Here is a 42,995-nt window from a genome sequence, read left to right as displayed (position 1 = left end):
GGCGCCGCGGGGGGGTTCTGTGGAGGGTGTGCCGGTCCGGCGGCGGGGGCCCGGAACGCCGGCGCGCGCTAGGTGTGGCCGCGCACCTGCGGCGAAGTCGCTCTAGCCGGCACTCACGCTGCGACCGGCGGACTTGAGGTCGTTGCAAGCCTCGACGACGCGGGCGGTCATGCCGGCCTCTGCCTTCTTGAGGTAGCTGCGCGGGTCGTAGGCCTTCTTGTTGCCGACCTCGCCGTCGACCTTCAGAACGCCGTCGTAGTTGGAGAAGAAGTGTCCGGCGATGGGACGGCTGAACGCGTACTGGGTGTCGGTGTCGACGTTCATCTTCACCACGCCGTACTCGAGAGCCTCTTCGATCTCGCTCTTCGCCGATCCCGATCCGCCGTGGAAGACGAAGTCGAACGGCTTGGAGCCCGATGCCAGGCCCAGCTTCTCCGACGCGACCTTCTGGCCGTCCGCCAGCACCGACGGCTTGAGCTTGACGTTGCCCGGCTTGTAGACGCCGTGCACGTTGCCGAACGTCGCCGCCAGCAGGTAGCGCGAGCCCGCGTCGCCTGCGCCGAGGGCCTCGACGGTCTTGAGGAAGTCCTCGTTGGAGGTGTAGAGCTTGTCGTTGATCTCCGCCTCGACGCCGTCTTCCTCGCCGCCGACGACACCGATCTCGACCTCGAGAATGATGTTCGCTGCCGCCGCGCGGGCGAGCAGGTCCTTGGCGATCTCGAGGTTCTCGTCGATCGGGATGGCCGAGCCGTCCCACATGTGCGACTGGAACAGCGGGTTCTTGCCTGCGTCGACGCGCTCCTGTGAGATCGCGATGAGCGGCCGAACGTAGGTGTCCAGCTTGTCCTTGGGGCAGTGGTCGGTATGCAGAGCGATGGTGACGTCGTACTTGGCGGCGATCACGTGCGCGAACTCGGCGAGCGCCACAGCGCCGACGACCATGTCCTTGATGCCCAGTCCCGAGCCGAACTCGGCTCCACCGGTCGAGAACTGGATGATGCCGTCGCTACCCGCGTCGGCGAAGCCCTTGATGGCGGCGTTGATGGACTCGGAACCCACACAGTTGATTGCCGGAAAGGCGAACTTGTGTTCCTTCGCCCGGCCCAGCATCTCGGCGTAGACCTCGGGAGTTGCGATAGGCACGGCGTCATTCCTCCATTGAAAAGTTCGGTTGTGTCCTGTGCAGTATGGCAACCTCCGAGCCCGGTGTCGTGCGTACCCGCATCGCTGACGTCATTACGCGGGAGATCGAACAGGGCAGCGTGTTCACAGCCGGGCGACACCAACTACGGAGGGACTTCCCGGTTCAGGCCGGTAGTGTGGGCGCGGTGAGTCTTCTAGCTGCCTCGGAATCGGTGACGACCAATCTGGCGTTGTTACCTGGATTTCTCGACCCCGTGAACCTGCTCAACTCCTTCGGTCACTGGGTGCTGATCGGGCTGCTGCTGGTCGTGTTCATCGAGTCCGGGCTACTATTTCCGCTGCTCCCAGGCGATTCGCTCCTCTTCACGGCCGGCTTGATCGCAGCGTCGAAGTCCACCGAGATCGAGCCGTTCGCGTCCATCTGGACTCTCGTGATCCTGATTCCGATTGCGGCAATCCTCGGTGATCAGGTCGGCTATCTGATCGGCACGAAGGGCGGCGCAGCCCTCTTCAAGAGCAACGATTCGCGCTTCTTCAAGAAGAAGTACATCGACGAATCGCACATATTCTTCGAGAAGCACGGTCCGATCACCATCATCCTGGCGCGCTTCGTGCCGATCGTGCGTACGTTCGCACCGGTCGTCGCCGGTGCGTCGCACATGAAGTACTCACTGTTTCTCACCTACAACGTCGTCGGCGGCGTGCTCTGGGGCGCGGGTGTAACCACCCTCGGTTACCTGCTCGGGCAGATCGCGTTCATCCGCGACCACGTCGACATCATCTTCCTGCTCATCGTCGCCGTCTCCGTACTGCCCATCGTCATCGAGGTCGGCAAGCGCATGATCAAGGCCCGCAAGACTCCGCTCGGGGAGGCCACCGACATGATCGAGGCAGACGCCCCGGACACCAAGTCCTGATCGAGATCTTCCGAAAGTGATCGAGTCCATGTCGTCGATTACCACTGCGCTGCCGACCGTCTCCGTTCAGGCCGTCGGCAGTTTCGGTCCGCTGGAGACAGCAGGCCCCCTCGTCGTGTGGATCATCGTCATGACTTTCGTCTTCATCGAATGCGCGGTGATCATCGGATTGTTCCTGCCGGGAGATTCGATGCTGATCACGGCAGGAATCGTGATGGCGACCCACGCGTCGGGCACCGGTCACATCTGGGCGCTGTCGCTCGGTGCAATGGTCGCCGCCATCGCCGGCAACCAGGTGGGGTACTCGATCGGTCACCGCACGGGCTCGACGCTGGTGGCCCGCAAGAACGGCAAATACCTCAACACCAAGAACCTGCACAAGGTCAATCTCCTGCTGGAAAAGCACGGATTCTGGGCGGTGCTGGTCGCGCGATGGATCCCCTGGGTGCGCACCCTGTGCCCACTCGTCGCCGGTGCCGCGAAGATGGATCACCGCAAGTACACGATCGCCAGCACACTCGGTGCCATCATCTGGGCTCCGGTGCTGTTGCTGATCGGGTTCTACTTCGGCTCGTTCATCGACGGCATCCCGTGGCTGATGCCCGCCGTCCTCATCGGCATGGTCGTGCTGCTGGTCGTCGGAACCGGACTCGGCATCTGGCAGTACCGCAAGGAAATGGCACGCCCCGAAGAGACCATCGAGGTCGAAGAGGTCGTGGAGTAGCGGCTCTAGAAACCTGGCAGGAGTGGAGCCTGCGGAACGACTCAGAAACCTGGCAGGAGTGGAGCCTGCGGAACGACTCAGAAACCTGCAGCTGCGACGCGGTATGCGGCTTCCATGAGCATCCATCCGCCCAGTTGGACCGAGAGGTCTCGCTCGGGTACGTCGGACGGTCGGACCGTTCCTTCGGTGAAGCTGGCGATGTGCAGACCTTGCCCCGGGAATCGGGCTTCGCGGGTCCAGTCGGCTCCGAACAGCGGGTTGTCTTCCACTTCGAGGCGGTTCTCCCACGCTGCTTCGGCCGAGTTCAGCACGATCGCAGCTGCGAGTTCGCGAGCTCGGTCGTCGGCGTCGGAGTCCCCGGGCAGCTTCACCGCGACCATCGCCAGGTACCGCGCGAGGATCGGGTTGAACAGGCCACCGTCTCCCCCACCGCCGCCGGTGATGACGAGGTTGCGGGTCAGGTGGTTGTCGACTGCGTCGACCAGAGCGTGGACTCGGTGCGCGTGCCTGGGTTCGCCGAGCCGAACTGCGAGTTCGGTCTCGAGGCCCAACGTGACGCCCTGGCAGTAGCTGTACACGGCGCGTTCCATATCACCGGGTTTGCCGGCATCGACGAGTGCGCGAGTGGAATGCATTCCGTCGAGAATCAGCCCCGTGCGCTCGTCCCTGAGGGTGTGGTCCATCCAGTCGGCCATCTCCTGGGCACGCCACAGCCGACCGGTGCGCGCCAACAAGATCGCGGCCGGACCGTTGGCGGGTGCGTTGTAGAAGTCGGACTTCTTGCGCCACGGAATGCCGCCGCCCTCGGCCGGAGCCCAGGCGTCGAACAATTCCATCTCGATCTGCTGGATGCCACCGCGATTGCCGACGAAGTGCTTCCGCTGCGCCCGTTCGAGCGCCAACCCGAGCCACGCCATGTCGTCGTAGTAGTTGTTGGTCCACCCGCTGACGTTGCGGGTTCGGTGCGCTCGGGTGATCTTGTTCAGTCGCCGACGGCGCTTGGGGGTGAGATCGCGATCTGCGGCGTCGACCGCGCAGTCGAGCAGGTGGGCCTGCCACCAGTAGTGCCAGCGCAGGAACATCCGTTCCTTCCGGACCGGTGGCCAGGCGACGACTCCCAACGTCGTGCCCGGTAGCCCCCAGAGCCGACGCATGTGCCGCGCGACGACGGCCCCCTCCGCGGCGTCCGCACGCTGCGACCACAACTCCTGCATACCCGCAATCCTGCCACTACCGTTGCAGATTCGTTACATCCCGCCCCGGAAACCGCCCCCGAAACCGTTCCGGAACCCGTGGTGGTGTCACCACGCAGTATCGATGTCGGCATGCCGCCGAATCCACGAGTGCATGGCAATTCCCGCGGCAACCCCGGCGTTGATACTGCGGGTGGAACCGAACTGGGCGATCGATACGGTCATCGACGCCGATGCGCGGGCACTGTCGGTGACGCCCGGTCCCTCTTGTCCGAAGAGCAGCAGGCAGTCGCGCGGCAACTCCGCCGTCTCGATCGGCACCGACCCCGGGGTGTTGTCGACGGCCACGACGACGAGGCCCTGCTCCGCGGCGAACGCCATCAGCGCTTCCACCGTGTCGTGGTGGTGGATGTGCTGGTAGCGGTCGGTGACCATGGCACCGCGGCGGTTCCACCGACGTCGCCCGACGATGTGCACCGCCTGGGCGGCGAAGGCGTTCGCGGTGCGCACCACCGTCCCGATGTTGGCGTCGTTGGTGAAGTTCTCGATGGCGACGTGCAGCGAATGCCGTCGGGTGTCGATATCGGCGACGATGGCCTCGCGCCGCCAGTAGCGGTAGGCGTCGACGACGTTGCGGCGGTCACCGCCTGCGAGCAGTTCCGGGTCCAACCGCGGGTCGTCGGGTGGTGGTTCGACGTGGGTGTCGGACCACGGTCCGACACCGTTGGGGTTCTCGCCCCACTCGGTGGGACCGGCATCGTCCGACGGAGGAGTGCTGTCGCTGCTCAATAGATTTCGTTGCTGTCCGGTGCGATGCGGAATCCGTGTCCGGTCGCGTCGTCGACGCACGAGATGCCGTTCTCGGCGGACGTGCAGGTGAATCCGTTCTCGGCGATGGTCGCCCCGACCGCGAGCGGCGGATCGATCGTTTCCCCACCCGAGGTGTAGACCACGCCGCCGGAGCACATGAAGGCCGCCGGCCCTTGATTGGTAACTCGAATACCGTTGCCCCAGTTGATCATGCAATCCTCCGGCCGCGGCGGCACCGGAGTGGTGGTGCCCTGACACCCGGCCTCGGTGCGGTTCGACAGCGGCACGATTCCGCACTGGAACAGACCGTCCGGGGAACTGAAGTAGAACGCGCCGCCGATGGCGGCGTACGTCGTCTGCGGTTCTGCGGTGGGCGGCGGCTCGACCGGAGGCGGGGGCGGCGGGAGCGCTTCTTCCGTCGTCGTCACCGGCGCAGGAGTGGTGGTTGCCGTGGTCGTCGTCGGCGCGAGAGTGGTGGTCGACGGCTGCGGCGGCGGCTGGGCAGCGGACTCACTGCTGCAACCGGCGAGTACCAGCGCCGCGGCCCCGATTCCCACCGACCAGGCTCGAAACCGACCCATTCGCCTTGCCCTGCTCGAACGCAACCTGCTCGAACCCCACGTACTCAGCATGAAGAAACCCCGACCCACCTTTCGACACCGATTGCTCGAAAGACCGACGATACCGGCGTCAGGGCCGGCATCGTTCGGCGACGAGTTCTAGGTGTGGCTCAGGCGCCGGTTGACCTCGCGAGTAAGCCACGCGGGCGAGAAGCGCGAGCCGAGCGAGAGCGCCTTGGACGGCAAGCCGACCGGAAAATGCACCTTGTGCAGCCGACGCTTCACCGGCCGGGTCGCGTCGAAGATCGCGTCGGACACGTCTTTGACGGTGAGCCGGACACCCAACGAACTCGTGGTGCCCGTCGACACGCCCTGGGTCATCGCAGTCTGGACGAACAGCGGCCACATGGCCTTGACCGAGATGTCGTACTTGCTCCACTCGAGGTCCAACGCCTCGGTGATGCCGCGTACCGCGAACTTGGTTGCGCCGTACGTCACCAACTCGGGCTGACCGTAGATGGCCGACGCCGAACACAGGTTGACGACCTGCGCGCCTGCCGTGTCCTTGAGGTACGGGAAAGCCGCGAGGGTGCCGTAGACGACCCCGTTGACGTTGATGTCGATCTGACGGCGGTGCACCGAAAGCGGCATGTCCTCGAAAGCGCCCGCGGCGAGGATTCCGGCGTTGTTGATCAGAATGTCGAGTCGACCGTCGCCCTCGGAAACGAACTCCTTCAACCGGGTTTCCCACTGGTCGGAGTTGGTTACATCCAAGATGCCGGTGACCACACGGCCGCTGAGCGAGGCAGCTTCCTTGCCGAGCGATGCCAAGCCGGTCTCGTCGATGTCGTAGGCACCGACGAGGTAGCCACTGGCGGCGAACTTGAGGGCCGTCGCGCGGCCGATACCGGCAGCTGCGCCTGAGATGAAGACAGTTGGTCGAGTCACATCGATCACCGTACATGTAACCCTACTTACCGGTAACCCCCTATCGTCGAATATCCAACGGCCGCTTTCGGCGGCGTAGGAGCACCGAAGTGAACAACGCGAGAATCGTGCGATCCGTCGTAGTCGTGACGATCGGCTACGCCCTTGTGCTGGCGATCTGGATCGGTTGGTTGAGGGACCGCACCCCACCGGGAACGCTTCCGTATCAGTTGGCAGCCCTGGTCGCCGGATTCGGCGCAGCTCTCGGACTGGCCATGCTGATCGCCGGACGCCCCACACGTGAGCAGAAGGAACTGATCGAACACGGCATGGAGGGGTGGGCGACGGTCGATGCCATCCGCCGGATCGACGACGACACCGCCGAGTTGGACCTCGAATTCACCGTGCCGGGCTCGGGCAGCTACTTCGGCAAGATCGTCTACGACATCCCACGTTCGGACAGCTCACGATTCGAGCCGGGCACCGTCATCGCCGTTCGCGTCGACCCTGCCCACCGCGAGCGGGTACTGCTTCTACCCCGAAGCCAGGGCCTCGACGAGTAGGACCTGCGCCGCCACATAGGTCGAGAGGATGACCGCTTCCGCGGCGCGCCGCCGACGGTCCTCGGTCAGAAAGAGCCGTCTGAACACGATCAGCGCGTCGGAGACGGTGAACAGAACACCGCCGATGATCAGCCTGCGATCGCCGCCGCGCGAGACCGAACGCGCAGACAGGGTCGACGTGGTCGCGAGCACCGCACCGTAGCCGGTCAGGGTCGACGCCACCGCGGGCTGCCGCCCGGCCAGGAGCGTCGATGCGACTGCCCATCCGGCGTATCGCGGAACGGCGTCGAGCAGCGTCGGACGCGCACCCCGACGGAGCAGCAGATACGTATAACTGCCCTGCATCACCGCGAACGCACGCGCGCCCCATTCCAGAGCGGAATCGTCGTCGGGGTCGATCAACAGAACATCGCCGACCGTGGCCGCCGCAAGACCCGCCAGGAGCACCCGATCTCGCGCTGGATCGAGCCCGCTCGCCAGTGCCGGGACGATCAGAGGCTTGGCCATGCGCTGCACGGGCATCGACCCCGCCGCCGCACCGACCACGGTCACCGCACCCGCCACCAGCGCGGCTGCACGAGCCCGCCGAATCCGACCGACAACCATCGCAGACCTCCACCGACAATCTCGTCACAGCGCAAGTCACATGTGACGCTGACCCCTATCGCTTGATACTCGCAGGTCGCGTCGCCATCGTGGAGAGGTCGGTCGGATCATATCGAGGTAGTGGGGACCATCATGCGCCGCAAACTCACCGGGCAGGACAGTTCGGGACGATCCGCCTTCGCCGGCAATCCCAACCCTTTGCTCCGCGACTGCGACGTTCGTCAGGCGCGCATCAAGCACTGGGTGACCGCACTGCTGATACTCATGGTTCCGGTGTCGCTGTGGATCGGTGCCACTGCCCACTCCGATCAACAACAGCGACTCGAAGACCAGAAGAATTCGATTCACCAGGTCACCGCGACCACGACGGCAGTCGCACAATCCGTGCCCGCCGTATCCACCGAGCTCGGCGCATCCGGCGCAGCCGCAACTGCCGTCGACTCACGCTGGGTCTACCGAGGCGTCGAGCACACCGGACGCGTCAGCGTCGACACCGGATCGCCTGCCGGGACCACCACGCAGATCTGGGTCGACAACAGCGGCGATCTGAGCATGCGCCCCCTGACCTCGTCTGATGTCGTCGCCGCATCCATTTTCAACACCATCGGCAGCTGGGTGCTCGTGGCATCCGTTCTCATCGGTGCCTATCAATTGATGCGCTTCCGCTACGACGGTCGACGGGACGCCGAGTGGGACCGCGAGATCGCCGATCTGCTGCGGCAACACTGATCCGAGCTCGTCCATCCCCCGGGCGAGATCGTATTTTGCGATAGATAGTTAGTGTATGTAACAATAAATCGGTGAGTCACTCCGACGAAGACATCCGAGATCTCCTCTCGCAGCTGGTCACCAGCTCGTCGCGCTTCGTCCGATTGGCCGCACGGTTCGGCAGCGACGAATGGCCGAGGGCGTGGATGCGGGCCCTGTCGTTGCTCGAGGAGTACCAGCCCCTGCGCATCAGCACCTTCGCAGAGCTGGACCGCTGTTCCCAACCCTCGGCAACGGCGCTGCTCGCCAAGTTGAGCAACGCCGATCTCGTCACCAGGCGACCCGACCCCGACGATTCGCGTGCCGTTCTCATCGAGATGACCGAGTCCGGCCACCGATGGCTCGCCGAAGGTCGACGCCACCTCGTCGACGGACTTCTCCCGTACCTGTCCGACCGCGACCCAGAACAGATCCAGAAACTGACCGACGGCTTGAGCGAGCTTCGCAGCATTCTCGAGCCCGTCGATCACGAAACGAGAGGAACTCTTTCGTGACCACCAGCACCTCGACCGACAGCCTGCTGAAGCAACCTCGCGCAGTATGGGCAGTCGCATTCGCCAGCGTCATCGCCTTCATGGGCATCGGTCTCGTGGACCCCATCCTGAAGCCCATCGGTGAACAGCTCGACGCCTCGCCATCCCAGGTGTCACTGCTGTTCACCAGCTACATGCTCGTCACCGGCATCGCGATGCTGATCACCGGAGTGGTGTCGAGTCGCTTCGGCCCCAAGCGCACGCTGCTGGTGGGACTGGCGATCATCGTCGTCTTCGCAGCCCTGGCAGGTACGTCCGGATCGGTCGGCGAGATCATCGGATTCCGCGCGGGCTGGGGGCTGGGCAACGCCCTGTTCATCGCGACGGCGCTGTCGACCATCGTCGGTGCCGCATCGGGAGGTGTCGCTCGCGCGATCATCCTCTACGAGGCCGCACTCGGTATCGGTATAGCGACCGGCCCTCTCGTCGGTGGAGTTCTCGGCGGGTTCAGCTGGCGCGGACCGTTCTTCGGGGTGGCCGCACTGATGGCCGTCGCGTTCATCCTGCTCATCGTCATGCTTCCGGACACCCCGAAGCCCGCCCGCACCACGTCGATACTCGATCCGTTCCGCGCGCTTCGTCACCGCGGCCTGCTCACTGTCGGCATCACCGCGCTGCTCTACAACTACGGATTCTTCACCCTCCTCGCCTACACCCCCTTCCCGTTGGACATGGGCACCTACTCCATCGGCTTCATCTTCTTCGGCTGGGGCCTGTGCCTGGCCGTGGCGTCGGTGTTCGTCGCGCCGAAGCTGCAGCGGGCCTTCGGAACGCTGAACATGATGATGCTCGCGCTGCTGCTGTTCGCCGTCGACCTGGCCGTCATGGCGATGTTCACCGAGAACAAGACCGTCCTCATCGTGGGAACCGTCGTGGCCGGGTTGTTCCTCGGCGTCAACAACACGCTGATCACCGAGACCGTGATGATCTCGGCACCGGTCGAGCGCTCGACGGCATCGGCGGCCTACAGTTTCGTTCGCTTCACCGGCGGGGCCGCGGCTCCCTACCTGGCCGGCAAACTGGGCGAGTCGAACACGCACGTCCCGTTCTGGGTGGGTGCCGCCTGTACTGCTCTCGCCATCGTCGTGTTGGCAACCGGCCGGAAGGTGCTCGCTCACGTCGACGATCACGAACCCGCACCTCACAGCATCGACGAGGCCCGCGCGGTGACGGTCGGCGACTGAAATACGTTCACCCGACGGGGTTTTCGCGGCGGTCGAGATGTACGCATCTCGACCGCCGTTTCACGTCTCGAATCTCTCTCGTCACATACGTCCCATCAGTAACACTTTCATAACCAATTCTCAGGTAAAGCTCTGAAGGGTTCCCGAGACCGGCCGGTTGGTTTACGGTCACGTCAACACGGTTGTTCGTGTGACTCACCAACTACACCCGTTCCGCGTGGGAGGGCGGGTGCGTGCAGCACGATGCTGCCACTGACCGAAGGGCCACAATCTCCATGTCGCAGAAGTCGATCGCCAGGTCCAAGAAGGCGCGCCTCGCCGCTGCCGGGGCCGCCATGGCACTGTCCCTCTCCATCGCCGCACCGGGAATCGCCAGTGCGCAGGATCAGACACCCGAAAGCTCCTCCGTCGAACAGCCCGCCACCGAAGAAGGCACCGAGTCCGGCGCTCCCACCGCGGAAGAGGGCGCAACCGTCGAGGGATCGGCCACCGTCGACGGGCAGATCGAAGCGCCTGCTCCGGCCGTCACCCCTGAAGACGCCGCAGCGGCCGCCGCAGCGGCAGTGCCGGCCCCCGAGGTCCCGTCGGCCATCCGCCCACTGCCGCAGGTGACCGGTGGCGTCGTCTTCAACGACGACGGCACCGCGACGGTCAACCTGGACATCATCCCGCAGCTGTCCGACGCCGAGAAGCAGGCGATCGCCGACGCCGAGGCCGAGAGCAAGGCAGCGGTGGAAGCCACCACTGCCGCCCAGGTGCGGCTCGAGACCGCCAAGGCCGCCGAGGCCACCGCGAGCACGGACGCCACCAAGGCAGAGGTCGCCGCCGCCGAGGCCGACGTCAAGGCCAAGACGGCCGCCGCGGAGGCCAAGGCCGCCGTGGTCGCCAGCACTGCCGCCAGTGCTGCGGTAACCGCAGTCAAGAACGACGCTGCCGAGCTGAAGACCACCGCCGACGAGGCCAACGCTGCAGCGGACCAGGCCGCAGCCGACGCGACCGCAGCCGAAGAGCTCGCCGTCCAGCTCGAGGCAGCAGCGGTATCGGGCGATCCCGAGGCCACCGCAGAAGCCGAGGCAGCTCGCGCCGATGCGAACGCCAAGGCCGAACTGGCAGCAAGCGCCAAGGTCGAGGCAGATGCGTCGACCAAGGCCGTCGAGGATTCCGTCGCGGCACTGCAGGAGTCGTTCAAGAGCCTCAACCTCGCCAAGATCGCTGCGGCCACCAGGGCCGCAGCCGCGACCGCAGCGAAGTCGCTGGCACTGCACGTCGAAGCGCAGACGGCCGCTGCCGTGGCCGCGATGGCCGAGCAGAACGCTCTGAACCTCGAAGCTGCAGCCGAGGCCGCAGCAGGTGAGGAAACCGAATCCGAGAAGGCCGCAGCCGACGCCCGGACAGCTGCCGATGCTGCCAAGGCCGACGCCGAAGCCAAGGCCGACGCGGCCACCGCAGCTCAGGCTGCACTCGACGCCGCCCCGTCCGATGCAGACATCGCAGACCTCGAGCAGGCTGCAGCCGACGCCGCACAGGCAGTGACGGATGCCAACGCAGCCGTTGTGGCCGCCGACGCGGATCTGCAGCTCAAGACCGAGGCAGCCGCAGCAGCCAAGACCAAGGCCACCGACGCCGCGACGGCGCTGACGGCCGCACAGGCAGACGTGACCGCAGCCAAGGCCAACTCCGACGAGAAGGCCAAGGCCGAAGCCGATCTGAAGGCCGCAGCCGCCGAATTGGCTGCCAGCGGACCGAAGTTCGAGTGGACGATCAATCTCGGAAACACCGTCCGCGAGGACGTTCCGGTCACCGAGGTCGACGAGAACACCGTCGTCGTCGACAAGACCGGAGTCTCCCTGGTCGGCGTCAAGAACGAGGACGGATCGTTCACGGTCGCGGACTACTTCACCACCGACGAGAACGGTGTCGTCAGTGTTGCCGGCGATCTGCCGCCGGTCGATCTCGCTCTCGGCGACTCCTCCGACGAGGCGTCGGGCGCATCGGACAGCTCGTCGAACACCCCGGTGATTCTCGCCGGAGTCGGCGTGGTCGTCGTCGCGGCTGCAGGCGGAGCGTTCTACCTGCGTCGCCGCAGCTCCACCGATGCCACCTCGTAGTACCCGCTGGTTGTGGACGGCGACCCTGACCTTCGTTCTCCTCGTATCAGGTTGTGCGAGTGACGAAGTCGGGGTCGCCGCGCCGGATCGCTCGCCGGTGCAGTCACAGATCACTGTGACGGCACCGACGAGCGACGTCGCTCCCGCTCAGCCGGAACACATCGAACTCCGGTCGTCGGACGGCACGACCTATCTGAGCAGCCCCATCCATCCCGATCCGCTCTACCGCGGCGGCGACAGTGGCCAGGTACTCAACCCCGTCGACGAGCTACCTGCCTGGTGGGCCGAGAGCGGCATGCCGGGAACCTCCACCGAACAGACGGTAGTGGTTGCCGGACACAACTATTCGAAGCGTGATGCGCCGTTCAAGGCGCTGCGCGTGGTGATGCCCGGCGACACCGTCGCGCTGCGCACCGCGAGCGGCATTCTGGAATATGCGGTCGAATCGGTCGGACCCCTACCGAAGGGGTCACTGTTGGCCGACAACGAACTCCGACGCTCGGTGCCCGGACGATTGATCCTGGCGAACTGCGACGTCCAGGGCGGCGAACCCACCGACGACAACTTCGTCGTCGTCGCGCAACTGGTTCGCTGACAAGCCCTTTCGGGACCGGGATTACAGGCCGAGGTCCGCCAAGCCGAGCAAGGATCGATACTCGAGTCCCTCGGCGGCGATGACCTCGTCCGCCCCGGTCGCGCGGTCGACCACCGTGGCCACTCCGACGACCGTCGCGCCCGCGTCCCGCAGAGCCTTGACGGCAGTGAGCGGAGAATTTCCGGTCGTCGTCGTATCCTCAACCACCAGAACACGTTTGCCGACGATGTCCGGTCCTTCGATCTGACGCTGCATGCCGTGCGCCTTCGCTGCCTTGCGCACCACGAATGCATCGATCGGCCGTCCCTGGGCGTGCATGATCGACATCGCCACCGGATCTGCGCCCATCGTCAAGCCGCCGACCGAGACGAAATCCCAATCGGCAACCAGATCACGCATCAGCGAACCGATCAACGCACCTGCCCGGTGATGCAGGGTCGCGCGACGCAGATCCACGTAGTAGTCGGCTTCCTTGCCCGACGACAACGTGACCTTCCCATGCACGACGGCAAGCTCTTTCACCAAATCGGCCAGTTCCTGCCGGTCCGAATTCGCGGCACTCTCGGCCATGTTCGGATTCCTCTCGTCGCACCACGGATCTTCGATAGGTCGGTACGAACTTACCCACCGACTCGCGCGACCGCTCCCGGCGGCTCCGATGCTCGATCTCGGGTCGTTGCTGCCACTAGGCAGCGATCTCGGCCGACTGCTGCTCGTCGAGCAGTTCCTTGGTCTCCACGAACGGTTCCGGTGCGGTCATCGAGCGAGACCTGGCGACGAGCGAGGACGGGAACGTGCCGATCGCCTGCGACAACCGGTACGCGTTGTCGTTGTACACGCGAACCGCGCCTGCGATACGACGCTCGGTGACGTTCAGTTCTCCGGCCGGACCCTGGAAAGCCCAATTGCCCAACGCATTCTGACGCGCATCGGCGTCGGCGAGCACAGCATGGAACGCGGCGGACAACGCATTCTCGGCAGCGGCCTGCGCCTGCAGACCCAGGCTGCGATCGCGCACTGCCTTGGACCACGACCGTGCACCGCCGAGCTGACACAACAGATCACCGGACAGCCCGGTGGCCTCCGCGGCCGCGAGGAACGGGCCCAACTGCTCGTGACGCCGATCCAGTTCGACCTCGACCAGTCGCAGACTCTGCTCCGTCTGCTCGCTGTACCGACCGAGTCGACGCAGCGCGATCAGCACGTAACCGACCACGACAACCGCGACCAGGACCACCACTGCCACGACAACACCCGAAGAAACCGTCACGAGGTACGAATTTAGCCGCGTAAGCGCACCTGCGCCTGTAAACACGCCCGAACTTTCGTCAGGGCTGGTTGCGTCGGCGCTCCGAGTCGAAAGGGATCGGACGCGACGCAGGCGGACGCGGCACCGGACGCGACGGATTCGCCGAACGCGCAGCCTGCGGACCGGCCGCATCGGGCCGCGGCGGACGCGGCCTACGTCCGGGTTCCTGCGGACGTGGCTCGGAAGTACGAGGATCTCGGGTGCGGGGCTCCGGGGTACGAGGCTCCTGGGTACGGGGCTCGGCTACCCGAGGCGGCCGGATCCGAGGCTCGGGAATCTTGGGCGCGGGCGTTCTCGGCTCGGCAACACGTGATTCCGGGCTTCGCACCGCCTGGATACGGGGTTCCGCCACCCGAGGCTGTGGGTCGTGCGTCACGTCCGCTTGCTGATTATGTGGCTCATGGACCAGTGGCCTACCCGGATCGCTTCGATCGCGGCCGGGATCGCCGGGGCGAGCGCCGTAGACGGCACTTCCGCGAACCGGGGGCAGCACGTGCAACATGCCCGACAGTCGTGCGACCGCGTCGATCGCGGCATCCCAATCGCGACCCGAACTGTTCAGCGGCAGGGACCCCAGCGTCCAGTCCTTCTCGCTCCACAGCAACTGCAGATTCGCCGGAATGGACTCGGTGAACGCGGCCATCCGCTGGTCACAGACACGGCGAGCGATATCGACGTCGGTGGCGAACACCACGCGCGGCCCGATGGAACCGAGCAGCTCCATGTCCTCGTCGCGCGGCGGCGGCGTCGAGCGGGGCCGGAGGTCGATGTCGACATCGGAACCGACCGAACGCTGCACGGCCACGATGGTGCCCGTCTCCTCGACGTCGAAGAGAACGAACTCCTCACCGCGCCGAACACCGGTCACCACTCCGAGAGCCACGTCGAACTCGGGCTTGGACAGAGCAGCGCGAGAAAACCGAGTGACCAGTTCTCGATCGTGCGGTCGATACTCGTACCCCTGCGCCTTGGCCCACATCTGCCGGACACGTCCGGACCGATCTCGCTTGGACCTGTCGATGTAGAGCAGCGCCACTGCACCCATCAGTGCAATTGCCGCAAGGCCGAACCACATTGCCGTCATCGCGAACCACCTTAATCGACATCCACACCTTCACCGCCCACCACCGCCGGGTCCTGTGAACGGTCCCTACGACTGCTCGGGTTGCCTACGGGGTCATTCCGCAGGCTCCACTCCTAGCCACCGAGACTGGGCGTTTCGATGATGACGTTCGCGCGAATCGTTCCGTCCTCGACGGCCTCGCCCTGGACCACGACGAAAGCACCGACCGCCAGCGACGCCAGATCGCTACCGGACAACGAGATTATCTGGGTCTGGGGTGTGGTCTGCACCGTCACCGGAGCGCCGTCGAGTCCGTCGAGCGTCAGAGTCGAACCGTCGTTGGCGCTGATCGTTCCCACCGACGACCCCAGCTGACCGAGAATCTCGGGAATTCCTCCCGGGATCAGCTCGGGCGTGGTGGCGGTGCCCGATTCGGTGGGCTGCGGCGTGGTCGTGGGTGCACTCGAGGTGGGCGGTCGGATCGACGTCGACGGCGCAGAAGCGGTGGTCGACTCGTCTGATCCCCCGCTCAGGAAGGAAATCCCGAACACCACGACGATGGCGAGTACGACGAGTCCGATCAGCGCCAGAACCCACGGTCGTGGCCCCTTGCTGCCGGAATCGGCGGCGTTCGGATCATCGCCGGGAGGCGGAGCGCCGTACTCCGGCGGCTGCCCGAACTGCTGGGTGTGGCCGAATTGCTGAGTGTTGCCGTACTGCTGTGGCTGCCCGTACTGCGCAGTCCCATACCCCTGGCCGTACTGCTGGGTCTGGCCGTAGGCCTGATTCGCCGCCGCCTGCTGCTCGGGGTCGTACGGCGGAAATGCCTGCGTGGGCTGATAACCCGGCGGATAGGCCTGGGGATCGGGGTTCTGCTGGGCCGGATTCTGCTGAGTCGGATACTGATAGGCCGGATCCTGATAGCCCGGGTTCTGGTACGCCGGGTTCTGGTACGCCGGGTTCTGGTACGCCTGGGTCGGATATGCCTCGGTGGGGTGAGCGCCATCGGGATACTGCTGGGCTCCGGGGTACGGCCGACCGTAGTCCTGGGTCGGCTCGGATGGCTCCGCCTGGGGTGCTGCGTCCTGATCGCGCTCCCGAGGTGACCGTGGGTGGTCCGGATTCGTCATTCCACGAGCGTACCTATCCGGCACTTCCCGGTTGAAGGCACAAAACAGGCCCACCCGAGCAGTGCTCGGGTGGGCCTGTTGCGGAGAAGGGCCGCCGCTAGCCCAGGATCAGGCGTTCGCCGTCCGGGCTCGAGTTGACCGACACCACGTCGCCGTCGTGGACGTCGCCGGCGAGCAGGAGCTTCGCCAGTTGATCGCCGATCGCCTGCTGGATCAGCCTGCGGAGCGGACGCGCGCCGTACAGCGGGTCGTAGCCGCGGGCCGCGAGCCACAACTTGGCCGGCGAGGACACCTCCAACGTCAGGCGACGAGCCGCCAGACGCTTGGCGAGGAAGCCGAGCTGAATGTCGACGATCGACTCGAGCTGGTCCTCGGACAAGGCGTCGAACACCACGACGTCGTCGAGGCGGTTGACGAACTCGGGCTTGAACGAGCGCCGCACCGCGTCCATCACCTGCTCCTTGGTGCCGCCGGCACCGAGGTTGGAGGTGAGGATCAGGATCGTGTTGCGGAAGTCGACGGTCCGGCCCTGGCCGTCGGTGAGTCGGCCTTCGTCCAACACTGCGAGCAGGATGTCGAACACGTCGGGGTGCGCCTTCTCGACCTCGTCGAAGAGCACCACCGTGTACGGACGCCTGCGCACGGCTTCGGTCAGCTGGCCGCCGGCCTCGTAGCCGACGTAGCCGGGAGGCGCGCCGACCAACCGAGCGACGGCGTGCTTCTCGCTGTACTCGCTCATGTCGATGCGGACCATCGCGCGTTCGTCGTCGAACAGGAACTCCGCCAACGCTTTCGCCAACTCGGTCTTGCCGACGCCGGTGGGTCCGAGGAACAGGAACGATCCCGTCGGACGATTGGGATCGGCCACTCCGGCGCGGGAGCGTCGGACGGCGTCGGACACCGCTTGTACTGCGTCCTTCTGTCCGACGACTCGCTTGCCGAGCTCGTCTTCCATCCGGAGTAGCTTCGCGGTCTCGCCTTCGAGCATCCGGCCGGCCGGAATCCCGGTCCAGGCTGCAACGACGTCGGCGACGTCGTCCGGGCCCACTTCCTCCTTGAGCATCACGTCACCTTGGGCGGGAGAGTCCTCGGTCTTGGCTGCAAGCTCCTTCTCGAGGGTCGGGATGCGTCCGTAGCGCAGCTCGGCGGCCTTGCCCAGATCGCCGTCGCGCTCGGCGCGATCGGATTCGCCGCGCAGGTTCTCGAGCTCCTCCTTCAGTGCCCGTACCGAGTCGATGGCGTTCTTCTCGTTCTGCCAGCGGGTGCTGAGCCCGGCCAACTTCTCCTGCAGGTCGGCGAGTTCCTGGCGGAGCTTGTCGAGTCGAGCCTTCGACGCGTCGTCGGTCTCCTTCGCCAGGGCCATCTCCTCGATTTCGAGGCGACGGACGGCGCGTTCGACCTCGTCGATCTCGACGGGGCGTGAATCGATCTCCATGCGCAGACGGGACGCGGCCTCGTCGACGAGGTCGATCGCCTTGTCCGGCAGGAACCTGGCCGTGATGTACCGGTCGCTCAGGGTTGCGGCGGCGACCAGGGCGGAGTCCGTGATCCGGACGCCGTGGTGCACCTCGTAGCGTTCCTTGAGTCCGCGCAAAATGCCGACGGTGTCCTCGACCGACGGCTCACCGACGTAGACCTGCTGGAAGCGTCGTTCGAGAGCGGCGTCCTTCTCGATGTACTTGCGGTACTCCTCGAGGGTCGTCGCACCGACGAGACGTAGTTCGCCGCGGGCGAGCATCGGCTTGATCATGTTGCCCGCATCCATCGCCGATTCACCGCTCGCGCCGGCTCCGACGATGGTGTGCAACTCGTCGATGAACGTGATGACCTGGCCCGCGGAGTTCTTGATGTCGTCGAGCACGGCCTTGAGCCGTTCCTCGAACTCACCGCGGAACTTCGCGCCGGCGACCATCGAACCGAGATCGAGAGAGACGACGGTCTTGCCGCGCAGGCTTTCGGGTACGTCGCCTGCGATGACGCGCTGGGCCAGTCCTTCGACGATGGCCGTCTTGCCGACGCCGGGTTCGCCGATGAGCACCGGGTTGTTCTTGGTGCGTCGGGAGAGAACCTGCACGACTCGCCGGATCTCGGTGTCGCGCCCGATGACCGGATCGAGCTTGCCCTCCCTGGCGAGCGCGGTCAGGTCGGTGCTGTACTTCTCCAGCGCCTGGTAGGTGTTCTCCGGATCTGCGCTGGTGACCCGAGCGCTGCCCCGAACGGCCTGGAAGGCGTCGCGCAGCTCGTTGGGTCCGGCTCCGTGGCCGGTCAGCAGCTTGGCGACGTCGTCGTTTCCGGTCGCCAAGCCGACCATCAGATGCTCGGTGGAGACGTACTCGTCGTCGAGTTCGGTGGCCAGGTGCTGCGCTGCGGTGATCGCGGCGAGGGTTTCACGGCCGAGTTGCGGAGTGGTGGTCGAACCGGTTGCCGAGGGCAGCCGGTCGACGAGGCTCTGCGCTTCTCGACGCACCGTTGCGGGGTCGACGCCGACGGCCTTCAACAAGGGTGTGGCGATGCCGTCGGTCTGATCGAGCAACGCCACCAACAAATGTGCCGGACGGATATCCGGGTTACCGGCCGCGGATGCGGCCTGCAGAGCAGCGGAGAGTGCTGCCTGCGACTTCGTGGTGGGAGTGAAACTGTCCACCGGTCACCTTCTTTCGACTGGGTTCTGCAAAGACTGTCGCTCGGTACAACCATAGCGAAGTTGAGTCTGTTCCGCTCAACCTTGGATTTCTCCACATTCCGCGACGTGCGCGATATCCTCGACCGGTCTACTTTGGTGACGGTCGACAGCAGTGATTCGGTGGGGTGGAGGTGGATCGATGCTCGACGCACGCACGATCTCCCTGGTCCGCACCGGATTCAAATCCGTCGTGGCCGCTCAGGACGGTCCGGCGCGGCTGTCCCGGTCCTTCTACGGCCACCTCTTCGCCCAGCACCCCGACTTCCGGGCTCTGTTTCCCGCCTCGATGGATGCCCTGCGTGAACACTTCGTCATGGCACTCGGCTACGTCTTCGAGCATCTCGACGATCCCGACCGCGTCGAACCGTTCCTCGAGCAACTCGGCCGGGACCACCGCAAGCACGGAATCTCCGGTGCACACTTCCGTGCGGGCAGTTCGGCTCTGATCAGCGCGTTCCGCACCTTCGCCGGCAACGAGGTATGGACCGACGAGGTCGAGACGGCCTGGAACGATGCCCTGACCGTGGTGAGCGATGCGATGGCCATCGCCGCCGACGACGACGAACTGCCGCCTTTCTGGAGTGCCACCGTCGTCGAACATCAGCGGGTGCTCGACGACCTCGCGGTGGTCCGGTTGAAGACGGACGGCGAGATCCCGTACTTCCCCGGGCAGTACGTCAGTGTGCAGATTCCGCAGCGGCCCAAACTGTGGCGGTATCTGTCCCCGGCCATTCCCAGCAATCCATACGGCGAGATCGAGTTCCATGTTCGACGCGTATCCGGGGGCTGGGTGTCACCGGCGATGGTCACCGAGACCGCGGTGGGTGATCGCTGGTCGATCAGTCCGCCGCTGGGCGGGATGCATGTCGATCGCGCGATCGGCGAGGACGTGTTGATGATCGCGGGAGGCACCGGTCTGGCTCCGCTGCGTGCACAGGTCATGGAGATGGCGCAGCGCAGCAACAATCCGCGGGTGCATCTGTTCGTCAGCGGAACGTATCCGTGCGATCTCTACGATCTGGACACGTTGTGGCAGCTGTCGCTGTCGAATCCATGGTTGACGATCGTTCCGGTGACCGAGCAGCTCGAGAATCCGTGGTGGTATTCGGGCACACCTCGCGAGCTGCCGTGGGGAATGCACCACCGTCTGCACGGTGCGGTGGGCAAGGTGGTGACCCAGTTCGGCTCGTGGGCCGATCGGCAGATTCAGATCTGCGGGTCTCCGTCGATGGTGCGAACGACGATCTACGCCCTCCGCAAAGTGGGCACGCCGATGGAGCACATTCAGCACGATCCGTTCTGAATCAGTCTGCGCTGCAGGGCAATCAGCTGGACAGCGATTTCGGCGGCAGATCCTCGACGATTCCGCCGGCCACCAGTCGCGGAGTCCACGTCTCGGTGATGAGCCGGCCGTCTCCGGTGATGATCGCGTCGGGGTCGGGATCGATCAGGATGGGATAGCCGGTGTCCGCGGTGGCGAGAATGTTCTGCACCAGGAGGCCGTTCTCGATGGTGTAGTGCACCGACACCGGATACAGGTCGGAGTCGAATGCCCATGGGCGGCCGATGAATATCACTGCATCGCCGAGATCGTCGAGTACCGACACCGAGCCGTCGCGCTCGAGCCGCAGGCTCCACTGAGGCGGCATGGACGTGGCGAATTCGAATCTGTGGGGCGCTCGGGCGTCGAGTAAGTGGATCATCAACAGCGCGCCGTCGCGGGGATCTCGTTGCGGAACAATGACTTCGAACGATCCACATTCGTAGAATCGGGACCCGAACGGCCCCGGGATGCCCGCGCCGAGATCGTCTGCGATGGTGAGTGCGAGCCGAACGAACCCGGAGCCGTCCTCGGCCCGGAGCGTGATTCCCTCGGAGGGGTGGGGCAGGCGCGATTCGTCCCGCGGCGCGTAGGACAGCACGGCGCGCAGCAGCGGCTCGACCACCTCCGCGTCACCGTCTCGTGAATCGAACGTTCGCCGTCGACGATCGGTCATCTCCACCCCCTTCGCCTGGCAAGACAGTCTGCCACCGGGGCTCGAATCGCGCGTCCGATTCTGCGGAAAACCATTCGTTCGTTCCCGCTCTCGGGGCACCCCACTGCCGGGCCTCGCCCCGCTACGTCCACCGACGCATGAAACCGATCAGTACGATTTTCTGACGAATTTCTGCAGGTCAGCCATGGTTCGCGGGATTCGCGGCAGCGGCTACTATGAGCCGGTTCGGTCCGCGGCGGACCGATCTGCCCGGGTGGGCAGCGGCTGTATCAGGAAGGCACACACATCCCCGATGTCCGCTGATTTCGCCGCGCGTCTGAACCATCTGTTCGCCACGATCCACCCGCCCGGACGCAAGCCACACACCAATGCCGAGGTCGCCGACGCTCTCGCCTCGCGCGGACACCAGATCTCCAAGCCCTACATCTCGCAATTGCGCTCGGGACAGCGCGCCAATCCGTCCGCGGACACCGTCGCGGCGCTGGCCGCGTTCTTCAAGGTCAAGCCCGACTACTTCTTCGACAACATCTATGCGACGAAGGTCGACCACGATCTCGAACTGCTCACCCAACTGAAGGGCTACGGTCTGCGCCGCCTGTCCGCTCGGGCCTTCGACCTGTCCGAGGAATCGCAGAATCTGCTGAGCTCGATGGCCGAGAAACTCCGCGTGAGCGAAGGCCTACCCGCGGTGCCGCCGGACAGCACCCGTTAGGACCCGCTAGGACCCGGCCTTCGCCGCTGATATGGGTCGTTCCGCAGGCTCCACTCCCGCCGCGGCAATCCTCGCCTGCACTTCCGGACGCCGCAGCGGCGGCACCGTCGGCGGTGGCTGACGCCGCTCGGGAAGCGCATCGAGGAGCCGGTGCGTCGTTGCCGTCACCTCGGCGACGGCCAGCTCGAAGGCATCGCGGGTGGCGTCGGACGTCTTCTGTACGCCGCTGATCTTGCGGACGTACTGACGCGCGGCTGCTTCGATCTCGGCGTCGGTGGCGTGCGGTTCCAACCCTCGCAAGGTGGTGATGTTTCGGCACATATCTCGACGATAGCCCCGCATCTCACACCTCGAGAAGACCCGACAACGCCCGTAGACACAACGCGCGTACCTGCTCGCGGTCGAGGGTTCTGCGCTCCACCCAGTCCAGACACACAGCTCGCACGAAGGCGATCCAGCCTCGCAGCGCGGTGCGTACCGTTTCGTCGTCCTGCAACGTCGTCGGCAGCGCGGCAAGGATCCGCTGCTGCTGGACGTCGAACTCGCGCGTGAGGATCTCGTTGATCAGAGGATCCCCCAGCAACGTGCCGCGATTGACCGCGCGGACGCCGTGCGCATGTTCGTCGGTGTACGAGATGTACGCATCGAGGCCTGCGGCGATCTGCTCGAATACCGGCAACGAGGTGTCCGGCGCGGTCAGACCGAGGTTGCGCTCCGATTCGGCGCGGACGATCTCGACGAAGAACTCCCGCTTGGACGGGAAGTAGTGATACATCAATCCGCGTGACACGCCGGCGAGGTCTGCGACCTCCTCGATCCAGACGTCCTCGTACGGCCGCTCGGCGAACAGTGCCCAGCCGATCTCGATCAGCTGCGCACGCCGCAGTGCCGGCGTCATGCGCTTGCGCGGTGTGGTCATGGGCCTCGAACCTTACTTGACACCGGTTCAACAGTGAGTACGGTCACTATTTGACACGGTTCAACAAGGGCCGGTCCCGAGACGATGGAGTGGCGATGTCGACACAGTTCGCGGTACGAGGCGGCTCCCTGCCCCATCCCCCGCACCGACTCCCCGTGCTCGGTGACGTCGTCGGCGTCGATCCCCGCACCCCCGTCCAGGATTCGACCGCGATGGCCCGCACGCTCGGCCCGCTGTTCGAGCGGCACATCCTCGGCCGACGATTCGTCTTCGCCTCCGGTGCCGACGTGGTGGGTGAGCTGTGCGACGAGAAGCGCTTCGAGAAGTTCTTGCCCCCGGGCGTCGAGAATCTACGGGACATCGGGGCCGACGGGTTGTTCACCGCCTACAACCACGAACCGAATTGGCAACGCGCCCATGATCTTCTGCGCCCGGCGTTCACCGCAGGGGCCATGCGCGGGTACCACGAGATCATGGTCGACGTCGCCGACGATCTGATCGAGCATTGGGAGTCCCTCTCTCGCAACGCGTCACCGACCGATGTATCGGTGGACATGACGACGTTGACGCTCGAGACCATCGGCCGGACCGGATTCAGTTACAGCTTCGGCTCGTTCGCGCGTGCCGAGCCGCATCCGTTCGTCTCGGCCATGGTCGGTGCGCTGACGTACAACCAGCGGCGGGCGTTGCTGAAGGTTCCCGCGTTCGCCAAGCCTCTGTTCGCCCGCTCGGATCGCCGGTACGCGGACAACAAGCAGTACCTGGCAGACGTCCTCGCAGATGTCGTCAGGACCAGGCGCCGATCCACCGAAGACTTCAGCGACCTGCTCCAGATCATGATGGACGCCGCGCGTGACGCCGACAACCCGAATGCATTGAGCGAAGCCAACATCGGCTGCCAGATCCTGACATTCCTGATCGCCGGTCACGAGACCACCTCCGGTGCACTCTCTTTCGCGCTGTACTACCTGGCGACGCACCCCGAGGTCTTCGAGCGCGCCCGCGCCGAGGTCGACGAGGTCTGGGGTACCGGCAAGCCCGAGTTCGGCCAGGTTCCCAAGCTGCGATACGTCCGACGCGTCCTCGACGAATCACTGCGCCTGTGGCCCACGGTCCCGGCGTTCGGCCGCGGGGCACGTGCCGACACCGTCGTCGGCGACGGCTACGCCATGGCGGCAGGCGACTGGGCGATCGTGCTCGCCACGGCGCTGCACCGCGATCCTGTGTGGGGTGACCGCCCGCACGAGTTCGATCCCGACAACTTCCTGCCCGATCGCATCAAGGCCCGGCCCGCTCACGTCTACAAGCCTTTCGGCACCGGTGAACGCGCCTGCATCGGACGGCAATTCGCCATCCACGAGGCCGTTCTGGTACTCGGAACAATTCTGCAGCGCTTCGACCTGCAGGCCGACCCGTCGTACCGACTGAAGGTCCAGGAGCGACTGACCATGATGCCCACAGGCTTTCGGGTACAACCGACAGTGCGGCAATAGTCAGTCGGGTAGCAGCGGAACCGAGATCCCCGGATCACGGCCGAGCAACACCCCACGAGTGAGCGACGTCGATCCGAACTTCTTGTGCACCCCGTCGAGCGCCCGGTCCAGGGCCGAGGCCTCCGGCGGTGTCCGCACCTGCGGCGGGTCGAACTGCAGCTCCAGTTGCTCCGCACCGCCCCTGTCGATGCTCGACACGGTGACCCCCACCAACGTGATGCCCTTCTCCGCGATCAGCGGCGCCGCGTCGTGCAGCAATTCGAGTGCGGCGTCGAGAATGTCGCGGGTGTCGGCGGTCGCTCGATCGAGCGTGTGAGACCTCGTCGCCCGGGTGAAATCGGCAAAGCGCAAGCGCAACATGACGGTTCGACCGGTTCGCTGCGCGGCGCGCATGCGGTGCGTGACGCGATCGACGAGCCCGATCAACGATGCCTCCACCTCGGCCGCGTCGTGCCTGCCGCGACCGAGTGCCCGCTGCGCACCGATGGAACTGCGCGACTTACCGGGCTGAACGCGTCGGGGATCCCGGCCCATGGCCAGCGCGTACAGGTGGGCACCCGCCCCCTTGCCGAGTACCGAGGCCAACGACCGCTCGCCGTAGGCCGCGATGTCGCCGACCGTTCTGATATCCAGAACGTGCAGCTTCTCGGCGGTCACTTTCCCTACGCCCCAGAGTCTTTCGATGTTCAGCGGGTGCAGGAATTCGAGTTCGCCGCCGGGCGGTACCAGCAGCAGACCGTCGGGCTTGGCGAAGGCGCTGGCAACCTTGGCCAGGAACTTGGTGGTGGCGATCCCGACGGTGATGGGCAGCCCCACCTGCTCGGCGACCTCCTGCCGCAGGCGCTGTCCGATCTCGGTGGCACTGCCCGCGATCTTCTGCAGCCCGCCGACGTCGAGGAATGCCTCGTCGATGGAGATGCCCTCCACCAGCGGGGTGGTGTCGTGGAAGACGTCGAACACGTCCTTGCTCGCCTGCGAGTAGGCATCCATACGCGGCGGCACCACGATGGCCTGCGGGCAGACCGCGCGTGCCTGCCCACCGCTCATCGCCGTGCGCACCCCGAAGGCCTTGGCCTCGTAGCTGGCGGCCAGCACCACTCCCCCGCCGACGATCACCGGCTTACCGCGCAGCCGCGGATCGTCACGCTGCTCCACCGAGGCATAGAAGGAGTCCAGGTCGGCGTGCATGATGCTCGCCACGGGTCTACCGGTGGACTCCACCGTTCCATGCTCGCACAGGCCACCGACACCCTCGGCCCGCTCACTCGCAGACGTGGTCCTCCGCGGCCTGCACTATCGGCTCGGCCCAGGGTTCGCCGGTCCCCTTCTCGTAGGTAGCACCGAGCGAATCGGTCACCTCGGCGACGGCCTCCTCCTCCGACAGTCCTTGCTGAGCGCGGGTTTCACAGAAACCCGGAACGTAGATGCCCAATGCGAACACCTCGTTGACTGTCGTGCCGATGCCCTGCCCGTACAGGTCGTCGAACAGTTCGCTCATTCCCGGAGTCTCGAGAAATCCGTCCCTGGCCTCCTGCACGTCACGCGAGATGCCGGTACCGGTCTCGGTCGACGTCATCTCGTAACTGCAGCCTGCGCTCAGTGCCATCAGGCAGAGTGCAGCGCCCATCGATATCCGACCCGCTCCCCGCTTCACAGAATCACCCCAGCAACCACGTAGGTCAGCGCGGCGACGGCAGCGGCCGCGGGCAGCGTCGTCACCCACGCTGCGAACATGTTTCCCGCCGTCCCCCAGCGCACGGCCGTCGTACGCTTGGTTGCCCCGACGCCCATGATCGCCGACGAGATGACGTGGGTGGTCGACACCGGCGCTCCCAGTCCGATCGATGCCACGTACAGCACGGACGACGCCGTCGCCTCCGCGGCGAACCCCTGGGGTGGGTCGAGTTCGATGATCTTGCGGCCGAGGGTGCGCATGATCCGCATCCCACCGGTCGCCGTTCCGACCGCCAGCACCGTCGCGGTGAGGAAGTAGCACCACAGAGGAATCGTGTAGTCGGCCTGATTGCCCGATACGACCAACGCCAGCACCACGATGCCCATCGTCTTCGCTGCATCCTGCATTCCGTGTCCGAAAGCCATGGCCGCTGCCGAGCACGTCTGTGCCCGGCGGAATCCGCGGCTGGTGGCACTGGGAGACGATCGTCGGAACATCCACAGAATGGCCACCATCGCGGCGCTTCCGAGCACGAAACCGACTGCAGGAGAAACGATCATCGGGAGGATCACCTTGGTCGCGACGCCTCCCCACAGCACCGTCATTCCGCCGGCCAGTGCAGCTCCCACCATGCCGCCGACCAATGCGTGCGAGGACGAGGACGGCAACCCGTACCACCAGGTGATCAGATTCCAGACGATGGCACCGACCAGGGCGCACCCGACCACGAGCAACGCGTCGGATCCGACGTCGAGGGCAATGATTCCCTCCCCCACCGTCGACGCGACCTTCGCACCGAAGAAGGAACCGAGCAGATTCCCCACCGCGGCCATGACGAGCGCCGTCCGCAGGGTGAGTGCGCGAGTGGACACCGACGTCGCGATGGCATTGGCCGAATCGTGAAAGCCGTTGGTGAAGGTGAACGCCATCGCAAGGGTGATGACCAGAACCAGTGCTACCACCGCGCACTCACGTCTCTTTCAGCACGATGGATTCGATGACGTGCGCGACCTTCTCGAAAGCGTCTGCGGCATCTTCGAGTTCGTCGCCCACTCCCTTGAGCTTCATCACGGTCAATGCGTCGAATCGGCCGTCGAACAGATCCGCCAGAAAAGTCCGATAGGCATGATCGGCCCGGTTCTCGAGCTCGTTGATCTCGATCCAGTAGCGCTCGAGATCCTTCATCGACGCCAGCCTCGGCATTGCATCCGCGGTGACCTTGGCCGACCGGTCGAGGATGTCGATCATGTCGTGCATGTGCGGGGTCAGTTCGTCGATTCGGTACAGCGAGAGCAGATGTGTCGCCGCTTCCATGTGGTCCATCACGTCGTCGAGGCTCGAGCCGAGGACGTAGATGTCGGTGCGATCGAACGGGGTGATGAAGCTCGAGTTCAAGGTGCGGAACAGATCGTGGGTGACGCTGTCGGCTTCGTGCTCGAGATCGACCATTCGACGCGCCACCGCATCGATTTCCGGTGCGGATTCGAGCAGTTCGGTCAACGTCTTCGCTCCGGTGGCCAACAGCTGGGCCGAGGAGTTGAACAGGTCGTAGAACAGAACGGACTTGGGTTTGAAGCGTGCGAACATCTTTCGTCTCCTGAATGGTGCGGCTACCGGCGAGCGCCGGCGTAGGGCTCGAGCAGATCCGACGGCACGCGGTGGTCGGCATCGGCGGGCAGGACCAGTTCGGGCGCACCGGCGCGTGATCGAGGTGCCATCTCGAACGCCTCGATCGACTGGCAGTACTTCGAGACTCGGATGACGGACATGTTCATCCGTGCCGTCATGTCGGTCACCCAGTACGGCACTCGCTCGTTGGCCTTGATCTCCAGGATCGCGAGCTTGGGCGGGATGATGAAGCGGTTCTGGGCACCGGAATCGAATCGGAAGTCGCGATCCCGGCCGTGCACCTTGTGATCGATCGTCACCCGTAGACCGAGGTCGGCCTCACGACCGATGTACGCCTCGCGCAGATAACCGGTGGTGACCATCGGACGCAGATCCAGATTGGCGATCAACGTGCTGACCTCGTTGACGAACGGGCGTTGACTGGGATCGCACTCGATCTCCTCGCGGCCGTTGAGCCACCGCTGAGAAACGTCGTAGGGCAACGAGATTCGGCGCTTCTGGGTGACCCTGTTGACGCGCTGCTTGATCTCGATCTGCACCGGCGTGTCGTCGGTGCACTCGGATGGAGCCCCGTACAGCCGTACCCGCACCTTGCGCCTGAACTTCAGGCCCTCGATCTTCTCCCAGTAGAACCGCAGATCGGTGGTGTCGTAGTACAGCGAGGTGACCGGGTAGCCACCCTTTGGCGAGAACGGGTCGGTGTCCATCCGTGCCGTCAGTTCTTCACGGACCTGAGCGACGTCGGCCTCGGCAACGAAGTACTTGATCTCGTACCGATTGAACGAGTGCAGCTTGCTGGCGGTCTGCTGGTAACCGGTGGGCTCGGTGTTCAGGTCCTCCGGCGACGCACCCTGCTTCTCCAAAGCGGCCTTGGGTCGAAATTTGTCGAACAGATACATGGATCGAACCTTCCTTCGGTGGGTGTGCACGGTCGGGCGACGCCGCGTTCAGTTCGGCTCCGCGAACACGATCGGGGGTAACTCGGCGGCCCCGTCCGCCTCGGAGGCGATCAGCAGTTCACCCGCGTCGGTGTAGGCGACGGCCTCGCCCTGTGGTTGATCGGGGCCCTCGACAACACCGGCGGGAGCGCCCGAGAATGCCGCGGCCACATCACCGTCGGCGATTTCGAAGACGAACAGATCCTTCTTGGTTCGCAGTGCCCCCGCAGTGGCGTCGGCATCGACGGCCGCACCGGTGATGGGTCTGCTCGACCCGTCCGGCGCAGTCGCAGACACCGTTCCGGAACGGACCAGATCGATGGATGTCGTTGTGGTGTCGATGGTTTCGCCACTGCTGTAGATCGACGCGGCCGCACCGCCCGAGACCTTGGTGATCAAGACCGGTTGCCCGGTGGGCGTCAGAGCGAACGCCTCGACATCGTGTGCGCCGTCGGGGTAGCGCATCGTGATCGAGGTGCGCCGGTCGGTGGCCACGTCGACGCCGATCAACGTGACGCTGTCGCGGTCGTTGTCGTTGTCACCGGTGTCGGCGAGCCACACGATCCCCGCGCTGTCGACGGCGATGTCCTCTACGTCGACCGTCTCCACTCCGACGTCGACCCACCTGGTCACCTCGCATGCCCGGTCCAGCACCGCCAGCCGGTCGTCGCTGCCGCGGTCTCCGATGGCGTAGCCGGTATCGCCCCTCCACGCCAGGCCCGACAACTCGGACAGGCCCGAGTCGGTGGGGGTGCACCAGGTTTCGAACGGTGCTGTTGCGGTCGTGGGTTCGACTGCCGCGAGCTCGGTTGCCGAACACGACGCGAGGACCCCGCACCCCGCGAGAATCATGCCCACGCGTCGTCTCCGAGTGTTCACCCGACCGTCGCCTACCCGCCACGAGATCGAGCGTCGGCGGTCACCGCGCGGGAGCAGCATCGGTTCATGAACGGTCGAACTTCTGTTCCCGAGTTGCTGGTCGCCACCGGCGCTGCGCGCACGCTGTCGCAGGCCGCCTCCTTCGTGATGGAGGGAATGGTCCTGATCAACGGCTTGCCGCTGCGCGATCCTCGCCGCGAAGTTTCCCCGGCAGACACCCTGACCCTGCGCTGACCGCCGGGACATCACGACGATCCCGTCACGACAGGATCGTCGGCGAGTGCATCGGTGCGAATCTGCAGCCGTGACTTCAATTCCGCAGCGTCGGCGTCGATCTCCTCCTGAGTGAGCGCCGCCGACGTCGGAACGGATGCGGCAACGTCGTCGACGATGTCGAGCACTCGGCCGCTCGCCCACAGCTCGTCGTAGATCGTGCGGAAGGCAGCGTCGTACTCGTCGGTGAATTCCGTCGAGTCCAGGAACATGTCCTTGAGCGAATTACCCAACATCGGGCCGCCCTCGGGCATCCCCCTGCCTTCCGGAATCTCCATTCCCTCCGGTGGTGTGAACCCCTCGGGCATCTGCGGCATCCCACCGCCACCTGCCCCGCCGCCACCGGGAATCATCGACACCGCGTCGTTCGCACTTGCGGTGGAATCGGAGTTCAGAGCCAGATTCAGATCCCACGACACCACCGAGAACGTCTTCGAGTCCAGGTCGTAGTACAGGTAGAAGTTCTTTCCCGGGCCACCCATGTCGTCGCCGTTGCCCAGCAAGTTCTGCAGGGCAAGGTAATTCGCCAGTGAGTCGACATCGACATAGTCGGCCAGATGCGCATCGAACTCGGCCTGATCGGCACCGTCGAGCCACTTCAACAGCGTGATGATCGGTTGCAGGTCCGCGGTGCCGAGAGCGTTGATCTGTGTGTACTGCTCGGCGTACGTCGTCTGATCGTCTCCCTCGTAGGTGAAACTGGCCTCGGCACCGACCTTGTACAGCACCCCGTCGCCGTCCTCCAGAGAGTTGGCGTAGTCGTCGTCGGGAGCGACGACGACCAGCCGCGTCGTCTCGGCCGAGTCGTTCACCGAATACGTGGTGTAGGTGAAGTCCTGGGTCGCCTGGCCCGAGGCCTCGGTGATCGCAAGAGACACCGACTCGTTCAACGCGGGAGTGTACGGCCGAAGCGACAGCGTGGTGTGCCCCTGATAGGCCCGCCCCTCGGAATACTCCGCGAAGTCGATCAGAAACGGAAGATCCTCGGGCGCATCGAAACTGAGCGGCTCCCCGAACATATTCATCCCGGCACCGCCGGGCATGGCCGCACCCTCCGGCATCGCCGCACCCTGCGACATGGCTGCACCCTCCGGCATCGCCGCACCCTCCGGCATCGCCGCACCCTCCGGCATCGCCGCACCCTCTGCAGGTGCTGGTCGACCGGATGTTTCAGCGTTACCTCCGCCGCGGCCCGGCATCGAGCCGTCGTCGCTGCTGAGAGTGGCCAGTGTGGAGTTGCCCTTCAATCGGATACCGACGTCGGCGATCAGGGTTCCGTCGATGGTGATGTCTGCGGGTACCGACTCCTTGACCCCTTCGTTCTGGAAGGAGTCCTTCAGTGTCTGGTAGTCGCCGGCGTCCACGTCGATCGAAATGGAGTGCGACACAGTGGTATCGAACAGATCGACCGTGCCCTGGACGTTCTCGGTGATCTCGGAGGCGATCACGGTTGCATCACCGGTGATGTACGGGCGGATCCGGGTCGACCCGAACACGGTCGCCATCACCACGACGAACACCAGCAGCGTGGCAGCAATTTTCCAGTGCTGCCGCACCGTCCGCGGTACTCGGTGGACGAGCCTCCTTCGCAGGGTTGTCGGGGCCGAGGGAAAGTTCGTGTTCGGGTCGGTCACGATCAGATGTCCGTCTGGTCGTATCCGGTGAGTACCGAGACCCGTTGCCCTGTGTTGACCTCACTGAGAGCAGCGATCAACTCGCCGGGTTTCTTGCCGGATCTGAGTTGGGCCGTGAAGTAGAGCTCGGTCAATGCACCCGATCGCACCGATTCGGTACTGACCAGCTCGAACTCCTTGCAGTACTTGATCAGTACGTCTTCGACGAGATCGGTGTAGTCGGCGTCGGGCGGCACCTGCACCTTGACGACCTGGCGCTGGACATCGAGTTTGAACCAGTTGAACTTGCTCATCACCACCATCACCAGGCAGATCGCAAACGTGGCCGCAATCGCCAGTACGTAGAACCGAGTTCCCGTGGCCATGCCGATCGCCATCACGAGGAAGATGAACCCGACGTCGCGAGTTTCCTTGATGGCGTTGCGGAATCGGACGACGGACAGCGCGCCGACGAGCGCGAAAGCCCGTGCCACGTTCGATCCGACGACCAGCATGATCAAGCTGATGACCATGCCCACCGTGACGAGGGTCTGTACGTAGGACTGGCTGTACGAGACGTTCTTGTGGGTGAGTCGGTAGACCCAGCCGATGATCGCCGACAGGACGAACGACAGTGTCAGAGACACCACGATGTCGAACGTCGAGAACGTTCCGCTCAGGTCTTGAATGTTGAAATTCATTGCATTCCGATCGAGTCGATTCGAATTCCGCACCGGTCACCGGGAGCACGTGACCCGCGCGCCGACATCCGCAACCGATGCTGTTTACCGTTTGTTCGGATGCCGTTAACCCTAGAGACAGCTGCGACGGAAATTCCACCTCAGAAGCTGGCAGTTTCCTGCCAATTCAGCCGTTCATTTGCTGGCAGCGATCGAATTTCGAACGCACACGACCCGGCGTCCCACTCGGACGTCGGTCGGTTCGACTCTTCGGTTGTGTTGCGCATCAATCGATTACGCGTAAGCGCACGTGTACGTACCGTCAATCCATCGTCGAGCGAAGTGACGGCAGAATTACTTCGTCGATTATTCGCGTTCGGTATTCCGAATCCAAAGGCTCGGCGTCCGTCAACGGACCCGTCATGATTGCGCTGAACACCATGTATTGCAGAAAGTCTGCCGATCTCGGCCTGCTCGACAATTCCCCCCGCTGCACCGCACGAACGACGACGGATTCCAGGAACCGAGCCTCGGGTTCGAGAAACGTTCTTCGCACCGCTGCCGCCAACTGTTCGTCGACCATCACCGCATGGTGAATCGCCGCGGCGAAACGTCGATCGTGCTCTGCCCCCTCGGAGATCCGGCGCATCAGCTCCACCAGATCGCCGCGAAGAGTCCCGGTATCGATTCCGGCGAACGGCGGCGGGCCGACCGATTCGATGGCGGCGACCACCATCTCCCCTTTGCTCGACCACCGCCGGTACAGGGTGGCTTTGCTGCACTGCGCTCGCTCGGCGACAAGATCCATCGACAGCGAGTCGTAACCGACGTCGCCGAGACACATCAGTGCAGCGTCGAGAAATTCTTCCTCGCGCGCCGCACTGACCCTCGATCGACGTGGAGCGTCGCTGTTCATGCGTGCCACCTTATCGAATCGAAACAGTTTCGTACCGCTTCTCGACTGTAGCGGTGAGGCATAATTCTGTCACCGGACGAGCAGTGCGGGTGACCGACGTCACGGTCGTGTGCCATTGTTGAAGCCGTCGGATCGGCGTGAACGGCTGGAGAAAATCGTGACGGCCTGGTGGCGGTGGTACGCAGCGCTCGGCGCAGTCGGCTGCGCCGCTTACTTCGTTGTCCCGACCACCGTCTGGGGCCAGTCGGTCTTCGTCCTCGTCGGAGCCTCCGCCGTTGCCGCCACCGTCGTCGGCACCAGGATGCACCGGCCCCGCAACCGTACGGCCTGGCTGGCCATCGCCATGGGCACCGCCCTGTGGGTGATCGGCGACATCGTCTACGAGTGGATCCACATCACCCAGGGCAGTGTCCCCTACCCGTCGCCGGCGGACGCGATCTACCTCGTCGGCTATCCGGTCTACGGTTTCGGCCTGTTCCTTCTCGCTCGCCACAAGTGGCGACCAAGCGAACGCGGCCACGTGGCAAACAGCGCCATCATCATGGTCGCGTTCGGACTACTCACCTGGGTGTTCGCCGTGCAGCCGTCGCTCGGCGGAGGCGGCATCTCCGGAACCGCAGGCCTGGTCGACGTCGCGTACCCCGCGATGGACATCTTTCTGCTGGGACTGCTGGCCCACTTCGTCGGCTCACGGCAGTGGCGGACCCTGTCCTACCGGCTCCTCACCGTCGCCGTAGCGCTGCTCGTGGTCACCGACACCGTGAACAACTTCGCGATCGTCTCCGATTCCTCGTCCGACAGATCTGTCTTCGACGTCGGATGGATCATGTCCTACGTCCTCATCGGGGTCGCCGCCCTTCACCCATCCATGCGACGCATCACCAACCCGAACATCGAATCCGACGCCCATCTGATGGCGTCGTTCACCACTCCCACGGTCGTCGTGCTGACCGCAGCCACCCTGACTGCGCCGATCGTGATGTTCATCGAGGTCGTTCGCGACGAGCCGATCGCCCAGTGGGGATGGGCGGTGCTGCTCTGCGCTCTCGCACTGGTGGTCCTGGTGATGCTCCGCATCACCGATCTGCTGCGGTTGTTGCACACTCAGACCGTCCAGCTCCGTGCCGTCGCCGATACCGATCACCTCACCGGACTGGCCAACCTACGCGCCCTCGAGCATCGACTCTGGGGCAATGCGGGTGAGTCGACCTTGCTCACCGTCGACATCGACCGATTCAAGGAGATCAACGACACTTTCGGACGCGGCCTCGGCGACCAGGTCCTCGTGGTGGTCGCCGAGCGACTGCGAGGCGTCGCCGACGACTCGATTCTGTTGGCGCGCTTGGCCGGTGACGAGTTCGCCCTGTGTGGCGCATCGGAGTCGATGGACCCGGCCGCGTTGGCGCACCGGATTCAGCTCCTGTTCGCCACTCCTTTCGAGGTGGGGAACATGACCCTGCTGATCGAAGCGAGCGTCGGAGTCGCGTCGAATTCTCTCGGCGACGGTGAGGACGAAACGACACCCGATCGCCTCGTACAGCGCGCCGACCTCGCCGTCCAGGCCGCGAAAGCCGCCCAGTCTCGCGTCGCGTACTACGACCGGTCGATGGACCGGGACAGGAGCGAGCAGCTCATCATGCTCGGCGAACTCACCACGGCACTGGAGACGGATCAACTGCAACTGCACTATCAGCCGCAGATCGACCTCACGACGATGACCGTCGTCGGCGTGGAAGCACTGCTGCGGTGGCATCATCCGAACGGCACCGTCCTGTCCCCCAGCACATTCCTGCCCACCGCCGAACGCACCGGACTGATCCGGCCGTTGACGAGCTACGTCCTCACCCAGGCCCTCGCCCAACGAAGGCAGTGGATGACCGATGGGCTCGAGCTGAGCATCGCCGTCAACATCTCGACCCGAAACCTGTTCGACGACAACCTCATCGAGCAAGTGTGTGCTGCGCTGAAGGAATTCGATTGTCCACCTCGCCGATTGACCGTCGAGGTGACCGAGACCTCGGCGATGACCGACCCGATCGGCGCGACCGAGACGTTGTCGATACTGCATGCGATGGGCGTGCAGGTCGCCATCGACGATTACGGAACCGGTTACAGCTCGCTCGCCTACATCGAGCGATTGCCGGTTCAGGAACTGAAAATCGATCGCACGTTCATCGGCGGCATGGCACACAACCCGGCGCATGCCGCCATCGTGCGATCGACCGTCGAGCTCGCCCGTACGCTGGGATTGTCGGTGACGGCAGAGGGAGTGGAGGACGAGGTGACGATGACGGCGTTGCGCGAACTACGGTGCGGACGAGCGCAGGGTTACCACCTCGGCCGTCCCACCTCGGCAGACCGACTCCCCGCCCTCGTCGCCGAACTGAACGCGCATCTGAATACTGCTACAGGAGAACGGATATCATGACCGAAGCAGCCCTGTCGGTGTATGCCGCGATTCGATCTCGCCGCGACGTCCGCGCCGAGTTCGACGGAACCGTCGTCGACGACGAGACTCTGCGACGAATCCTCGGAGCGGCGCACCAAGCCCCGAGCGTGGGCAACACCCAGCCCTGGGACTTCGTGGTCGTCCGCAAGCCCGATACTCTGAGCGCATTCGCGACCCACGTGGCCGGCTGCCGACAGGATTTCGCGGACAAGCTCGACGCCGAACGACGAAAGACGTTCGACCCCATCAGAATCGAGGGAATCGAGACCAGTGGAACCGGGGTGGTGGTCACCTACGATCCCGACCGTGGAGGTCGGCACGTCCTCGGCCGCGACACCGTCGACGACACCGGACTGTTCTCCGCCGTCCTCGCCATCGAAAACCTCTGGCTCGCAGCGATAGCCGAGAACGTCGGCGTCGGCTGGGTCTCGTTCTACGACGAGGCATACCTCACCGAACTGCTCGACATCCCCGCACCGGTCCGCCCGATCGCCTGGCTCTGTGTGGGTCCGGTCCAATCGTTTCAGGAGGTACCCGATTTGGAACGCTTCGGTTGGCGTAGCCGCCGTCCACTGGACGACGCCCTGCACTTCGAGCAGTACCGCCGATGAGGGCGCGCCTGGTCGCGGCGGCCACTGTCTGCCTGCTCGTCGCCGGCTGCTCTGCGGCCGAATCCCCGACCGAACCGTCCACTCCGGCAACCACTCCGGCGGCCGAGCCCGCACAGGCCCCGGATGCGGCCGACCCGATCGGTACCGTCGTTCCTCTTGCGGGTGCTCCCGAAGGTGTCGTGGTGGGATCGTCCGGGATCGCTGCTGCCGGAGTGCGGGAGCCCGACGGCGTGGTGCTGTTCGACGCGGCCACCGGTGCCGTGCGCCAGATGGTCTCGACGACGGGTGCGCCGCGACATCTCTCACTGGCCGGTCCCGACGGCCCGGTGTTGGTTCCGCTCGAGGGCAGTGACGAACTGCTCGAGATCTCACTCGCCGACGGCGCGATTCTGTCGACCGCCACCGGCGTCGGCCGTCAACCACACGATGCGGTGCAGACCTCCGACGGCACCGTCGTGGCCACCAACGAGATGGGTGGCGGAGTGATCTTCCTGCGCGACGGGGCGATCGTGTCGGAGCTACCGCCGGGCCCTGTCCAGCCCGGTGGCGCGGCCGCTCTCGGTCCGTTCGCGGCTGTCGCGGACGTGCAGGGCAACGGTGTGTGGGTCTACGACGGCACTACGCAGGAGGAGGTCTCGCAGGCTCCGATCGGCGTCAAGCTCACCCACGCGGTGACGGTGAATCAGACGGTGGCCGGGTTCGCCGACACCGACGGTGGTGCGGTCCTGCTCGCGTCGGTCGACGACGCCGGCGGCATTCGTCAGATCGCATCGATCGACGCACCTGGTAACCCGTACGGGCTCGCCGTGGATCTCGAACGTCGGTTGCTGTTCGTGACGCTGACCGCGTCGAACGTACTGCGGGTGGTCGATGTATCCGATCCCGCAGCTCCGCGAACCCTGGGCGATGTTCCGACGGTGACGCAGGCCAATTCGGTCGCGGTCGATCCGCGGAACGGCGACGTGCTGGTGACCGGCAGCGACCCCGGCGCGGCGAGTTCGATTCAGATCATCCCCCGCGCCGAGTTGCCGGTCGGTTAGGGCGTCACCACCCGTAGGAGCCCGGGATTCCCTTGAACGGACCGACGACGTCGTCGGTGATCCAGCCCTCGTAGAACCCGCCTTCCTGGGGTCGGACCGCTTCGCCGTCGATCTCGCACTCGAGGCGGCTGGGCGAGAACGCCAGGTAACCCGCGATCTCGGCGAACCGAGGGGTGGGGTTCTCGTAGCTCCACCCGGCTGCCTCTGCGACAGCGTCTCCGCCGTGGACGTCCCAGTACGTCGCTGCGCCTTTCCACTCGCAGTGCGTCGATCGCGCCGCCGAGGGGGTCAGCGCGCCGGGAACGACGTCTGCAGGCGAGATGTACCAGGTGGGCGGATGGCTCGTCTCGAGCACACGGTACGCGGCGGTCGTGCGGGCGATCACCTCGCCGCCGAGCCGGACGACGAGGGAACGGTTCGAGGCTTCGAGCTTGGGCGGACGGGGGTAATCCCAAACGGACTCCTGGCCCGGCTTCGGCTTCTCGGGAACGACGGATCTCGGCAAGTGTGTACTCATCCTTCGATGGTGCCACCGGGTGTCACGGGGCGTCGACGGGATAGAGATCGTCCACCCGTTCCTCGTCGAGAATCCAACGATCGACCTCGTCGAGTGGCTCGACCGTGCGCACCGAGGTGACCGAAGATTCGGGCGGGCGGTGTTCGCTGCGGACCGGCTCGGTTCGGATCGGCTCGGTGCGGATCGACTCGGCGTGGACCGGCTCGGTGCGGACCGGTTCGGCGCGGACCGGCTCGACCCGCTCTGTCGGCGCGGGTGCCGGTATCTCGGGTTCGGGGAGTTCGGGCGCGGATATCACGGATTCGGCTCTCGGGACCGCGATGGCCACCTCTTCGGGAGCGGATTCTTCGGCGACGGTCTTCGGCAGTTCCGCCGGTACCCGGACGAGGATGCCGAGCCCGTGGGTCGCGGCCAACAGACTCACCGGGGCGACGGTTGCAATTGCCGCCGACATGGCCGGATGCAGTGTGCCGGCGTCGGAGATGAAGGCGTGCATGGCATTTGCGCCGATACTCACCAGAGCTGCCGTGATCAACACGCCCCAGAAGAAGCGTCGACCACTGCGTTGATCCTCGAATTGGGCCAGCGCGATCACGGAGATCGTGGCCTGCAGGATGGTGCCGTCGACGATCACCGGCCACAGCCAGGACAGCGAGCGTGGGACGCCTGCCATCGTGGCCAGATCCCACAGTGCGGCGAAACTGAGCACGAAGGACGCAATTCCGATGACGGTGGTGATGACGACCGCACTGACGAGCGTCGCACGCAGGACCTTGTTCATGGATCGTCATGAAACACGAACCCACCGACAAGTTCGGTGAAGGCTGCGACGGTCAGGGCTCGAAGGCGGCGCGAACGATGCGTCGCCGCCGCGAATGTCGATCAGGCTGGGCTTCACAGCAGTGTCGACAGCGAGTGCGCCGGAGGTAAGTCCGAGGAGACCTGCGGATTCTGATCGCCTCGTTGCGGCCCGGTGTTGTCCGCCCAGCAGTCTTCGCGAACGCGCGCGCGTTTGCCAGGGGCGCGCGGAATCGCTATGCGAGCGTTGACAATTGCGAACGCGCCCGGCGAATGCGCGCGCATTTGCCACAATCCCCCACTGCCACCGCACCGAGCCCGCTCAGAGATCAAGCGGTACGAACGGCTCCGCGGTAGAAGTCGGCGCGATCGTGTGCGGACATTCCGCCCCATACGCCGTAGGGCTCGTTCGCCTCGAGGGCGTGCTGGCGGCACTGTTCGAGTACCGGGCAGCGGCCGCAGACCTGCTTGGCGGATTTCTCACGCGAGGTTCGAGCGCGGCCTCGTTCACCTTCGGGATGGAAGAACACGGACGAGTCCAATCCGCGACACAGACCGTCGAGTTGCCAGTCCCAGACGTCTGCGTTGGGAACGGGAAGTTGGACCGGCCTGGCGGGTGCGCCTCGCACCATGAGCTGTCTCCTCACTGAAAAAGTGAACAAGCTCACTATCTCGCATTCGTCATACTTTTACAAGTCCTTTCGGTCATTCGTAGTACTTAAAAGCAAGCGCGCTTGCTTGAAATGTGCACGTTCAGAGCAGCCGTCAGCAGATCTGCGCCCCGTTTGCGGCCCCAGGGTCCGAATGAATGTCGCATTGCCGCAGTCAGACCGACTGGAAATCACATTGATCCCCCGTGGCAGATACGAAACGGCGATCAGTGACTCTCCGACATGCCCGCACGCTTTTCGAGCTCGACCAGAATGCGCTCGGCGATCTTGGTCGGCGGCGGTCCGATGTCGACGACGATCGCGTTTTCGTCGTCACCGAGTGGCTCGAGGGTCGAGATCTGCGTGTCGAGCAGCGAGGACGGCATGAAGTGATCCATCCGAGCATTGAGGCGTCCGCTGATTCGGTCCTTGGTGCCGGCCAGATGCACGAAGATCACCTCGGCCCCGTCCCTCGATGCGGCGCTCAGCACGTCTCGGTACGACCGCTTGAGTGCCGAGCACGTGACGATTCCCGATCGACCGGTGGAGGTGTGCTCGGTGATCCACTCCGCGATCACGTCGAGCCATGGCCACCTGTCCTCGTCGGTCAGTGGCTGACCCGACGCCATCTTCGCCACGTTGGCGTCCGGGTGCAGGTCGTCGCCCTCTTGCAGGTCCCATTTCAATGCTCCGGCGAGGATGCCCGCCACTGTGGATTTACCCGATCCGGACACTCCCATCACCACGAGAACCGGATGATGTGCTCTGCCTGTCGTCTGCGCTGCCATCCCTCGATACTGCTCCATCACGCTCGGGTGGACCGGACAGACGCGAGAAACCGGGCAAGGCGTGGGACGATCGGTCGGACATGAGCGAGACCAACGACTTCCGCCAGCTGCACGATTCGGTGCTCGACGAGCTCGGTCGCGACATCGTGAGCGGCGCGATCCCGAGCGGGACCCGAATCTCGGCCGACGACGTCGCGGTGCGGTTCACCGTGTCGCGGACCGTCGTCCGGGAAGTGGTTCGCGTCCTGGAATCGCTGGGGTTGCTCACCGTGCGTCGACGCGTGGGGATCACCGTGCAGGGCTCGCAGAACTGGAACTCCCTGGACCCCGTGGTCATCCGCTGGCAACTGGCCGGGCCTGCCCGCGCCGAGCAGTTGCTGCTGCTCAGCGAATTACGTTCGGGGATCGAGCCTTTGGCAGCCAAGCTCGCTGCGCATCGAGCAACACCCGAGCAATGCGGCGCGCTGACGGCCGCCGTCATCGGAATGTCGTCGACGTCCCGGGCCGCCGACTCCGACGCCTACCTCGAACACGACAGCAATTTCCATCGCACGTTGCTCGCGGCCTCCGGCAACCCGATGCTGCGGTCGATGTCCGACATCGTCGTGGAGGTGCTCGCGGGCCGCACCCGCCACGCCCTGATGTCCCGCCAAGCCGACCCGGAGGCGATCCGACTGCACGGCGTGGTGGCGTCGTCGATCCAATCCGGCGACGCCGACGGCGCCCAGCGAGCCATGTTGGCCATCGTCACCAAGTCCGCCGCCTCGATGTCGGCGGCCTCCGGTGTGACTCCGTCGCCCGGTCTGGTCCCCGACCAGCAGTGATACATCCCGCGCACAAAGCCAGGTACGCCGAGGCGGGGTTCATCGCCTAGATTCGACGGGTGACTGCTCTCGAATTGCCGCTCGAACTTCGCCGCGCGCTCGTTGGAGTAGCTCGGACTCCGCGTCTGCTCGTCGCGTCCGATTACGACGGCACCATGGCGCCGATCGTCTCCGACCCGCAGAAGGCCTTCCCGCACCCCGAGTCGGTCAGCGCCATGCGCGGCCTCGCCTCCCTCGCCGGCACCAACGCCGCCGTCATCTCCGGACGTGCCCTCCGCGATCTCGCGATCCTCTCGCGCCTGCCGTCCGAGGTACAGCTGGTGGGCAGCCACGGCAGCGAGTTCGACGCCGGGTTCGTCAACGCCATCGACGACAACGCCAAGAAGCTCCTCACCGTCATCACCGGCGAACTGCAGGCCATCGCCGACGCCCATCCCGGCGTCAGCATCGAGACCAAGCCGGCCAGCGTCGCGCTGCACGTCCGCAACGCCGAGACCGCCGCCGGTGACGAAGCCCTCGCAGCAGTGCGATCCGGTGCGGCGGCGCGGGACGGCGTTCAGGTCACCGAGGGCAAATCCGTCATCGAACTGGCAGTCATCGTCACCGACAAGGGTGTCGCCCTCGACATCCTTCGTCACCAGGAAGCCGCTACTGCCGCAGTCTTTTTCGGCGACGACGTCACCGACGAGAAGGCCTTCGGACACCTGCACGGGCCGGACATCGGCGTCAAGATCGGACCGGGAGACACGCTCGCGGAATTTCGCATCGACAGCACCGAGCAGGTCGCGCTCGCCCTGGCATTCCTGCTCGAGGAGCGACGACAGTGGCTTTCGGGAGCCGACGCCCCGCGCATCGAACGACTGACGATGTTGGCCAGCCCCAATACCGTTGCCCTGCTGACCCCCGACGCCGACGTCACCTGGCTGTGCCACCCCGAACCCGATTCTGCAGCCGTGTTCGCACATCTGCTCGGCGGCGATCAGGCAGGCCACTTCAGCGTCGGACCCACCCGCGCATCGCTTCCGTTGAGTCAGCAGTACGTGGACGGCACGATGACGGTGCAGACCAAGTGGGCCAGCCTGCAGGTCACCGATTATCTGCCGCACGACATCGGCCAGGGCCAGACCGCGCTGACCCGCGTCATCACCGGCAAGGCCACCGCCGTGGTGACGTTCGCGCCGCGTCCGGAGTTCGGAAAAGCCTGGGCCTCACTCGAACCCGATGTCGACGGCCTGCGCATTCTCGGTACGGCAGATCCGATGGTGCTGCGCAGTCCCGGCGTCACCTGGAACATCGTTTCCGACGGTTCGCAGCAGGCCGCGCACGCCGAGGTCGATCCGTCGAACGGGCCGATTGTTCTCGAATTGCGGCTCGGCACAGACGATCTGAGCGAGCACCCGTGGGACGAGGTGGAGCGTCGCCGCGCGTCGGAGGCGTACTGGAAGGACTGGGCCGACGGCCTGGACCTGCCGCCGCTCAAGCGCGATCTGATGAAGCGATCGGCACTGACCCTCCGCGGCCTCGTCCACGCGGAGTCCGGCTCGATCATGGCCGCAGCCACCACCTCGCTACCCGAAGACATCGGCGGAGTGCGCAACTGGGACTACCGATACTGCTGGCTGCGCGACGCCGCACTCACCGCAGCCGCGCTGGTCGACGTAGGGTCGACGGCCGAGGCCGAGAACTACCTCTCCTGGATCCACGGGGTACTCGAGTCGGTCTCCGGCCCCGAGCGTCTGCACCCGCTCTACACCATCTGGGGTCTCGGGCTACCGCCAGAGGCTGTCATCGACGAGCTGCCCGGCTATGCCGGCTCGCGTCCGGTGCGCGTGGGAAATGCTGCGAATCAACAGGTTCAGCTCGACGTCTTCGGCCCGATCGTCGAACTGGTCTCCGCCCTCGCCCACGCACGCAAGGCCAAGGGTTCCGAAAACGGCCTGTCCGACGACGATTGGGAACTCGTCCGCGCCATGGTCGAGGCCGTCGAGCGTCGCTGGTTCGAGCCCGACCACGGCATCTGGGAGATTCGAGACAACCCCCGGCACCACGTCTACTCCAAGGTGATGGGTTGGATCACCGTCGATCGCGCCATCGGTCTGGCCGAAACCTTCGGTCGTACAACAGAACCCGTTTGGGCATCGTTGCGCGACACCATCCGCGAGGAAGTACTCGCCAACGGCTGGAACGAGGAAGTGCAGTCCTTCACCGCCGCGTACGACGGCACCGACCTCGACGCCGCGACGCTGTTCATCGGATTGTCCGGACTGATCGACCCGGCCGACCCCCGCTTCGCGGCCACCGTCACTGCCACCGAAGCCGAACTGCGCAGCGGCTCGACGGTCTACCGCTACCGCCACGACGACGGTCTGCCCGGCGGCGAGGGCGGCTTCCATCTCTGCGCCGCCTGGCTCGTGGAGGCCTACCTGCTGGTGGGACAACGCGCCGAGGCCGAGGCCCTGTTCGCCCAACTCGTCAGTGCCGCAGGCCCCACCGGACTGCTCAGTGAGGAATACGACCCCATCGCCGAACGATCACTCGGCAACCATCCCCAGGCCTACAGTCACCTGGGTCTACTGCGTTGCGCGAGGTTGCTCAGCGCCTAGGGCTCACCCCAGCTGCGTCAATGGACCACTGCATACGTCTGACCGGTGCAGTGGTTCATTCACCCACTGGGGTCCGCTGCGTGAATGGCACATTGCATTGCACTGGTCCCCGTGGGTTGGACCGGTTAATGGAAATCCTAGGCCGCGAGGGCCTGGGCTCGGTATCGCACCGGGC

General features: G+C 65.1%; 44 protein-coding genes. 17 read left to right on the top strand and 27 right to left on the bottom strand.

Going from position 1 to position 42,995, the window contains the following annotated elements; all coding sequences use genetic code 11:
* Positions 1 to 102: 102 nt before the first annotated feature.
* Entirely contained in the window at positions 103 to 1,143 is a 1,041-nt protein-coding gene (fbaA, locus tag R4P47_RS18965; RefSeq protein WP_068053901.1) for a class II fructose-bisphosphate aldolase, read from the bottom strand.
* A gap of 176 nt (positions 1,144 to 1,319) precedes the next feature.
* Between fbaA and R4P47_RS18960 the strand changes: the two genes are divergently transcribed.
* Together R4P47_RS18960 and R4P47_RS18955 are read left to right on the top strand one after the other, a co-directional pair.
* A complete protein-coding gene (locus R4P47_RS18960) occupies positions 1,320 to 2,060 on the top strand; it encodes a VTT domain-containing protein (protein WP_394855338.1) in 741 nt (246 codons plus the stop codon).
* Between the two features lie 28 nt (positions 2,061 to 2,088).
* Entirely contained in the window at positions 2,089 to 2,784 is a 696-nt protein-coding gene (locus R4P47_RS18955) for a DedA family protein (RefSeq protein ID WP_068053945.1), read from the top strand.
* A gap of 77 nt (positions 2,785 to 2,861) precedes the next feature.
* Here the strand turns inward: R4P47_RS18955 and R4P47_RS18950 are convergent, their stop codons facing one another.
* The 4 genes from R4P47_RS18950 to R4P47_RS18935 all read right to left on the bottom strand — a co-directional run bounded on the left by R4P47_RS18950 (position 2,862) and on the right by R4P47_RS18935 (position 6,295).
* Positions 2,862 to 3,998 (bottom strand): glycoside hydrolase family 76 protein, encoded by a 1,137-nt coding sequence (locus tag R4P47_RS18950; protein ID WP_317785448.1) that lies wholly within the window; start codon positions 3,996 to 3,998, stop codon positions 2,862 to 2,864.
* Between the two features lie 87 nt (positions 3,999 to 4,085).
* Positions 4,086 to 4,766 carry an RNA methyltransferase gene (locus R4P47_RS18945; protein WP_317549778.1) on the bottom strand — a complete coding sequence of 227 codons (681 nt, stop codon included), beginning with the start codon at positions 4,764 to 4,766 and terminating at the stop codon, positions 4,086 to 4,088.
* Positions 4,763 to 5,368 (bottom strand): DUF6636 domain-containing protein, encoded by a 606-nt coding sequence (locus R4P47_RS18940; protein WP_317785447.1) that lies wholly within the window; start codon positions 5,366 to 5,368, stop codon positions 4,763 to 4,765. The genes R4P47_RS18945 and R4P47_RS18940 overlap by 4 nt, the downstream gene beginning before the upstream one ends.
* A gap of 138 nt (positions 5,369 to 5,506) precedes the next feature.
* Entirely contained in the window at positions 5,507 to 6,295 is a 789-nt protein-coding gene (locus R4P47_RS18935) for an SDR family oxidoreductase (protein ID WP_068053942.1), read from the bottom strand.
* A gap of 89 nt (positions 6,296 to 6,384) precedes the next feature.
* Here R4P47_RS18935 and R4P47_RS18930 point away from each other — a divergent pair, with 89 nt between their 5' ends.
* On the top strand, positions 6,385 to 6,837 hold the full coding sequence (locus R4P47_RS18930) for a hypothetical protein (RefSeq protein ID WP_317785446.1): 453 nt from the start codon (positions 6,385 to 6,387) through the stop codon (positions 6,835 to 6,837).
* On the opposite strand, the gene R4P47_RS18925 is transcribed toward R4P47_RS18930, so the two are convergent.
* Positions 6,808 to 7,443: a lysoplasmalogenase family protein gene (locus tag R4P47_RS18925; RefSeq protein WP_317785445.1), complete on the bottom strand. Its 636-nt coding sequence runs from the start codon at positions 7,441 to 7,443 to the stop codon at positions 6,808 to 6,810. The two genes, R4P47_RS18930 and R4P47_RS18925, sit on opposite strands and share 30 nt — an antisense overlap.
* A gap of 132 nt (positions 7,444 to 7,575) precedes the next feature.
* Here R4P47_RS18925 and R4P47_RS18920 point away from each other — a divergent pair, with 132 nt between their 5' ends.
* The 5 genes from R4P47_RS18920 to R4P47_RS18900 all read left to right on the top strand — a co-directional run bounded on the left by R4P47_RS18920 (position 7,576) and on the right by R4P47_RS18900 (position 12,631).
* Positions 7,576 to 8,172, top strand: coding sequence for a hypothetical protein (locus tag R4P47_RS18920; protein WP_143545925.1), 597 nt, complete (start codon positions 7,576 to 7,578; stop codon positions 8,170 to 8,172).
* Between the two features lie 71 nt (positions 8,173 to 8,243).
* A complete protein-coding gene (locus R4P47_RS18915; protein WP_149406507.1) occupies positions 8,244 to 8,705 on the top strand; it encodes a MarR family winged helix-turn-helix transcriptional regulator in 462 nt (153 codons plus the stop codon).
* Positions 8,702 to 9,928 carry an MFS transporter gene (locus R4P47_RS18910; protein ID WP_317785444.1) on the top strand — a complete coding sequence of 409 codons (1,227 nt, stop codon included), beginning with the start codon at positions 8,702 to 8,704 and terminating at the stop codon, positions 9,926 to 9,928. The genes R4P47_RS18915 and R4P47_RS18910 overlap by 4 nt, the downstream gene beginning before the upstream one ends.
* Before the next feature lie 275 nt (positions 9,929 to 10,203).
* Positions 10,204 to 12,036 (top strand): hypothetical protein, encoded by a 1,833-nt coding sequence (locus R4P47_RS18905; RefSeq protein WP_317785443.1) that lies wholly within the window; start codon positions 10,204 to 10,206, stop codon positions 12,034 to 12,036.
* A gap of 115 nt (positions 12,037 to 12,151) precedes the next feature.
* Positions 12,152 to 12,631, top strand: a complete 480-nt coding sequence (locus R4P47_RS18900; protein WP_317785442.1) for a class F sortase — start codon at positions 12,152 to 12,154, stop codon at positions 12,629 to 12,631.
* 21 nt (positions 12,632 to 12,652) lie between these two features.
* Here R4P47_RS18900 and pyrE read toward each other — a convergent pair whose 3' ends face one another.
* The 5 genes from pyrE to clpB form a co-directional block, all read right to left on the bottom strand.
* A complete protein-coding gene (gene pyrE, locus R4P47_RS18895; protein ID WP_094687780.1) occupies positions 12,653 to 13,201 on the bottom strand; it encodes an orotate phosphoribosyltransferase in 549 nt (182 codons plus the stop codon).
* Positions 13,202 to 13,316: 115 nt separating this feature from the next.
* Complete coding sequence (locus R4P47_RS18890) at positions 13,317 to 13,901, bottom strand: LemA family protein (protein WP_317785441.1); 585 nt, start codon at positions 13,899 to 13,901, stop codon at positions 13,317 to 13,319.
* A gap of 58 nt (positions 13,902 to 13,959) precedes the next feature.
* Positions 13,960 to 15,024, bottom strand: a complete 1,065-nt coding sequence (locus tag R4P47_RS18885) for a hypothetical protein (RefSeq protein ID WP_317785440.1) — start codon at positions 15,022 to 15,024, stop codon at positions 13,960 to 13,962.
* 113 nt (positions 15,025 to 15,137) lie between these two features.
* Positions 15,138 to 16,133: a DUF5666 domain-containing protein gene (locus R4P47_RS18880; protein ID WP_317785439.1), complete on the bottom strand. Its 996-nt coding sequence runs from the start codon at positions 16,131 to 16,133 to the stop codon at positions 15,138 to 15,140.
* A 97-nt stretch (positions 16,134 to 16,230) separates the two neighbouring features.
* The gene (gene clpB / locus R4P47_RS18875) at positions 16,231 to 18,777 is read right to left on the bottom strand and encodes an ATP-dependent chaperone ClpB (protein WP_283347694.1); all 2,547 of its coding nucleotides are present in this window, start codon (positions 18,775 to 18,777) and stop codon (positions 16,231 to 16,233) included.
* 178 nt (positions 18,778 to 18,955) lie between these two features.
* Between clpB and R4P47_RS18870 the strand changes: the two genes are divergently transcribed.
* Positions 18,956 to 20,119 (top strand): globin domain-containing protein, encoded by a 1,164-nt coding sequence (locus tag R4P47_RS18870; RefSeq protein ID WP_317785438.1) that lies wholly within the window; start codon positions 18,956 to 18,958, stop codon positions 20,117 to 20,119.
* 22 nt (positions 20,120 to 20,141) lie between these two features.
* On the opposite strand, the gene R4P47_RS18865 is transcribed toward R4P47_RS18870, so the two are convergent.
* Complete coding sequence (locus tag R4P47_RS18865; protein ID WP_141215322.1) at positions 20,142 to 20,813, bottom strand: hypothetical protein; 672 nt, start codon at positions 20,811 to 20,813, stop codon at positions 20,142 to 20,144.
* A gap of 292 nt (positions 20,814 to 21,105) precedes the next feature.
* On the opposite strand from R4P47_RS18865, the gene R4P47_RS18860 reads away from it, so the two are divergent.
* On the top strand, positions 21,106 to 21,525 hold the full coding sequence (locus tag R4P47_RS18860; protein ID WP_068053936.1) for a helix-turn-helix domain-containing protein: 420 nt from the start codon (positions 21,106 to 21,108) through the stop codon (positions 21,523 to 21,525).
* Between the two features lie 6 nt (positions 21,526 to 21,531).
* Here R4P47_RS18860 and R4P47_RS18855 read toward each other — a convergent pair whose 3' ends face one another.
* A complete protein-coding gene (locus tag R4P47_RS18855) occupies positions 21,532 to 21,846 on the bottom strand; it encodes a DUF2277 domain-containing protein (RefSeq protein WP_149406498.1) in 315 nt (104 codons plus the stop codon).
* A 22-nt stretch (positions 21,847 to 21,868) separates the two neighbouring features.
* A complete protein-coding gene (locus R4P47_RS18850) occupies positions 21,869 to 22,444 on the bottom strand; it encodes a TetR/AcrR family transcriptional regulator (protein WP_317785437.1) in 576 nt (191 codons plus the stop codon).
* Between the two features lie 95 nt (positions 22,445 to 22,539).
* Between R4P47_RS18850 and R4P47_RS18845 the strand changes: the two genes are divergently transcribed.
* Positions 22,540 to 23,937 (top strand): cytochrome P450, encoded by a 1,398-nt coding sequence (locus R4P47_RS18845; protein ID WP_317785436.1) that lies wholly within the window; start codon positions 22,540 to 22,542, stop codon positions 23,935 to 23,937.
* On the opposite strand, the gene dinB is transcribed toward R4P47_RS18845, so the two are convergent.
* The 6 genes from dinB to R4P47_RS18815 all read right to left on the bottom strand — a co-directional run bounded on the left by dinB (position 23,938) and on the right by R4P47_RS18815 (position 29,037).
* Positions 23,938 to 25,125, bottom strand: a complete 1,188-nt coding sequence (gene dinB / locus R4P47_RS18840) for a DNA polymerase IV (RefSeq protein ID WP_188078714.1) — start codon at positions 25,123 to 25,125, stop codon at positions 23,938 to 23,940.
* A 73-nt stretch (positions 25,126 to 25,198) separates the two neighbouring features.
* Positions 25,199 to 25,564 (bottom strand): hypothetical protein, encoded by a 366-nt coding sequence (locus tag R4P47_RS18835; protein WP_149406496.1) that lies wholly within the window; start codon positions 25,562 to 25,564, stop codon positions 25,199 to 25,201.
* A gap of 23 nt (positions 25,565 to 25,587) precedes the next feature.
* Positions 25,588 to 26,574, bottom strand: a complete 987-nt coding sequence (locus R4P47_RS18830; protein ID WP_317785435.1) for an inorganic phosphate transporter — start codon at positions 26,572 to 26,574, stop codon at positions 25,588 to 25,590.
* A gap of 7 nt (positions 26,575 to 26,581) precedes the next feature.
* On the bottom strand, positions 26,582 to 27,199 hold the full coding sequence (locus R4P47_RS18825; protein WP_094687770.1) for a DUF47 domain-containing protein: 618 nt from the start codon (positions 27,197 to 27,199) through the stop codon (positions 26,582 to 26,584).
* A gap of 23 nt (positions 27,200 to 27,222) precedes the next feature.
* Positions 27,223 to 28,140, bottom strand: a complete 918-nt coding sequence (locus R4P47_RS18820) for a polyphosphate polymerase domain-containing protein (protein WP_269596732.1) — start codon at positions 28,138 to 28,140, stop codon at positions 27,223 to 27,225.
* 48 nt (positions 28,141 to 28,188) lie between these two features.
* Positions 28,189 to 29,037, bottom strand: a complete 849-nt coding sequence (locus R4P47_RS18815; RefSeq protein ID WP_317785434.1) for a hypothetical protein — start codon at positions 29,035 to 29,037, stop codon at positions 28,189 to 28,191.
* Between the two features lie 87 nt (positions 29,038 to 29,124).
* Between R4P47_RS18815 and R4P47_RS18810 the strand changes: the two genes are divergently transcribed.
* Complete coding sequence (locus tag R4P47_RS18810) at positions 29,125 to 29,292, top strand: S4 domain-containing protein (RefSeq protein ID WP_317785433.1); 168 nt, start codon at positions 29,125 to 29,127, stop codon at positions 29,290 to 29,292.
* A gap of 11 nt (positions 29,293 to 29,303) precedes the next feature.
* Here the strand turns inward: R4P47_RS18810 and R4P47_RS18805 are convergent, their stop codons facing one another.
* The 3 genes from R4P47_RS18805 to R4P47_RS18795 form a co-directional block, all read right to left on the bottom strand.
* Positions 29,304 to 30,965: a CotH kinase family protein gene (locus R4P47_RS18805; protein ID WP_317785432.1), complete on the bottom strand. Its 1,662-nt coding sequence runs from the start codon at positions 30,963 to 30,965 to the stop codon at positions 29,304 to 29,306.
* A gap of 2 nt (positions 30,966 to 30,967) precedes the next feature.
* A complete protein-coding gene (locus tag R4P47_RS18800; RefSeq protein WP_037190487.1) occupies positions 30,968 to 31,645 on the bottom strand; it encodes a DUF4956 domain-containing protein in 678 nt (225 codons plus the stop codon).
* A gap of 301 nt (positions 31,646 to 31,946) precedes the next feature.
* The gene (locus R4P47_RS18795) at positions 31,947 to 32,540 is read right to left on the bottom strand and encodes a TetR/AcrR family transcriptional regulator (protein ID WP_149406492.1); all 594 of its coding nucleotides are present in this window, start codon (positions 32,538 to 32,540) and stop codon (positions 31,947 to 31,949) included.
* Between the two features lie 157 nt (positions 32,541 to 32,697).
* Between R4P47_RS18795 and R4P47_RS18790 the strand changes: the two genes are divergently transcribed.
* From R4P47_RS18790 to R4P47_RS18780, 3 genes are read left to right on the top strand one after another with little or no spacing between them, the layout of a single operon-like run.
* Positions 32,698 to 34,968 carry a bifunctional diguanylate cyclase/phosphodiesterase gene (locus tag R4P47_RS18790; protein WP_317785431.1) on the top strand — a complete coding sequence of 757 codons (2,271 nt, stop codon included), beginning with the start codon at positions 32,698 to 32,700 and terminating at the stop codon, positions 34,966 to 34,968.
* Between the two features lie 11 nt (positions 34,969 to 34,979).
* Positions 34,980 to 35,600 (top strand): 5,6-dimethylbenzimidazole synthase, encoded by a 621-nt coding sequence (gene bluB / locus R4P47_RS18785; protein ID WP_317785490.1) that lies wholly within the window; start codon positions 34,980 to 34,982, stop codon positions 35,598 to 35,600.
* Entirely contained in the window at positions 35,597 to 36,640 is a 1,044-nt protein-coding gene (locus R4P47_RS18780) for a hypothetical protein (protein ID WP_317785430.1), read from the top strand. Before bluB ends, R4P47_RS18780 begins: the two co-directional genes overlap by 4 nt.
* Positions 36,641 to 36,644: 4 nt before the next feature.
* Here the strand turns inward: R4P47_RS18780 and R4P47_RS18775 are convergent, their stop codons facing one another.
* The 4 genes from R4P47_RS18775 to R4P47_RS18760 form a co-directional block, all read right to left on the bottom strand.
* Positions 36,645 to 37,157 carry a DUF427 domain-containing protein gene (locus tag R4P47_RS18775; protein ID WP_068053796.1) on the bottom strand — a complete coding sequence of 171 codons (513 nt, stop codon included), beginning with the start codon at positions 37,155 to 37,157 and terminating at the stop codon, positions 36,645 to 36,647.
* 22 nt (positions 37,158 to 37,179) lie between these two features.
* Positions 37,180 to 37,938: a DUF2637 domain-containing protein gene (locus R4P47_RS18770; RefSeq protein ID WP_317785429.1), complete on the bottom strand. Its 759-nt coding sequence runs from the start codon at positions 37,936 to 37,938 to the stop codon at positions 37,180 to 37,182.
* Positions 37,939 to 38,284: 346 nt separating this feature from the next.
* The gene (locus R4P47_RS18765; protein ID WP_008713079.1) at positions 38,285 to 38,587 is read right to left on the bottom strand and encodes a WhiB family transcriptional regulator; all 303 of its coding nucleotides are present in this window, start codon (positions 38,585 to 38,587) and stop codon (positions 38,285 to 38,287) included.
* Positions 38,588 to 38,832: 245 nt separating this feature from the next.
* Positions 38,833 to 39,393, bottom strand: coding sequence for a gluconokinase (locus R4P47_RS18760; protein WP_068053791.1), 561 nt, complete (start codon positions 39,391 to 39,393; stop codon positions 38,833 to 38,835).
* Positions 39,394 to 39,473: 80 nt separating this feature from the next.
* Here R4P47_RS18760 and R4P47_RS18755 point away from each other — a divergent pair, with 80 nt between their 5' ends.
* Both R4P47_RS18755 and otsB read left to right on the top strand, forming a co-directional pair.
* Positions 39,474 to 40,217: a FadR/GntR family transcriptional regulator gene (locus R4P47_RS18755; RefSeq protein ID WP_317785428.1), complete on the top strand. Its 744-nt coding sequence runs from the start codon at positions 39,474 to 39,476 to the stop codon at positions 40,215 to 40,217.
* 59 nt (positions 40,218 to 40,276) lie between these two features.
* Positions 40,277 to 42,820: a trehalose-phosphatase gene (otsB, locus tag R4P47_RS18750; protein WP_317785427.1), complete on the top strand. Its 2,544-nt coding sequence runs from the start codon at positions 40,277 to 40,279 to the stop codon at positions 42,818 to 42,820.
* Positions 42,821 to 42,995: the final 175 nt, after the last annotated feature.

The organism is Rhodococcus sp. IEGM 1370, assembly GCF_033142325.1.
In the GTDB taxonomy this organism is placed as follows: Bacteria; Actinomycetota; Actinomycetes; order Mycobacteriales; family Mycobacteriaceae; genus Rhodococcoides.
This window is presented reverse-complemented; position numbering and strand designations above follow the sequence as displayed.

Excerpts from the sequence above, each read along its gene's own strand:
- R4P47_RS18925 (WP_317785445.1), bottom strand. The coding sequence starts at position 7,443 with ATGGTTGTCGGTCGGATTCGGCGGGCTCGTGCAGCCGCGCTGGTGGCG.
- R4P47_RS18865 (WP_141215322.1), bottom strand. The coding sequence starts at position 20,813 with ATGACCGATCGTCGACGGCGAACGTTCGATTCACGAGACGGTGACGCG.
- R4P47_RS18860 (WP_068053936.1), top strand. The coding sequence starts at position 21,106 with ATGTCCGCTGATTTCGCCGCGCGTCTGAACCATCTGTTCGCCACGATC.
- R4P47_RS18940 (WP_317785447.1), bottom strand. The coding sequence starts at position 5,368 with ATGGGTCGGTTTCGAGCCTGGTCGGTGGGAATCGGGGCCGCGGCGCTG.
- R4P47_RS18775 (WP_068053796.1), bottom strand. The coding sequence starts at position 37,157 with ATGAGTACACACTTGCCGAGATCCGTCGTTCCCGAGAAGCCGAAGCCG.
- R4P47_RS18845 (WP_317785436.1), top strand. The coding sequence starts at position 22,540 with ATGTCGACACAGTTCGCGGTACGAGGCGGCTCCCTGCCCCATCCCCCG.
- R4P47_RS18950 (WP_317785448.1), bottom strand. The coding sequence starts at position 3,998 with ATGCAGGAGTTGTGGTCGCAGCGTGCGGACGCCGCGGAGGGGGCCGTC.
- R4P47_RS18885 (WP_317785440.1), bottom strand. The coding sequence starts at position 15,024 with ATGACGGCAATGTGGTTCGGCCTTGCGGCAATTGCACTGATGGGTGCA.
- R4P47_RS18835 (WP_149406496.1), bottom strand. The coding sequence starts at position 25,564 with ATGGGCGCTGCACTCTGCCTGATGGCACTGAGCGCAGGCTGCAGTTAC.
- R4P47_RS18870 (WP_317785438.1), top strand. The coding sequence starts at position 18,956 with ATGCTCGACGCACGCACGATCTCCCTGGTCCGCACCGGATTCAAATCC.
- R4P47_RS18820 (WP_269596732.1), bottom strand. The coding sequence starts at position 28,140 with ATGTATCTGTTCGACAAATTTCGACCCAAGGCCGCTTTGGAGAAGCAG.
- R4P47_RS18810 (WP_317785433.1), top strand. The coding sequence starts at position 29,125 with ATGAACGGTCGAACTTCTGTTCCCGAGTTGCTGGTCGCCACCGGCGCT.
- R4P47_RS18825 (WP_094687770.1), bottom strand. The coding sequence starts at position 27,199 with ATGTTCGCACGCTTCAAACCCAAGTCCGTTCTGTTCTACGACCTGTTC.
- dinB (WP_188078714.1), bottom strand. The coding sequence starts at position 25,125 with ATGCACGCCGACCTGGACTCCTTCTATGCCTCGGTGGAGCAGCGTGAC.
- R4P47_RS18905 (WP_317785443.1), top strand. The coding sequence starts at position 10,204 with ATGTCGCAGAAGTCGATCGCCAGGTCCAAGAAGGCGCGCCTCGCCGCT.
- R4P47_RS18955 (WP_068053945.1), top strand. The coding sequence starts at position 2,089 with ATGTCGTCGATTACCACTGCGCTGCCGACCGTCTCCGTTCAGGCCGTC.
- R4P47_RS18780 (WP_317785430.1), top strand. The coding sequence starts at position 35,597 with ATGAGGGCGCGCCTGGTCGCGGCGGCCACTGTCTGCCTGCTCGTCGCC.
- R4P47_RS18765 (WP_008713079.1), bottom strand. The coding sequence starts at position 38,587 with ATGGTGCGAGGCGCACCCGCCAGGCCGGTCCAACTTCCCGTTCCCAAC.
- R4P47_RS18880 (WP_317785439.1), bottom strand. The coding sequence starts at position 16,133 with ATGACGAATCCGGACCACCCACGGTCACCTCGGGAGCGCGATCAGGAC.
- R4P47_RS18755 (WP_317785428.1), top strand. The coding sequence starts at position 39,474 with ATGAGCGAGACCAACGACTTCCGCCAGCTGCACGATTCGGTGCTCGAC.
- pyrE (WP_094687780.1), bottom strand. The coding sequence starts at position 13,201 with ATGGCCGAGAGTGCCGCGAATTCGGACCGGCAGGAACTGGCCGATTTG.
- R4P47_RS18760 (WP_068053791.1), bottom strand. The coding sequence starts at position 39,393 with ATGGCAGCGCAGACGACAGGCAGAGCACATCATCCGGTTCTCGTGGTG.
- R4P47_RS18855 (WP_149406498.1), bottom strand. The coding sequence starts at position 21,846 with ATGTGCCGAAACATCACCACCTTGCGAGGGTTGGAACCGCACGCCACC.
- R4P47_RS18920 (WP_143545925.1), top strand. The coding sequence starts at position 7,576 with ATGCGCCGCAAACTCACCGGGCAGGACAGTTCGGGACGATCCGCCTTC.
- R4P47_RS18800 (WP_037190487.1), bottom strand. The coding sequence starts at position 31,645 with ATGAATTTCAACATTCAAGACCTGAGCGGAACGTTCTCGACGTTCGAC.
- R4P47_RS18770 (WP_317785429.1), bottom strand. The coding sequence starts at position 37,938 with ATGAACAAGGTCCTGCGTGCGACGCTCGTCAGTGCGGTCGTCATCACC.
- R4P47_RS18795 (WP_149406492.1), bottom strand. The coding sequence starts at position 32,540 with ATGAACAGCGACGCTCCACGTCGATCGAGGGTCAGTGCGGCGCGCGAG.
- R4P47_RS18850 (WP_317785437.1), bottom strand. The coding sequence starts at position 22,444 with ATGACCACACCGCGCAAGCGCATGACGCCGGCACTGCGGCGTGCGCAG.